At 72.2% G+C, this 54,400-nt stretch carries 54 protein-coding genes and 1 tRNA gene (2 of these 55 cut by a window edge); 38 read left to right on the top strand and 17 right to left on the bottom strand.

The features are described from left to right. Together fabI and MTQ12_RS05255 are read left to right on the top strand one after the other, a co-directional pair. Positions 1–739, top strand: partial view of an enoyl-ACP reductase FabI gene (gene fabI, locus MTQ12_RS05260; protein WP_137319738.1) — the 3' portion only. It extends 20 nt beyond the left edge of the window; the window shows 739 of its 759 coding nt (coding positions 21–759); its start codon lies off the left edge, out of view; it ends in the stop codon at positions 737–739. A 5-nt stretch (positions 740–744) separates the two neighbouring features. Continuing rightward, positions 745–1,215 carry a histidine phosphatase family protein gene (locus tag MTQ12_RS05255; protein WP_247424745.1) on the top strand — a complete coding sequence of 157 codons (471 nt, stop codon included), beginning with the start codon at positions 745–747 and terminating at the stop codon, positions 1,213–1,215. Between the two features lie 21 nt (positions 1,216–1,236). On the opposite strand, the gene serB is transcribed toward MTQ12_RS05255, so the two are convergent. Together serB and MTQ12_RS05245 are read right to left on the bottom strand one after the other, a co-directional pair. Next, complete coding sequence (gene serB, locus MTQ12_RS05250) at positions 1,237–2,034, bottom strand: phosphoserine phosphatase SerB (RefSeq protein WP_175406963.1); 798 nt, start codon at positions 2,032–2,034, stop codon at positions 1,237–1,239. 51 nt (positions 2,035–2,085) lie between these two features. Then, a complete protein-coding gene (locus MTQ12_RS05245; protein ID WP_247424743.1) occupies positions 2,086–2,841 on the bottom strand; it encodes a hypothetical protein in 756 nt (251 codons plus the stop codon). 41 nt (positions 2,842–2,882) lie between these two features. Between MTQ12_RS05245 and MTQ12_RS05240 the strand changes: the two genes are divergently transcribed. Genes MTQ12_RS05240 through MTQ12_RS05225 form a run of 4 tightly spaced genes read left to right on the top strand, consistent with a single transcriptional unit; the run spans position 2,883 to position 6,324 of the window. Next, positions 2,883–3,668: an ABC transporter ATP-binding protein gene (locus MTQ12_RS05240; protein ID WP_247424741.1), complete on the top strand. Its 786-nt coding sequence runs from the start codon at positions 2,883–2,885 to the stop codon at positions 3,666–3,668. An 11-nt stretch (positions 3,669–3,679) separates the two neighbouring features. Beyond that, positions 3,680–4,546, top strand: a complete 867-nt coding sequence (locus MTQ12_RS05235) for a sulfite exporter TauE/SafE family protein (protein WP_247424737.1) — start codon at positions 3,680–3,682, stop codon at positions 4,544–4,546. A gap of 7 nt (positions 4,547–4,553) precedes the next feature. After that, complete coding sequence (locus tag MTQ12_RS05230) at positions 4,554–5,516, top strand: RNA methyltransferase (protein ID WP_247424734.1); 963 nt, start codon at positions 4,554–4,556, stop codon at positions 5,514–5,516. Continuing rightward, on the top strand, positions 5,497–6,324 hold the full coding sequence (locus MTQ12_RS05225) for a phosphatase (RefSeq protein WP_247424731.1): 828 nt from the start codon (positions 5,497–5,499) through the stop codon (positions 6,322–6,324). The genes MTQ12_RS05230 and MTQ12_RS05225 overlap by 20 nt, the downstream gene beginning before the upstream one ends. A 16-nt stretch (positions 6,325–6,340) precedes the next feature. On the opposite strand, the gene MTQ12_RS05220 is transcribed toward MTQ12_RS05225, so the two are convergent. Continuing rightward, positions 6,341–6,742: a VOC family protein gene (locus MTQ12_RS05220; protein ID WP_101650165.1), complete on the bottom strand. Its 402-nt coding sequence runs from the start codon at positions 6,740–6,742 to the stop codon at positions 6,341–6,343. Positions 6,743–6,870: 128 nt separating this feature from the next. On the opposite strand from MTQ12_RS05220, the gene MTQ12_RS05215 reads away from it, so the two are divergent. Beyond that, the gene (locus MTQ12_RS05215) at positions 6,871–7,452 is read left to right on the top strand and encodes a TetR family transcriptional regulator (RefSeq protein WP_101650167.1); all 582 of its coding nucleotides are present in this window, start codon (positions 6,871–6,873) and stop codon (positions 7,450–7,452) included. A gap of 59 nt (positions 7,453–7,511) precedes the next feature. On the opposite strand, the gene MTQ12_RS05210 is transcribed toward MTQ12_RS05215, so the two are convergent. Beyond that, positions 7,512–8,063: a YbaK/EbsC family protein gene (locus tag MTQ12_RS05210; protein ID WP_247424727.1), complete on the bottom strand. Its 552-nt coding sequence runs from the start codon at positions 8,061–8,063 to the stop codon at positions 7,512–7,514. Between the two features lie 223 nt (positions 8,064–8,286). On the opposite strand from MTQ12_RS05210, the gene MTQ12_RS05205 reads away from it, so the two are divergent. Beyond that, positions 8,287–8,544: a type B 50S ribosomal protein L31 gene (locus MTQ12_RS05205; RefSeq protein WP_137319730.1), complete on the top strand. Its 258-nt coding sequence runs from the start codon at positions 8,287–8,289 to the stop codon at positions 8,542–8,544. Positions 8,545–8,641: 97 nt separating this feature from the next. Here MTQ12_RS05205 and MTQ12_RS05200 read toward each other — a convergent pair whose 3' ends face one another. Further along, positions 8,642–9,466, bottom strand: a complete 825-nt coding sequence (locus MTQ12_RS05200; protein ID WP_247424723.1) for a PfkB family carbohydrate kinase — start codon at positions 9,464–9,466, stop codon at positions 8,642–8,644. 244 nt (positions 9,467–9,710) lie between these two features. Then, entirely contained in the window at positions 9,711–10,178 is a 468-nt protein-coding gene (locus MTQ12_RS05195) for a tRNA (cytidine(34)-2'-O)-methyltransferase (RefSeq protein ID WP_247424720.1), read from the bottom strand. 1,257 nt (positions 10,179–11,435) lie between these two features. Here MTQ12_RS05195 and MTQ12_RS05190 point away from each other — a divergent pair. The 6 genes from MTQ12_RS05190 (at position 11,436) to MTQ12_RS05165 (ending at position 21,966) form a co-directional block, all read left to right on the top strand. Further along, positions 11,436–13,112 (top strand): HNH endonuclease signature motif containing protein, encoded by a 1,677-nt coding sequence (locus tag MTQ12_RS05190; protein WP_247424716.1) that lies wholly within the window; start codon positions 11,436–11,438, stop codon positions 13,110–13,112. 238 nt (positions 13,113–13,350) lie between these two features. Then, positions 13,351–14,082: a porin gene (locus MTQ12_RS05185; RefSeq protein ID WP_247424712.1), complete on the top strand. Its 732-nt coding sequence runs from the start codon at positions 13,351–13,353 to the stop codon at positions 14,080–14,082. Further along, a complete protein-coding gene (locus tag MTQ12_RS05180) occupies positions 14,072–15,862 on the top strand; it encodes a DNA polymerase Y family protein (protein WP_247424709.1) in 1,791 nt (596 codons plus the stop codon). Before MTQ12_RS05185 ends, MTQ12_RS05180 begins: the two co-directional genes overlap by 11 nt. Then, entirely contained in the window at positions 15,859–19,383 is a 3,525-nt protein-coding gene (locus MTQ12_RS05175) for an error-prone DNA polymerase (RefSeq protein ID WP_247424706.1), read from the top strand. The genes MTQ12_RS05180 and MTQ12_RS05175 overlap by 4 nt, the downstream gene beginning before the upstream one ends. 91 nt (positions 19,384–19,474) lie before the next feature. After that, entirely contained in the window at positions 19,475–20,851 is a 1,377-nt protein-coding gene (locus tag MTQ12_RS05170) for a bifunctional o-acetylhomoserine/o-acetylserine sulfhydrylase (protein WP_348983849.1), read from the top strand. A gap of 5 nt (positions 20,852–20,856) precedes the next feature. Then, positions 20,857–21,966, top strand: a complete 1,110-nt coding sequence (locus tag MTQ12_RS05165) for a homoserine O-acetyltransferase (RefSeq protein ID WP_247424700.1) — start codon at positions 20,857–20,859, stop codon at positions 21,964–21,966. On the opposite strand, the gene MTQ12_RS05160 is transcribed toward MTQ12_RS05165, so the two are convergent. Both MTQ12_RS05160 and MTQ12_RS05155 read right to left on the bottom strand, forming a co-directional pair. Next, complete coding sequence (locus tag MTQ12_RS05160; protein ID WP_247424697.1) at positions 21,967–24,018, bottom strand: acyl-CoA dehydrogenase family protein; 2,052 nt, start codon at positions 24,016–24,018, stop codon at positions 21,967–21,969. It lies immediately after the preceding gene. Further along, a complete protein-coding gene (locus tag MTQ12_RS05155) occupies positions 24,015–24,605 on the bottom strand; it encodes a TetR/AcrR family transcriptional regulator (protein ID WP_137319722.1) in 591 nt (196 codons plus the stop codon). Before MTQ12_RS05155 ends, MTQ12_RS05160 begins: the two co-directional genes overlap by 4 nt. Positions 24,606–24,669: 64 nt before the next feature. On the opposite strand from MTQ12_RS05155, the gene MTQ12_RS05150 reads away from it, so the two are divergent. The 6 genes from MTQ12_RS05150 to MTQ12_RS05125 all read left to right on the top strand — a co-directional run bounded on the left by MTQ12_RS05150 (position 24,670) and on the right by MTQ12_RS05125 (position 29,982). Further along, entirely contained in the window at positions 24,670–25,959 is a 1,290-nt protein-coding gene (locus tag MTQ12_RS05150) for an acetyl-CoA C-acetyltransferase (protein ID WP_247424694.1), read from the top strand. After that, the gene (locus MTQ12_RS05145; RefSeq protein WP_137319720.1) at positions 25,956–27,344 is read left to right on the top strand and encodes a 3-oxoacyl-ACP reductase; all 1,389 of its coding nucleotides are present in this window, start codon (positions 25,956–25,958) and stop codon (positions 27,342–27,344) included. The genes MTQ12_RS05150 and MTQ12_RS05145 overlap by 4 nt, the downstream gene beginning before the upstream one ends. A gap of 1 nt (position 27,345) precedes the next feature. Continuing rightward, on the top strand, positions 27,346–28,233 hold the full coding sequence (locus MTQ12_RS05140; protein WP_247424691.1) for a MaoC/PaaZ C-terminal domain-containing protein: 888 nt from the start codon (positions 27,346–27,348) through the stop codon (positions 28,231–28,233). Between the two features lie 118 nt (positions 28,234–28,351). Beyond that, positions 28,352–28,439: transfer RNA gene (locus MTQ12_RS05135), tRNA-Leu, on the top strand. 91 nt (positions 28,440–28,530) lie between these two features. Continuing rightward, entirely contained in the window at positions 28,531–29,262 is a 732-nt protein-coding gene (locus tag MTQ12_RS05130; protein WP_247424688.1) for a hypothetical protein, read from the top strand. Positions 29,263–29,316: 54 nt separating this feature from the next. Continuing rightward, entirely contained in the window at positions 29,317–29,982 is a 666-nt protein-coding gene (locus MTQ12_RS05125; protein WP_247424686.1) for a hypothetical protein, read from the top strand. A 43-nt stretch (positions 29,983–30,025) separates the two neighbouring features. On the opposite strand, the gene MTQ12_RS05120 is transcribed toward MTQ12_RS05125, so the two are convergent. Both MTQ12_RS05120 and MTQ12_RS05115 read right to left on the bottom strand, forming a co-directional pair. Then, positions 30,026–31,213 (bottom strand): glycosyltransferase family 1 protein, encoded by a 1,188-nt coding sequence (locus tag MTQ12_RS05120; protein ID WP_247424683.1) that lies wholly within the window; start codon positions 31,211–31,213, stop codon positions 30,026–30,028. Positions 31,214–31,220: 7 nt separating this feature from the next. Further along, entirely contained in the window at positions 31,221–32,495 is a 1,275-nt protein-coding gene (locus MTQ12_RS05115; protein ID WP_247424680.1) for an NAD-dependent epimerase/dehydratase family protein, read from the bottom strand. Between the two features lie 153 nt (positions 32,496–32,648). On the opposite strand from MTQ12_RS05115, the gene MTQ12_RS05110 reads away from it, so the two are divergent. The 4 genes from MTQ12_RS05110 to MTQ12_RS05095 all read left to right on the top strand — a co-directional run bounded on the left by MTQ12_RS05110 (position 32,649) and on the right by MTQ12_RS05095 (position 36,221). After that, positions 32,649–33,287: an ATP-binding cassette domain-containing protein gene (locus MTQ12_RS05110; protein WP_247424677.1), complete on the top strand. Its 639-nt coding sequence runs from the start codon at positions 32,649–32,651 to the stop codon at positions 33,285–33,287. Beyond that, the gene (gene fetB, locus MTQ12_RS05105; RefSeq protein WP_247424673.1) at positions 33,284–34,078 is read left to right on the top strand and encodes an iron export ABC transporter permease subunit FetB; all 795 of its coding nucleotides are present in this window, start codon (positions 33,284–33,286) and stop codon (positions 34,076–34,078) included. Before MTQ12_RS05110 ends, fetB begins: the two co-directional genes overlap by 4 nt. 21 nt (positions 34,079–34,099) lie before the next feature. Next, positions 34,100–34,789: a PIG-L deacetylase family protein gene (locus MTQ12_RS05100; protein WP_247424668.1), complete on the top strand. Its 690-nt coding sequence runs from the start codon at positions 34,100–34,102 to the stop codon at positions 34,787–34,789. A gap of 67 nt (positions 34,790–34,856) precedes the next feature. Next, positions 34,857–36,221: a M20/M25/M40 family metallo-hydrolase gene (locus MTQ12_RS05095; RefSeq protein ID WP_247424666.1), complete on the top strand. Its 1,365-nt coding sequence runs from the start codon at positions 34,857–34,859 to the stop codon at positions 36,219–36,221. Positions 36,222–36,233: 12 nt separating this feature from the next. On the opposite strand, the gene MTQ12_RS05090 is transcribed toward MTQ12_RS05095, so the two are convergent. Then, positions 36,234–37,175, bottom strand: coding sequence for a DMT family transporter (locus MTQ12_RS05090; protein ID WP_247424663.1), 942 nt, complete (start codon positions 37,173–37,175; stop codon positions 36,234–36,236). A 2-nt stretch (positions 37,176–37,177) separates the two neighbouring features. Continuing rightward, the gene (locus MTQ12_RS05085) at positions 37,178–37,381 is read right to left on the bottom strand and encodes a DUF5703 family protein (RefSeq protein WP_247424660.1); all 204 of its coding nucleotides are present in this window, start codon (positions 37,379–37,381) and stop codon (positions 37,178–37,180) included. Positions 37,382–37,475: 94 nt separating this feature from the next. Here MTQ12_RS05085 and MTQ12_RS05080 point away from each other — a divergent pair, with 94 nt between their 5' ends. Further along, positions 37,476–38,174 carry a histidine phosphatase family protein gene (locus MTQ12_RS05080; RefSeq protein WP_247424657.1) on the top strand — a complete coding sequence of 233 codons (699 nt, stop codon included), beginning with the start codon at positions 37,476–37,478 and terminating at the stop codon, positions 38,172–38,174. Positions 38,175–38,208: 34 nt separating this feature from the next. Here the strand turns inward: MTQ12_RS05080 and MTQ12_RS05075 are convergent, their stop codons facing one another. Continuing rightward, complete coding sequence (locus MTQ12_RS05075; protein WP_247424654.1) at positions 38,209–39,036, bottom strand: undecaprenyl-diphosphate phosphatase; 828 nt, start codon at positions 39,034–39,036, stop codon at positions 38,209–38,211. Between the two features lie 108 nt (positions 39,037–39,144). Here MTQ12_RS05075 and MTQ12_RS05070 point away from each other — a divergent pair, with 108 nt between their 5' ends. After that, a complete protein-coding gene (locus MTQ12_RS05070) occupies positions 39,145–40,047 on the top strand; it encodes an aldo/keto reductase (protein ID WP_247424650.1) in 903 nt (300 codons plus the stop codon). Between the two features lie 39 nt (positions 40,048–40,086). On the opposite strand, the gene MTQ12_RS05065 is transcribed toward MTQ12_RS05070, so the two are convergent. After that, positions 40,087–40,410, bottom strand: coding sequence for a hypothetical protein (locus MTQ12_RS05065; protein ID WP_247424646.1), 324 nt, complete (start codon positions 40,408–40,410; stop codon positions 40,087–40,089). Between the two features lie 111 nt (positions 40,411–40,521). Here MTQ12_RS05065 and MTQ12_RS05060 point away from each other — a divergent pair, with 111 nt between their 5' ends. From MTQ12_RS05060 to mshC, 3 genes are all read left to right on the top strand, one after another. Further along, positions 40,522–41,088 (top strand): DUF3090 domain-containing protein, encoded by a 567-nt coding sequence (locus tag MTQ12_RS05060; protein WP_247424643.1) that lies wholly within the window; start codon positions 40,522–40,524, stop codon positions 41,086–41,088. Continuing rightward, positions 41,088–41,903: an SCO1664 family protein gene (locus MTQ12_RS05055; protein ID WP_247424640.1), complete on the top strand. Its 816-nt coding sequence runs from the start codon at positions 41,088–41,090 to the stop codon at positions 41,901–41,903. Before MTQ12_RS05060 ends, MTQ12_RS05055 begins: the two co-directional genes overlap by 1 nt. Positions 41,904–41,969: 66 nt before the next feature. After that, positions 41,970–43,202 (top strand): cysteine--1-D-myo-inosityl 2-amino-2-deoxy-alpha-D-glucopyranoside ligase, encoded by a 1,233-nt coding sequence (gene mshC / locus MTQ12_RS05050; RefSeq protein ID WP_247424636.1) that lies wholly within the window; start codon positions 41,970–41,972, stop codon positions 43,200–43,202. Positions 43,203–43,233: 31 nt separating this feature from the next. Here mshC and MTQ12_RS05045 read toward each other — a convergent pair whose 3' ends face one another. Continuing rightward, the gene (locus tag MTQ12_RS05045) at positions 43,234–44,064 is read right to left on the bottom strand and encodes a PAC2 family protein (RefSeq protein WP_247424633.1); all 831 of its coding nucleotides are present in this window, start codon (positions 44,062–44,064) and stop codon (positions 43,234–43,236) included. Between the two features lie 25 nt (positions 44,065–44,089). Here MTQ12_RS05045 and MTQ12_RS05040 point away from each other — a divergent pair, with 25 nt between their 5' ends. After that, positions 44,090–44,758 (top strand): HAD family phosphatase, encoded by a 669-nt coding sequence (locus MTQ12_RS05040; RefSeq protein ID WP_247424628.1) that lies wholly within the window; start codon positions 44,090–44,092, stop codon positions 44,756–44,758. 16 nt (positions 44,759–44,774) lie between these two features. On the opposite strand, the gene MTQ12_RS05035 is transcribed toward MTQ12_RS05040, so the two are convergent. Beyond that, complete coding sequence (locus tag MTQ12_RS05035) at positions 44,775–45,596, bottom strand: PD-(D/E)XK nuclease family protein (RefSeq protein ID WP_247424625.1); 822 nt, start codon at positions 45,594–45,596, stop codon at positions 44,775–44,777. Between the two features lie 69 nt (positions 45,597–45,665). On the opposite strand from MTQ12_RS05035, the gene MTQ12_RS05030 reads away from it, so the two are divergent. The 3 genes from MTQ12_RS05030 to arc all read left to right on the top strand — a co-directional run bounded on the left by MTQ12_RS05030 (position 45,666) and on the right by arc (position 49,701). Continuing rightward, on the top strand, positions 45,666–46,853 hold the full coding sequence (locus tag MTQ12_RS05030; protein ID WP_247424623.1) for a site-2 protease family protein: 1,188 nt from the start codon (positions 45,666–45,668) through the stop codon (positions 46,851–46,853). 68 nt (positions 46,854–46,921) lie between these two features. Continuing rightward, positions 46,922–48,031 (top strand): tRNA (adenine-N1)-methyltransferase, encoded by a 1,110-nt coding sequence (locus MTQ12_RS05025; protein ID WP_137319697.1) that lies wholly within the window; start codon positions 46,922–46,924, stop codon positions 48,029–48,031. Next, positions 48,028–49,701, top strand: a complete 1,674-nt coding sequence (gene arc / locus MTQ12_RS05020; RefSeq protein WP_247424620.1) for a proteasome ATPase — start codon at positions 48,028–48,030, stop codon at positions 49,699–49,701. The genes MTQ12_RS05025 and arc overlap by 4 nt, the downstream gene beginning before the upstream one ends. 30 nt (positions 49,702–49,731) lie before the next feature. Here the strand turns inward: arc and MTQ12_RS05015 are convergent, their stop codons facing one another. Further along, a complete protein-coding gene (locus MTQ12_RS05015) occupies positions 49,732–50,109 on the bottom strand; it encodes a DUF3054 domain-containing protein (protein ID WP_137319695.1) in 378 nt (125 codons plus the stop codon). 104 nt (positions 50,110–50,213) lie between these two features. On the opposite strand from MTQ12_RS05015, the gene dop reads away from it, so the two are divergent. The 5 genes in view from dop to pafA are tightly spaced (at most 1 nt apart) and all read left to right on the top strand, a layout consistent with a single transcriptional unit that may run on beyond the window. Next, positions 50,214–51,764, top strand: coding sequence for a depupylase/deamidase Dop (gene dop / locus MTQ12_RS05010; protein WP_247424617.1), 1,551 nt, complete (start codon positions 50,214–50,216; stop codon positions 51,762–51,764). A gap of 1 nt (position 51,765) precedes the next feature. After that, entirely contained in the window at positions 51,766–51,960 is a 195-nt protein-coding gene (locus MTQ12_RS05005; protein ID WP_137319693.1) for a ubiquitin-like protein Pup, read from the top strand. Beyond that, positions 51,957–52,763: a proteasome subunit beta gene (prcB, locus tag MTQ12_RS05000; protein WP_137319692.1), complete on the top strand. Its 807-nt coding sequence runs from the start codon at positions 51,957–51,959 to the stop codon at positions 52,761–52,763. Before MTQ12_RS05005 ends, prcB begins: the two co-directional genes overlap by 4 nt. Next, positions 52,760–53,521 carry a proteasome subunit alpha gene (prcA, locus tag MTQ12_RS04995; RefSeq protein ID WP_137319691.1) on the top strand — a complete coding sequence of 254 codons (762 nt, stop codon included), beginning with the start codon at positions 52,760–52,762 and terminating at the stop codon, positions 53,519–53,521. The genes prcB and prcA overlap by 4 nt, the downstream gene beginning before the upstream one ends. Continuing rightward, a protein-coding gene (gene pafA, locus MTQ12_RS04990; protein WP_247424615.1) for a Pup--protein ligase crosses the window boundary here: on the top strand, positions 53,518–54,400 show its 5' portion. Its footprint extends 590 nt past the window's final position; only the first 883 of its 1,473 coding nucleotides appear in the window; it begins with the start codon at positions 53,518–53,520; its stop codon lies off the right edge, out of view. The genes prcA and pafA overlap by 4 nt, the downstream gene beginning before the upstream one ends.

Below are 54,400 nucleotides of genomic sequence, written 5' to 3'. Positions count from 1 at the left end.
GCGCATCCTCGTCACCGGCGTGCTCACGGAGGCCTCGATCGCCTTCGCGGCCGCCCGCCTGGCCCAGGAGCAGGGGGCTGAGGTCATCCTCTCCTCGTTCGGCCGGCAGATGAAGATCACCTCGGTCATCGCCGAGCGGCTGCCGCAGCCCGCGCAGGTCATCGAGCTCGACGCGACGAACGAGGACGACCTCGCCGCGCTGCCCGAGCGGCTCGGCGGGAACATCGACGGGATCGTCCACGCGATCGCCTTCGCCCCCAAGGACGCGCTCGGCGGCGTCTTCCTCGACACCCCCTTCGAATCGGTGTCGAACGCCGTCCACGTCTCCGCGTACTCGCTCAAGGCGATCACCGTCGCCGCCCGCCCGGTGCTCAACCGCGGCGCCGGCGTCGTCGGCCTGACCTTCGACGCGACCGTCGCCTGGCCGGCCTACGACTGGATGGGCGTGGCGAAGGCCGCGCTCGAGTCGACCTCGCGCTACCTCGCGAAGTACCTCGGCGGCGACGGCATCCGCGTCAACCTCGTCTCCGCCGGCCCGCTCAAGACGACCGCCGCGAAGTCGATCCCCGGCTTCGACGCGTTCGAGGACGTGTGGGGCACCCGCGCCCCGCTCGGCTGGGAGCAGACCGACACCGAGCCGGCCGGCAAGGCGATCGTCGCGCTGCTCTCCGACTGGTTCCCGGCGACGACGGGCGAGATGGTCCACGTCGACGGCGGACTCCACGCCACCGGGGCCTGACACCCGTGCCCCACCTGGTGCTCGCCCGCCACGCCACCGCCGCGCGCCCCCCGGTGGCCGACTTCGATCGGCCGCTCACCGAGGCGGGCTCCGCCGAGGCGGCCGCGGCGGGCGAGCACCTCACCCGGTACCCGCTCACGCACCTCGTCGCCTCCGCCGCGCTGCGCACCGTGCAGACCGGCGAGGCCGTCGCCCGCGCCCTCGCGGACGCACCGGTGCTCCACACCGATCGGGCGCTCTACGAGGCCGACATCGACGCCTGGCTCGAGATCATCGACTCGATCCCGGAATCGGCGACCGGGGCGTACGTCGTCGGGCACGAGCCGACGGTGAGCGCCGTCATCGGCCACCTGTGCCCCGCGCTCGGGGTGCCGCGGCGCTTCCGCCCGAGCTCGATCGCGGTGTTCGACCTCCCGCGCTGGGGGCTGGCCCCCGGCGACTATCCGCCGCCGGAGATCCGGAACTTCAAGGACTGACCGGCGCACCGGCCCCGGCCGTCAGCCGATCGGCTCCCCGGTCAGCGCGGCCCACACGGCATCCATCCGCCGCACGGTGAGCGCGGCGTCGGCGACCTCGGCGAGCGCCGGCTTGGCGCAGAACGCGATCCCGAAGCCGGCGGCCTCGACCATCTCCGCATCGTTCGCCCCGTCGCCGATCGCCACGGTGCGCGCCGGATCGATGTCGAGCCGCTCGCACAGCACGCGCAGCTGGTCGGCCTTCGCCCGCCGGTCGATGATCGGACCGTCGACCTCACCGCTGAGCAGGCCGTCGCGCACCGCGAGTCGATTCGCGAGCACCTCGGCGATCCCGAGCTCCGCGGCGACCGGCACGACGACTTCGGCGAACCCACCGGACACGAGCGCGACCACCCCGCCGGCACCCTGCACCGCGGCAACGAGCTCCGGCACGCCCGCGGTCAGCGTGACCTGCTCGCGCACCTCGGCGAGCACGGACTCCGGGAGCCCGGCGAGCGCGGCGACCCGCGCGCGCAGGCTCGCGGCGAAGTCGAGCTCCCCGCGCATCGCCTCGTCGGTGATCCGGGCGACCTCCTCGCGGACCCCGGCGTGCTCGGCGATGAGCTCGATGACCTCCTCGTTGAGGAAGGTCGAGTCGACGTCCATGAGGACGAGCTGCGGCGGGGCCTCACTCAGCGCCTCGGGCACGACGAACACGTCCGCATCCGGGTGGGCGGCGGACTCGGCGGCGACGATGGTCTCCAGACCACCGGCATCGACGAGGCGCGAGCTCACGGTCCAGTCGGCGCCGGCGGGGTGGATGAGGCTGATCCTGTGCATGACAGCGATTCTACGGAGTCGCCGGCCGAACGGTTCCCCTGCAGTCGCGTGTCACCCGATCCCGTTGTCGCGGCTCACCGCGGTGACCACGGCGGCCGCCGCGCGGTGGAGGCGGGCGAGCATGTCGCCGAACTCCGCGGGCCCCACGGTCGCAGGTGCCAGGACGGGCGACATCGCGTGATGGATGTCGAGAGCGGCGTGGAGCAGCGGGGCCTGCTCGGGCCGGGTGAGCAGACCGGTGAGCTCGGCGCGCGGGGCGGCCGCGCTCATGTCCGCCTGCCAGTCCCGCCACTGGAGGTTGCGCATCTCCGCCGGGACGCCGTCGCCGAGCGCCTCGACGAGGGCGAGACCCTCCATCACGGTCTCGCGCAGGGTGCGGGCCGCCTCGGGCACGCTGCGGACGTCGAGCGGGGCGTAGGGCACCCGGGCGCACGCGAGCACCCGGAGGTTGGCCTCCCCGTCGAGGACGAGCACCGCATCGGACACGCCGGACGATTCGGTGACGGCGACCGCGGTGGCGCGGGCGAGGGTGCGGCGCGCGGACTTCTCCACCCGCGGCACCGCGGACGGGAAGGTCGGGTGGAGCAGCGCCAGGCGCAGCCGGTCGACCCGGCGGGCGCGCAGGGCCGGGAGGAGGAGCAGCAGGCCGGTCGGCGGGTCGGAGTCGTAGACGGCGTCCTCGAGTACGAGCGGAACCGGCATCCCGGCGTCGAGCAGCACCTGCGCGCAGTCATCGGGGGAGAGCCGGCCGGCGAGCGCGGCATCGACCGTGAGCGAGGTGAGGAGGGTCGCCAGTGCGGTGTCCATCCGCCACAATCTAGCGCACCGTGTGCGCTAGAGTCTGCACTATGAGCGATGTGCTGGAATTTGCAGACGTCCACGTCCGGCGGGGGACGAACTTCCTGCTCAGCGGACTGTCCCTCGAGGTCTCCGAGGGGCAGCACTGGGTGGTGCTCGGCCCCAACGGCGCCGGCAAGACGACCTTCCTCGAGCTCGCCGCCGGGCGCATGCACCCGACCTCGGGCCGGGTCGACATCCTCGGGGAGCGCCTCGGCCGGGTCGACGTGTTCGAGCTGCGCCCGCGCATCGGCTACACCTCCTCGGCGCTGGCCGCCCGGATCCCCGGCTCGGAGAAGGTCACCGACATCATCCTCACCGCCGCCTACGGCGTGCTCGGCCGGTGGCGCGAGGAGTACGACGAGCTCGATCTCGACCGGGCGCGCGATCTCCTCTCCGCCTTCGCCGTCGAACGCTTCGCCGACCGGCCCTTCGGCAGCCTGTCCGAGGGCGAGCGCAAGCGCGTGCAGATCGCCCGCTCCCTCATGACCGATCCCGAGCTCCTGCTCCTCGACGAACCGGCCTCCGGCCTCGACCTCGGCGGGCGCGAGGAGCTCCTCCAGGCGCTCGGCGAGATCCTCGACGGGAAGTACGCGCCGACGACGGTCATGGTCACCCACCACGTCGAGGAGATCCCCACCGGCGTCACCCACGCGCTCCTCCTCAAGGACGGCGCCGCTGTGGCCGCCGGCGAGATCGACTCGACGCTGACCTCGGAGAACCTCAGCACCACCTTCGGCACCGAGGTCACACTCGGGCGCGAGGGCGGGCGCTACCACGCGCGGGCGCGCGGCTGAATGGCTGCTGCATGACCGTCCTCGAAGCGGCCCTCGTGCTGCTCGCCGGACTCGGTGCGGGCACGATCAACGCGATCGTCGGCTCGGGCACCCTCATCACCTTCCCGGCACTCGTCGCCTTCGGCGTGCCGCCGGTGACGGCGACGATGAGCAACGCCGTGGGCCTCATCCCCGGCAACATCGCCTCCTCCTTCGGCTACCGCGAGGAGCTCCGCGGACAGGGGAAGCGCCTGCTCCAGCTCCTGCCCGCCTCCGTCGCCGGTGCCCTGCTCGGCTCGTACCTGCTGCTCCACCTGCCCGAAGACTCCTTCATCACCATCGTCCCGGTGCTCCTCGTGTTCGCGCTCGTGCTCGTCGTCGGGCAGCCGGCGCTCCAGCGGCACCTCAAGGCGCGCAAGGCGAAGCGGGCGGACGCCCACGGGGCGACGGGGGAGACCGCCGGAGGCGCAGGCGCCGAGGTACCGGCCGGAGCCGCTGCTGTGCCCGGTGCGACGCCCGGCCCGCCGGCGCTGTCGACCGGCCGGATGCTCGCCGTCGTGCTCGCGGTGTTCCTCACCGCGATCTACGGCGGCTACTTCGCCGCCGCACAGGGGATCATCCTCATCGCGCTCCTCGGCCTCCTGCTCCCGGAGCCGCTGCAGCGCCTCAACGGCGCGAAGAACGTCCTCGTCCTCGTGGTCAACTCCGTGGCCGCCGCGGTGTACATCATCGTCGGCTTCGATCGGATCAACTGGCTCGCGGTGCTCCTCATCGCCATCGGCTCGCTCATCGGCGGCTACTTCGGGGCGCGCATCGGACGCCGGTTCAGCCCGGTGCTGCTCCGTGCGATCATCGTCGCACTCGGTCTCGTCGCGCTGTGGCGCATCCTGCAGATGTGAGCGGCGCATGAACACCCCGCGCAAGCCGGCGCTCACCGATGCGCAGATCCTCGCACTCGCTCAATCCGCGGGCATCGGACCCGAGCGGATCCGGTTCTTCACCTCCGCCGACGACCCGGCCGTCGCCGACTACACCCGGCTCACCGATGTGCGTCTGCGCACGCTGCGCGAGCCCGAGCGGGGCCTCTTCATCGCCGAGAGCTCGAAGATCATCGAGCGCGCCATCGCCGCCGGCCACGTGCCGCGCTCCTTCCTCATGACCCGCAAGTGGTTCGCCGCGCTCACCGGGATCATCGCCGGGACCCACGCGCCGGTGTTCATCGGCGAGGACGCCGTCGTCGAGCAGCTCACCGGCTACCACCTCCACCGGGGCGCGCTCGCCGCGGTGCACCGCCCGGTGCTCCCCGCGCTCGCCGAGGTGCTCGCGGATGCCCGGCGGGTCGTCGTGGTCGAGGACATCGTCGACCACACGAACCTCGGCGCGATCTTCCGCTCCGCAGCGGGCCTGGGCGTCGATGCCGTGCTCATCACCCCGCGCAGCGCCGACCCGCTCTACCGCCGGGCGATCCGGGTGTCGATGGGCACGGTGTTCCAGGTCCCGTGGACGCGTCTCGACTCCTGGCCGGCCGACATCGACCGGCTCCACGAGCTCGGCTTCCACACCGCCGCGCTCGCGCTCGAGGACGACTCGGTGCCGCTGCGGGAGTTCGCCGCGCGGGCTCCGGAGCGCACTGCGCTCATCATGGGCACCGAGGGCGACGGACTGCAGCGCAGGACGATCGCGGCGGCGCGCTCGACCGTCCTCATCCCCATGGGCCACGGCGTCGACTCGCTCAACGTCGCCGCCGCGACGGCTGTGGCCTGCTACGCGCTGCAGCCGAGCGTGGACACGCCGCAGAGCGAGACTCAGCGATCGAGCGAGACCATCCGAGCGAATCCCGGAGACGACGATGCAGAACCGACGAACTGACCGCACCGATCCGGCTGAGCAGACCGCGCCGGAGCTCACCCGCGCCCTCGAGGCCGCTCGGATCACCGGGGAGGTCGGCACGCCGCGCGAGGGCAACCTGTCCCACATCCAGCGGTTCCTCGACCAGGAGACGCACTTCCACTTCGGCGTGCCGCTCACCCGCGACTGGGACTACGACGCGGTCTTCGACCTCATGGTCGACCGGGTCGGGATCTCCGCAGATCGGGCGCACACCGCCGGTCAGGACACGATCTCGACCGCACTGTGCCTCGCGGCCTCCGCGCGCTTCGCGGCGGTGCTCGGCGAGGTCGCGCGCGGCGGCGGGCGGATCCTCTTCGGCTCCGGACACCCGGCCGGCATGGTGCCCGTCCACCAGGCCTTCGCCCGGGCCGCGGAGGCCGCCGGGGCCGAGGTCGTTCGCGCCACCGGACCGATCACCGTCGACACCGATGGGGGAGACGTCCGGCACCTCGGCGGGGTATGGGTCTGGCACCAGCACGGCGGCGTACCGCACACCCACTCGCCCGAACCGGTGGCGCATCTGCTGGCCGAGCTCAGCCGCCGCGGCGAGGCACCGCCGGACCTCGTCGTCGCCGACCACGGCTGGGCCGGGTACGCCGGCGGGCGGGGCCTGCGTGCGATCGGCTTCGCCGACTGCAACGATCCGGCCCTGTTCGTCGCCGAGGCGCAGGGCCAGGTCGAGGTCGCCGTCCCGCTCGACGACGACATCGAGCCGCAGCTCTATCTGCCGCTCATCGAGTTCATCCTGCAGCGCGCCGGCCTCCCCGCCGAGGGGATCGCGCTCTAGGTGAAGGCGGCGTGCTCTAGGCGAAGGCGGCGGCGAACTCCGGGCTCGGCTCGATGGGCTGGATGATGTCGACGAGCACCTCGTCCGGGCCGGCGACGATGAAGTGCCGCTGACCGAAGTCCTCGTCGCGCAGTGGGAGGACCGGGGTGAGCCCGTGCTCCCGTGTCAGGCGCTCGTGCACGGCGTCGACGTCGTCGACCTCGATGTTGACGATGATGCCGCGCGGGACCGCCCGGAAGGGTTCGGGAACGGTGGGGTGGTCGAAGCGGAGCACGGCGAGCTCGTGGTCGCCGAGCCGCATGCTCACGTACCAGTCCGCGGCGAACGTCGGGGTGAAGCCGAGCACCTCCCGGTAGAAGGCTGCCGTCCGGGCGACATCGGGGGTCATGAGGACTGGGTAGCAGCCGGTGACGGTCATGAGGGTCTCCTCGCGGGGATGCGGGGTCGGGTGGACCGGAGGATCCGGTGACGGATGCGCCGGTGTTACGTACACTGTGTACGTAACGTGTTCAGCATACATACACCGTGTACGTAAAGGAACTGTCGATGCCCCGTGCCTCTGTCACCGATGCGCTCCGCACCGCGAAACAGATCCGTGCCTCCGCCGAATCCCTCTTCGCGCGCGAGGGATTCGCGCAGGTCGCGCTCGAAGACGTGGCGAGTGATGCGGGGGTGACGCGCGGCGCGGTCTACCACCACTACCGGAACAGGGCAGGGCTGTTCCACGCGGTCGCCGCACACCTGCAGTCGCGGGTGGCCGAAGCGGTCGTGGAAGCGGCCGAGCAGGCCGGGGCCGACCCGTTCCGGCAGCTGAGCGCCGGCTCGCATGCCTTCCTCGACGCCATCACCTCGGTCTCCGCGGCGCGCATCCTCCTCGTCGATGCGCCGGCGGCGCTCGGCTGGGACGAGTGGCGGCGACTCGATGCCGAGCATGCGGGAGCGCACCTGTCCGATGCGCTCACTGCGGCCGGGGTGCCGGAGGGACGACGCGAGGCGATCGCGGCCGGGCTGTCCGGGGCGATGAACGAGCTCGCGCTCTGGGTGTCGCGCAGCTCCGGCGCGAGTACGGCCCGGGAGCAGGCGCACGCAGCGCTCGACCAGCTCCTGCGCGGCGTCGAGGCGGGCTGAGCGCGGCGTCCCCTGCGCCGGTCCCCGTTCCGGCGTACGTCCGGGCGGAATCTCCGGACTCAGACCTCGAGCGCGAGGTCCTCGATCACCTCGGCGCCGGGGAGGCGCGCGACCTCGGACCCGGGGAGGATGATCTTCGAGCCCCGGATGCCCGAGCCGATGATCACCTGGTCGGCCGCGATGACTCGGGAGTCGACGAGCAGCCGGTAGCCCTCCGGCAGGCCGATCGGCCCGATGCCCCCATACTCCATGCCCGATTCCTCGACCGCCCGGTCCATCGGCAGGAACGAGGCCTTGCGGACGTCGAGGAGCTTGCGGACCCGCTTGTTGACGTCGGCGCGGGTGTGGGCGAGCACGAGGCAGGCGGCGATGCGCTCGTCCCCGGCGCGGGTGCCGGCGACGAGGACGCAGTTCGCGGAGTGCTCCGGGGCCAGGCCGTAGGCCTCGGTGAGGGCCGCGGTGTCCGCGAGCTCCGGGTCGATGGGGAACACCTCGGCGGTGAGATCCGCCGGGAGGGCGGCGAGCGCCTCGGCGGTGGGGGCGGCGACGAGCTCGGGGGTGTCGCTGGCAGGCACGGCGGTCACGGTGTCGGGCAGGATGCTCCAGGTCATGGTCCCCACGATAGGACAGACGTGCGTGCGGGTGCAGGCGCGGTGTCATGATCGGTCGGCGTGTTCGGGTTCGCTCCGGTTCGACGCGTCCGGTATAGTGGATCGTCGGTCCTCCGTGGGACCGGACCGGATCCGAGCAGGATCCGAGCACACGAATTTGAGCACTGGCAGGCGGATGAGGATCCGCATCAGAGCTCTCAGTAATTCAACGCGAAGGACATTCATGAAGAAGGACATCCACCCGGAGTACGACGTCGTCGTGTTCAACGACCTCTCCTCCGGCACCAAGTTCCTCACCCGCTCCACCGTGAAGAGCGACAAGACCATCGAGTGGGAGGACGGGAACACCTACCCGCTCATCGACGTCGAGATCTCCTCGGCCTCGCACCCGTTCTACACCGGCAAGCAGCGCATCCTCGACTCCGCCGGCCGCGTCGAGAAGTTCAAGGACCGCTACAAGGGCTTCGGCAAGCGCAAGTGACGCACGCCTGAGACGAGCGCAGGGCCCCGGGATCGAATCCCGGGGCCCTGCGCTATTCACCGCCGACGGCTGTGCACCGAGCGGGTGCGGCGGCCGCTCAGCTGCGCGTGACGGTGATGTCCGCGTGCGGGAAGCAGCGGACGGCGGGGTGGAGGAGCGAGCGGACGCCGGTCGCGTTCTCGATCGCCGCGGCGATGCCGTGGGCGACGGTCTCCTTGGCCCGCGCGACCGCCTCGGGCACGGCGAGTCCGGTGGCCAGCCCCGCGGCGATCGCCGAGGCGAACGAGCAGCCGGCGCCGTTGACGAGGTGGTCGTTGACCTTCTTCGTGGCGAACACCGTGACCGACTCGCCGTCGAACAGCACGTCGACCGCATCCTCGCCGGCGAGGCGGGCGCCGCCCTTGACGACGACGTTCTTCGCACCCATCGCGTGGATCGCCCGGGCCGCCTCGACCATGTCCTCGACGCTCGTGAGCTCGGCCGTGCCGGTCAGGGTCGCGGCCTCCTCGAGGTTCGGGGTGATCACCGTGGCGAGCGGGACGAGGTTCTCGACGAAGAGGTCCTTGAGGTCGACCATGGTGCCCGCGCCCTTGCACACGAGGACCGGGTCGAACACGTAGGGCAGGTGGTTGTCGCGCAGGCGCTCGGCGAGGACGAGCGCGGAGTCGACGGAGCCGAGCATGCCGGACTTGATGACGTCGAAGTCGTGGACGGCGAGCGCGGAGTCGAGCTGGCGGTTGACGACCTCGGGCTCGATGAACTCGATGACGTGGTTGAACCCGTCCTCGGGGTCGAAGGTGACGATGCACGTCACGGCGGCGGTGCCGAACACGCCGTACTCCTCGAACATCTTGAGGTCGGCGGCCAGGCCCGCGCCGCCGGAGACGTCCGAGCCGGCGACCGTGAGGGCACGAGCGATCATGAGGTGGATCCTTCCGTGGTGGGGCAGTGGGGTGCGGTGCTGGAGGTGCGAGGTGCGACGGCGCGGAGCCGTGCGCGCGGTGCACGATGGATCCACTGTACTCCTCAGTCCGCAGTGCACACGGTGATCGGTGAGCCGTGATCCGAGTGGGCGGTGAGCAGTGATCCGAGTGGGTGCGGACCGTTCCGAGTGGAGCGCACGTGTCGTCGATGCGCACTGGTCTCGCCGGGCGGGGTGTGCGGGCTCAGGTGCCGCCGGGGTAGCCGAGCTGGCGCCACGCCTCGTACACCGCGATCGAGGCGGAGTTCGCGAGGTTGAGCGAGCGTCGGGACGGCTGCATCGGGATGCGCACGGTGAGGTCGACATGGTTGTCGGCGAGCACCTCGGCGGGGAGTCCGACGGACTCGCGGCCGAACAGGAGCACGTCGTCGCCCGTGTACTCGACGGTGTGGAACGCGGTGTCGGACTGGGCGGTGAAGGCGATGACGCGGCGGTCCCCGAGCGTGTCCCACAGGGCGTCGAAGTCCGGGTGGACGGTGACGTGCGCGAGGTCGTGGTAGTCGAGTCCGGCGCGGCGCAGCTTGGCGTCGGAGAGGTCGAAGCCGAGGGGCTCGACGAGGTGCAGGTGCGCGCCGGTGACCGCGGCCAGGCGGATCGCGTTGCCGGTGTTGCCCGGGATCTCGGGGGTGCAGAACACGATGCTGAGATTCATCACCGGCCCAGTGTATGCGCGCGGGCGCTGCGAGCCGGGATGGGAGTGCGCATCGGTCCGGACGGGTCCGGTTCGGGGCGGGAGCGGTGGCACCGAGTGCCGAGGTGCGGCAGGCGGGGCAGATGGGGCGATGGGGGCGTCCCTGCAGGGCCAGGCGTCCCTGCAGGGCCGGGCGTCCCTGCAGGGCCGGGCGTCCCTGCAGGGCCGGGCGTCCCTGCAGGGCCGGGCGTCCCTGCAGGGCCGGGCGTCCCTGCTGGGACGTCGACTCATCGCGATCCCGGCCCTCCCTGGTGCAGCTCGATATCGTGCCCTCCGCTGCGGTATCAGTTCTCTGCGATGCCGGTTCGGTGCCGCGCCGGTTGGTCGTCATGCCGGTCGGGTGTCGTGGTGACTCACTATGACGTCCCCGCTGTGACGTCCATTCGGAGTGAAGCGTCCGGTTCGAGCCGCCGTTGAGCATCCCGGTCGATTCTGGCTGCTTCCAGTGTGGTGCTCGCTTCGCGACGTCACAGCGGGGACGTGAAGGCGAGGACGTCACCGCAGGGACGTGAAAGCACGTAGGGCGTCACGGTGGGGACGTCACAGCGGGGTGACGGCGAGGGCCTGTGCCGGGCGCCGATGGAATGCACGCGGCCGGTTGGACGGGGACGTCACAGCGGGAACAGTGCTGTGATTTCGGATCCGGAGAAGTGCTGCCCTCACGCGAGGGCTCCGGCGGCTCTCATGGGTGGGTGCCCCGCTGGATGAGGACGAGGTGGGCAATCACTTCGGGACCGGGTCGGTCGTCTGGGCGTGGCCGGCGGGGTATCCGGGGCGCCGGGGCGAGGCGCGTGACGATTGAGGACCGCGCGCTGATTCGATGACCTCCCGGTGGAGCCGCGAGGCACCGATGCCGTATCGAGCAGTAGAACTGTAATAGAACGGCGTAATCGAACCCGTGTCAGTGCCTGCCGATAGCGTGTTCTCATCTCGAGAAGACTGGGCTGCGTTGCCCACCCGAAGGAGGAGATCACGATGAGAGCACCGACGGCGGAAGATGCACGGCCGATGGGGAGCAGTGGGGTGCCGGGGAATGCCGCATTACTGACGCCGGCGCCTCATGGGCACGGGCTGAGCGCGCATGCGAACGGGATGGACGAGGCCGAGGATATGAGACGTGGTGGGGAGGTGCCCGATGCTGACCGGACGGCGGAGCAAGCTCGAAGTCAGGCAGCGGATCGAGCTGCAGGTGAGACGGCGGAGTGCGCCGTCGGTCCGATGTCGGAGCGGACGGGGGACGGGACAGCGGCGCCTGCGTCCGAGGCGCCCGAGGAATGGGAATCCGGCGACGACCCGGATGAACGTGCCGAACTCGTCCGTCGGATCCGCAGTGCCGCGGCGCAGATGACCCAGTCGCAGGCGCAGTTCGTCGCTCTCCTCGACCGGATCGATCAGGACGGCGCCTGGGAGGGCTGGGTCGGTATCCGGAGCTTCGGGCACTGGGTGGCGTTCGCATGCGAGATGACCCCGCACACCGCGCGGGAGTACATCCGGGTCGCCCGTGGCCTGCGCGAGTTCCCTGAGGTCACCCGACTCTTCGGGGAGGGTCGGGTGTCGTATTCGAAGGTTCGTGAGATCACCCGGCTGGCGGGTCGGATCGATGAGGCGGAGGCGGCGCGGATGTGCCGGGTCGCGACCTCGGCGCAGCTCTCCCGGATGATCTCGACCTTCCGGCGGATCGCGCCGGACGCGGCCGGGGTGGTCAAGGAGCTCCCCGGTGACGTGTTCCGCATCGAGCCGCTCCCTGCCGGGCGCGCACGGATCACGATCGAGCTGCCCGAGGCCGAGGCCGCCGAGGTCATGGCACTGGTGGACGCGGCCGTCGACCGGACGATCACCACCGCACACCGGCGGGCGCGGGGAGAAGGGGCGGGCGGCGAGGCGGGCGAGGGGATGAGCAGCGAGGCCGGTGGCGGCGAGAGCGCGGAGGAACCCGCGCCGGAGCCGATCTCCCGGGTCGACCGGTTCCTCGACCTCATCCGGATCGGATCGCGGAGCGGCGAGGAGGCCGGGACGTCGTCCCGCCGGGCCGAGGTGCACGTTCACGCATCCATCGCGACCGTCGCCGGCGCGGATCCTGCCGCAGAATCCGCTGCGGGGCGGGTCGAGGCAGAGGACGCGAACATCGGCGCGACAGTCGGAGCGCACTGCGGCACGGGCGATGAGCCGACCGGGGGCGTGGACGGCAGTGAGCTGCGCGCAGTGCCGGAGGCCGACGTCGCCTGCATCGAGGGGTTCGGTGCGGTGACCGCCGCCACCGTCGGCCGGCTGAGCTGCGGATCGCCGCTCGTGGGTGCGCTCATCGATGCTTCCGGCGACGTGCTCGCCCTCGGGCGGACGAAGCGCCTGGCCTCGCATCGCCAGCGGCGGGCCCTGGCGGTGCGCGACATCGGCTGCCGATTCCCCGGCTGCTCGCGCACCCGGCTGCTCGAGGCGCACCACATCCGGCCGTGGTCCGAGGGCGGCCCGACGGACCTCGACAACATGCTCCTGCTCTGCCGCTCGCACCACATCGCGATCCATGAGCACGGTGTGTCCATCGCCCGGCGCGCGGGCGAGGTTCCTGACGGCGGTGCTCATGATGACGACGCTCATGATGACGACGCTCATGGGGGCGCAGCGCGGACCGATCGGCATCCCGGCGTCGGCTTCGTCTTCACTGCCGCGGGCGCCGAGCTCATGCCGACGTGGAGCGAGACGGATGACGTCGGGGTGTTCGATACCGCCTGGCTGTCCTGGGACGACTTCGACCGGGTCGCCAATCACCCGGAGCGCATCTGCACCCTCGGCGGCGGGGAGGGCTTCGACCTCCACGAGTGCGTCCGCTGGATCTTCGACGCCGCCCGGCTCTACGATGACGGTCTGCCGCGCGACGAGGCCGAGGCTGCCGCCTGACCCAGCGGCTGCGGATCGGGGATCGGGGTCGGGCGGCTGCCGGCTGGGGTCCGGTGCCGGGGCGTGGGTGCCGGTGTGCTGGTGCCGTGGCGGCTGGGCTGTGCTCGTGCGGCGATCATGCCGCGTTCGAACGGTGGCCTGGCCGCGTGCGAGCGAAGAGCTGAGTATGTTCGAACGGCGACCGGATGCCCTTCGAATCCCACTTGAATGATTAGAACTGACGTTCGATACTGGATGCATGTCCGCCGACCCCGTGCACGCGATCAGTGCCCTCACCGAACAGCTCACGCGCCTGCCGGGGATCCGGACGGCCTCCGAGCTGTTCGCCGGGCACCCGCCGTACGCGGTCGACGCCGCGCTGCGGCCGCTCTTCCAGCGCGGCGGGCTGCCGCGCGGCGAGATCCTCGCCATCACCGGCGAGCACTCCTTCTCCCTCGCGCTGGCCGCCTGCGCCGCCGCTACGCGGGAGCAGCTGTGGTGCGCCGTCCTGGGCATGGGGGAGCCTGCCGTCGCCGGGATCGCGGACTTCGGCATCGATCTCTCCCACTTCGTCAACCTCCGCACCCCGCTCCAGGACTGGCTGCGGGTGACATCGATCCTCGTCGAGTCCTTCGACATCCTCATCGTCCGGCCCGGTTTCGCCCCGACCCCGGGAGACCGGCAGCGTCTGCTCGCCAAGGTCCGGGAACGGCGGATGACCCTCATCACCCTCGACGAGTTCCCCGGCACCGGCGAGCGGCTCGGCATCCGCGACGTCCGCTGGGAGGGCACCGCTCGAGGCGCCGGCCGCCTCGAGCAGTGCACGGTCACCGTCCACGGTTCGCGCACCGGCACCCACACCCTCCTGCTCCCGGCCCCCTCCGGCCGGGCCGAGCACCCCGCTCCGATGCCGGGGGCCGAACACTCCGTTCCAGCGGTGGGGGTCGCGCACCCCGGCGGCCCTGTCCCGAGGATCCACAGTGTCGACTGAAGCAGCGTCTGCCGAGTCCACGGCTCCTGCCGAGCTCCCCACCGCGCCGGCCGAGGCCCCGACACCTGCCGAACCACCCGCCTCTGCAGCCTCCACCTCCCAGCGCGTGTCCGTCCATCGCACGGTGGTCCTCGCAGTGCCGGACTGGCCGGCGGTGGCGGCCGGGATCGCGCACGGGCTGAGCACGGCCGCGCCCGCCGCCGTGCTCCGGGCCGGGCGCATCATCTCCTGCAATGCGCCCGCGCGCGCCTCGGGCGTGGAGACCGGGCTCAACAAGCGCGCCGCCCAGCTGCGCTGTCCCGAGCTCACCGTCATCCCCTGGGACCCCGAGGTCGACCACCGGGTGTTCGCCGCCGGGATCGGCGTGCTCGAGGACCTCGTCGCCCGGTTCACCCTGCTGTCCCCGGGCGTGGTGAGCATCCCGGCCCTCTCCCTGCGCCGCACCCACGCGAGCGAGGAGTCCGCGGTCGAGGAGCTCCTCACCGGCCTCACCGACTCCACCGGCTGGGAGTTCTTCCCCGGCATCGCCGATACCGCCTTCGCCGCGCTGCTCGCCTCCCGCACCGCCACCCGCGTGCCGCCGGGCCGGACCGCCGCCTTCCTCGCCCCGCTCCCCATCTCCTCCCTCACCGCGGTCGACGCCCACGCCTACGCCGAGCTCGTCCCACTGCTCGGCCGGCTCGGGCTCACCGCGCTCGGTCGGTTCGCCCAGCTCGCGGAGGCCGACGTCCATGCGCGGTTCGGCACCCTCGGCCGGCGCGCCCACCGGCTCGCCCGCGGTCTGCCCGACCGGATCCCCGCCGACCACGTGCGCGCCCGCGAGTTCCGGGTGCACAGCCCCCTCGACCCGCCGAGCGGCCGCAGCGACGTGCTGTCCTTCCACGCCCGCACCCTCGGTGCCGAGCTGCTCGGCACCGTCCGCGCCGCCGGCCTCGTGTGCACCCAGGTGGACATCGAGCTCACCGCGACGACGGGGGAGACCTGCCGGCGCACCTGGCGCCTCGAGGACATGGACGAGTCGATGATCGCCGACCGCCTCCGCTGGCAGGCCGAGGGGTGGCTCGCCGCCGGGGGAGCCGGCACGGGTGCCGACGGCCGGGGCGGACCCCGTACCCGAGGCGCCCGCCCCGATCGCAGGGCTCGCACTGCCCGCCCCGACCGCACCGCCCGGGCCGTTCCCGAGAACGGGGAGGACCCCGGCCCCGACCCGACACTCGTCAGCGGGGAGGACGGGATCTGCGCGATCGGGCTCGCCGCCGCGGAGCTCCTCAGCCCCCTGGGCACGCAGCAGAGCCTGTTCGACCAGCACCCGGGACGGATCGCGCACACCCTCGAGCGCCTCCAGGGCCTGTTCGGCCCCGACGCCGTGCTCGTCCCCGGCCTGCAGGGCGGCCGCGATCCGGCGGAGACGAACCTCTGGACACCCTGGCAGCAGCGCCCCCGGCCCGAGCGCGACCCCGAGGCCCCCTGGCCGGGCGCGGTGCCGGCTCCCCGCCCCACGCTCGTCGAGCACACCCCGGTGGATCTGCTCGACGAGCGCGGCGCCACGATCGTCGCCCGCCCCGCCGGACTCGACAACGTCCCGACGCTGCTCCGGATCCCCGGCACGGGGACGGTGCGCGTGGTCGACCACTCCTCGGCCTGGCCGGTGGAGGCCGGCTGGTGGGACCGGAGCACGGCCCAGTACCGGGTGCGCCTCCAGGTCGTCGCCGAGGACGGGGCCGCCTACCTGCTGAGCAAGGAGAGCGGCCGCTGGTACCTCACCGGGAGATACGCATGAACGGCTTCTTCAACCCGCGCACCCCGTGGTCCGAGCTCGAGCGGCGGCTCTCCGACCGGCCGGACCCGCGGGCGGACCGGAAGAGCCGGGAGCCGGACCCCGATGCCGGGTCCACAGGTCCCGGGGCCACAGGTCCCGTGTCCGTGGGGCCCGGCGGCTCGGATGGACCGGCCCGGTACGCGGGCCGGGGCGCCCGCACGCGCCCGGGACAGCCCGGCGCCCCCACCGCTCGCGCCGGCGCCCGCACGCCCCCGGGACGTGCCATCCCCGCAGGCGCCGACGGCTCCGACGCCCCGGCCTTCTCCCGCCCCGACCGGTACGCGGAGGACGACCAGCACAGGAGCTCCGACCAGCAGGGGAGCTCCGACCACTCCCTCCTGCCCGCCCGCACACCCGCCCTCCTGCCCGCCCGCACCCCGTGGGCGGAGCTCCACGTGCACTCGGACTTCAGCTTCCTCGACGGCGCCTCGGAGCCGGAGGAGCTCGCCGCCACCGGCGCCCAGGCCGGGCTCACGGGGATCGCGCTCACCGACCACAACGGGCTCTACGGCGCGGTCCGCTTCGCCCAGGCCGCCGCCGAGGCCTCCCTCCCCACGGTGTTCGGCGCCGAGCTCTCCCTCGGGCTCACCGCGAAGATCCCCGGCCAGATCGACCCGCAGGCCGAGCACCTCCTCGTCCTCGCCCACGGGGTCGACGGCTACCGCACCCTGTCCGCGGCGCTCACCGCCGGCGCACTGGCCGGGGAGAAGACCCGGCCGGTGTTCGACCGCGCCGGCCTCGCCGCCGCGGCGGGCGACTGGACGATCCTCACCGGCTGCCGCAAAGGCCCCCTCCTGCCGCACCTCGACGATCCCGACGGCGGCCTCGGCGCGCTCCGCCGCCTCGTCTCGGAGTTCGGCCGCGACCGGGTGGTCGTCGAGCTCACCCGCCACGGCCTGCCCACCGACGACGCACGGATCGCCCACCTGTGCGAGCTCGCCCACCGGGCGCGGCTGCCGGTCGTCGCCACCAACGCCGTCCACTACGCGACCCGGGCCCGCTTCGCCGACGCCCAGGTGCGCGCCGCGGTGCGCTCCCGCCGCTCCCTCGAGGCGGTCGCCGGCTGGCTGCCGCCCACCGCCTCGGCGCGCATCCACACCGGCGAGGAGATGCGCGAGCGCTTCCCGGCCGCCGCCCTCGACACCGCCGTCCGGCTCGCGGCGAGCCACGCCTTCGAGCTCACCGCGGCGCGCGCCGGGCTGCCCGATGCCCCGATCCCCGCCGGGACCGACGAGGCGACCCACCTGCGCCGGCTCGTCGAGGCCGGCGGGCTCGGGCGCTACGGCACCCGCACCGCACACCCGCGCGCCTGGGAGCAGCTCGACCGGGAGCTCGCGACGATCGAGACGATGGGGTTCTGCGGCTACTTCCTCATCGTCCACGACATCGCCCGGTTCTGCCGCGAGCAGGACATCTTCTGCCAGGGCCGCGGCTCGGCGGCGAACTCGGCGGTCTGCTACGTCCTCGGCATCACCGCCGTCGACGCCGTGCGGTTCCGGCTCCTCTTCGACCGCTTCCTCGCCCCCGATCGCGCCGGCTACCCGGACATCGACATCGACATCGAGTCCGGTCGCCGCGAGGAGGTGATCCAGTACGTCTACCGGCACTACGGCCGCCACCGCGCCGCCCAGGTCGCCAACGTCATCACCTACCGCGCGAAGTCCGCCGTCCGCGACGCCGCCGCCGCCCTCGGATACGACCCCGGCCAGCAGGACGCCTTCTCCACCGGCATCAACCGCTGGTCGACCCTGCCCGATCCGGCGGACACCGCGGTGCCCGCCCCGGTGCTCGAGGTCGCCGCCGGACTCCTCGGCACTCCGCGCCACCTCGGCATCCACTCCGGCGGCATGATCCTCGCCGACCGGCCGATCGGCGAGGTCGTGCCGATCGAGCCGGCGACGATGGAGGACCGCACCGTCGTCCAATGGGACAAGGACGACTGCGCGGCGATGGACCTCGTGAAGTTCGACCTGCTCGGCCTCGGGATGCTCACCGCGCTCCACGAGATGGTCGACCTCGTGGCTCGGCACACCGGCGAGCGCATCGACCGGGCGGTGGTCCCGCAGGAGGACCCGCGCGTGTACGACATGCTCTGCGCCGCGGACGCGGTGGGCGTGTTCCAGGTCGAGTCCCGCGCCCAGCTCGCGACCCTGCCCCGGCTGCGCCCGCGCACCTTCTACGACCTCGCAGTGCAGGTCGCGCTCATCCGCCCCGGCCCCATCCAGGGCGGCTCCGTCCACCCCTACATCCGCCGCCGGCAGGGCCTCGAACCCGTCGAGCACCTCCACCCGCTGCTCGAGAACGCACTCGACAAGACCCTCGGGGTGCCGCTGTTCCAGGAGCAGCTCATGCAGATGGCGATCGACGTCGCCGGCTTCACCGGCCCCGACGCCGACGAGCTCCGCCGCGCGATGGGCTCCCGCCGCTCACGCGCCCGGATGGAGCAGCTCGCCGAGCGCTTCCACACCGGGTGCGCCGCCCGCGGGGTCGCCCCGGACATCGCGCAGGCGATCTTCGACAAGATCGCCGCCTTCGCCAACTACGGCTTCCCCGAGAGCCACGCCATCAGCTTCGCCAACCTCGTCTACGACTCCGCCTGGTTCAAGTGCCACCACCACGCGGCGTTCACCGCCGGCCTCCTGCGCTCCCAGCCGATGGGCTTCTACTCCCCGCAGTCGCTCATCGCCGACGCCCGCCGCCACGGGGTGACGATCCGCCCCGTCGACGTCAACGCCTCGGCCGCCCTCGCCGACCTCGAACCGGACCCGGACTCCACCGGTGGGCTCGCGATCCGGGTCGGCCTGGAATCCGTGCGCGAGGTGGGGGGCGCGGCCGCGACGATCGTCGCCGAGCGCGAGGCGGCCGGGCCCTACGCCTCGATCGCCGACCTCGCCCACCGCACCGGGGTCGAGGTGCGGGTCCTCGAGGGGCTCGCCTCCGCCGGCGCCTTCACGGGGTTCGGCGTCGACCGGCGCCAGGCGCTGTGGCTCGCCGGCTCGCTCGCCGGCGCCGGGCCCGGCGTGCTGCCGGGCACCGCACCCGTCACCGCCGCCCCCACCCTGCCACTCATGAGCGCGTTCGACGTCACGCTCGCCGAGCTGTTCGCCACCGGCCTCACCGTCGAGGGATACCCGACCGCCCAGCTGCGCAGCGCCCTCACCGCCCGCGGGTACGCCTCGACGGAGGACGCCCGGGCGACCGCGGACGGCTCCCGGATCACCGTGGCCGGGATCGTCACCCACCGACAGCGGCCGGCCACCGCCTCGGGCATCACCTTCATGAACATCGAGGACGAGTTCGGGATGCTCAATGTCGTGTGCACCCCGGGACTGATGAAGCGCTTCGCCCCGATCTCCACGAGCCGCAGCACCCTCGTCGTGACCGGGCAGCTGCAGCGTGCCGGTGAGGTGGTGAGCCTCTACGCGCACCGGCTCCACCCGCTCGAGGTGCAGCTGCCCTCCCGCTCCCGGGACTTCCGCTGAGGCGCACCGGAGTGCGACGCCGGGAGTCGGCGCCGGACCTGCCCACCGCTCGCACATGACGCAATGTGACGGAAGATGACAGCCAGATGACATCGGGTGCCGCCGGGACCGCGCTCCCGGGCGAGAGTGGGAGGCACACTTCGATGAGGAGGAACCCATGAGCGAGCTGTCGTTCGAGACCCGGCAGATCCACGCCGGCCAGACCCCGGATCCCACGACGGGCGCCCGGGCCCTGCCGATCTACCAGACCACGTCCTACGTCTTCGACTCCGCGCAGACCGCAGCCGACCGCTTCGCGCTCGCCGACCTCGGCCCGATCTACACCCGGATCGGCAACCCGACCGTCGCCGTGGTCGAGGACCGGATCGCGGACCTCGAGGGCGGTGTCCAGGGCCTGCTGCTCGCCTCCGGCCAGTCCGCGGAGTTCCTCGCGCTCATCAACGTCGCCGGGGCCGGCGACCACATCGTCGCGAGCCCCAGCCTCTACGGCGGCACCTACAACCTCCTCGACGTCACCCTGCGCAAGCTCGGCATCGAGACGACCTTCGTCGCCGACCCCGACGATCTCGAGGGGTGGCGGGCCGCGGTCCGCCCCAACACCAAGGCGTTCTTCGGCGAGGTCGTCTCCAACCCCCGCTCCGACGTCCTCGACATCACCGGCGTTGCCGAGGTCGCCCACGCCGCCGGCGTGCCCCTCATCGTCGACAACACGCTCGCCACCCCCTACCTCGTGCGCCCGATCGAGCACGGCGCGGACATCGTCGTCCACTCCGCCACGAAGTACCTCGGCGGGCACGGCACCGCGATGGGCGGCATCATCGTCGATGCCGGCACCTTCGACTTCTCCCGCGACCCCGAGCGCTTCCCCGGCTTCAACACCCCGGACGCCTCGTACAACGGCGTCGTCTACGCCCGCGACCTCGGGCCGGACTCGCCGTTCGGTGCGAACGTGTCGTTCGGGATCAAGGCGCGCGTGCAGCTGCTCCGCGACCTGGGCCCGGCGCTCTCCCCGTTCAACGCCTTCCTCCTCGCTCAGGGCCTCGAGACCCTGAGCCTGCGCATCGAGCGCCACGTCGCCAACGCCGACCGCGTCGCCGCCTGGCTGGAGGACCACGCTCAGGTCGAGCGCGTCATGTTCGCCGGGCTCCCGTCGAGCCCATGGTACGAGCGCGCACAGAAGTACCTGCCGAAGGGCGTCGGCTCGGTGCTGTCCTTCGACATCGCAGGCGGCTACGACGCCGCGGTGCGCTTCGTCGACGCGCTCGAGCTCCACTCGCACGTCGCGAACATCGGCGACGTCCGCTCGCTCGTCATCCACCCCGCCTCCACCACGCACTCCCAGCTCGACGAGGCCGCGCAGGCCGCCGCCGGGGTCAGCCCGGGTCTCGTCCGGCTCAGCGTGGGCATCGAGGGGATCGAGGACATCATCGCCGACCTCGAGAAGGGCTTCGCCGCCGCGCGCGGCTGAGCCGCATGCCGGTCACCGGACGCACGGGACTCGCCGGATTCACCGACCTCGTCCTCGAATCCGGGTACGTGTTCGAGGAGCTGCACATCGCCTACGAGACCTTCGGCACGCTCAACGCGGCATGCACGAACGCGGTCCTCATCGAGCACGCGCTCACCGGCGACGCGCACGTGACCTCCGGGGTCGCCGAGCCTGCGACGGCCGAGCACCCGAGCTCGTTCGCCCCCGGCTGGTGGGAGGAGGTGATCGGCCCGGGCCGGCCGATCGACACCGACGAGTTCTTCGTCGTGTGCGCGAACGCGCTCGGCGGGTGCAACGGCAGCACCGGGCCGACGACCATCCACGCCGACGGGCTGCCCTACGGCTCGCGCTTCCCCGCGCTCACCGTCCGGGACCTCGTCACCGCCGAGCTCGCGCTCACCGACCGGCTGGGCATCGAGTCCTGGCACGCGGTGATCGGCGGTTCGATGGGCGGGGCGCGCGCGCTCGAGTTCGCGCTGCTCGCTCCGGAGCGTGTGCGCAAGGCCACGGTGCTCGCCGCGCCGGCGTACTCCGACGCCGACCAGATCGCGTGGGCGCACACCCAGATCCAGGCGATCGCCCTCGACCCGGACTACTGCGGCGGGGACTACGCCGCGCTCGGCCGGTTCCCCGCCGCGGGGCTCGGGCTGGCACGCCAGATCGCCCACCTGACCTACCGCAACGACGTCGAGCTCAACCACCGGTTCGCGAACGCGCACCAGTTCCCGCGCCCGGCCGGGGCGCCGGACACGTACTACTCGATCCAGAGCTACCTCGACCACCAGGCGCGCAAGCTCGTCCACCGCTTCGATGCGGAGTCCTACCGGGTCCTCACGGCGGCCCTGCGGGATCACGACGTGCGCCGGGGCCGGCACTCCGACCTCGCCGAGGCGCTCGCCGGCGCCCGCAGCGAGTTCCAGGTCATCGGCATCTCCACCGACCGGCTCTACCCGCCGGCGCAGGTCGCCGAGCTCGCGGCCGCGCTGCCGGGCACCGTGACCCACCACACGATCGAATCGTGGGCGGGTCACGATGGCTTCCTCACCGAGGGGCAGAAGGTCGGTCGATTGGTGCGCGGCTTCCTCGAGGACTGATCAGCCCTTCCGGGTCCGCTCCCGGTGGAGCACCTTCTCGTCGACCGGATGGTCGGCCTGCGCGCGGGCGCGCCGGTAGTGCTCGCGCGCCTCGGTCTGGCGCCGGGCCTCCACGCCCTCGGCGATCGTCGCGCGCCGGTGCTCGGGGCCGTAGCCGAACGCGGCCACGAGGTCCGCGGCGTTGCCGGCGAGCTTGGCGCACAGGCGGTTGATCGCCGGGCCCACCTGCCGGGCGCGGTTCATCGAGAGCCGCCCGTACATGATGTGCCAGCCGATGCTGCGCTCGATGAGCGTGAGCCCGTAGAGGTCGCGGATGCGGCGGAGCGCCTTGGCCTCGTCCGCCCGCCGGGGGTCGTCGTCGAAGGTGTGCATCGCGGTGTTGAGCGCCTGCCACTTGAGGAGCTCGACATAGGCCTTCGCCGCTTCGATGAGCTCGTGCTGGTTCTCGTTGAGGAGCGCCGCGGCCTCCTCCTTGGGGAGCTTGGAGGCTGGACGCAGATTGCTCGCGAGCTCGGCGACCATGGTGTCGACGCGAGCGGACAGGAGCAGCTCTTGGAGCCGGCCCGAGCGGATCCGGCGCTCGGTCAGCCCCGGGGTGAGCACCTCGCCGATCGTGCGCCCGACGTTCGCGAGCCCCGAGCGGTAGAGGGAGTGCTCGGCGGCCTGCGTGCCGATGAAGCGCGCCACCCCGCCGACATCGATGTTCTTGAACTCCGCGGCGTAGTCGCCGAGCAGCCGCTTGCCGACGAGCTGGAGGAGGACGGTGTTGTCGCCCTCGAAGGTGACGTAGACGTCGAGGTCCGCGCGCAGCCCGGTGAGGCGGTTCTCCGTCATGAATCCCGCCCCGCCGCACGCCTCGCGGCATTCCTGGAGGATGTCGAGGGCGTCCCAGGTCGACGTCGCCTTGAAGCCGGCCGCCTGGGTCTCGAGGAGCTGGCGGGCCTCGTCGGAGTCGTCCTCGCCGGAGAACACGCGCTGGAAGGAGGCCAGCAGCACCTCGTGCGCGATCGCGTTCGCGTAGGTCTCCGCGAGCAGCGGCATGAGGCGGCGCTGGTGCTGCTGGTAGTCCATGAGCACGACCTCCTCGGTGTCGTCGGCCCCGGTGAACTGCCGGCGCTCGAGGCCGTAGCGCACCGCGATGTCGAGACCGAGCTTCGCGGCCACGACCGCTGCTCCGTCGAGCGACACGCGCCCCTGGACGAGGGTGCCGAGCATGGTGAAGAACCGGCGCCCGGGGGAGTCGATGGGGGAGGAGTACGTGCCGTCGGGGGCGACGGCGCCGTAGCGGTCGAGGAGGTGGGTGCGCGGCACCCGCACGTCGGCGAAGGCGAGGCGGCCGTTGTCGACCCCGAGCAGCCCGCCCTTGCGTCCGTCGTCCTCGATGGACACGCCGGGCATGGGTTCGCCGTCCTCGGTCCGGATCGGGACGAAGAAGGCGTGCACGCCGTGGTCGACCCCGGCGGTGATGAGCTGGGCGAACACGACGGCGGCCCGGCCGTGCGCGGCGGCGTTGCCGATGTACTCCTTCGTCGCGGCGCGGAACGGGGTGGTGATGACGAACTCCTCGGCCGCTGGGTCGTAGACCGCGGTGGTGCCGAGCGAGGCGACGTCGGAGCCGTGCCCGATCTCGGTCATCGCGAAGCAGCCGAGCAGCTCCCCGCGCTGGGCGGGCAGGAGCCACTGCGCGTGCTGCTCGGCGTTGCCGAGGTGCTGGATCGCACCGCCGAACAGCCCGTACTGGACGCCGGCCTTGATCTGCAGGCTCGGGGAGGCGGTCACCGATTCTTCGAACGCGGCGACGTAGCCGGCGTGGTCGTTCTCCCCGCCGAGCTCGGTGGGCAGGGAGCGCAGGGTCGAGCCGGATTCCGCGAGCGCGCGGACGCCGCGCAGCGTCGCCTCCCGCATCTCGTCGAGGTCGCCGGTGATCGGCGGCACGGTGTCGGGGTGCTCGACGAGGGCGCGGCCCCGGCGGCGCTCGGAGGCCCACCGGCCATCGAGCAGGTCGCCGAGCACGGACGGGTCGATGGTGAGCGGGGTCTTGGTGCGGTTCATCGGTGTACCTCCATGAAGCTGCGGCTGGAATCCCACAGCCAGGTCGTGAGTCGGGTGGTGAAATCGTGGCGGTCGCGCGGGTCGAGGAGCCACTGCTCGGTGCACGAGCGGACGAAGCCGAGCGCGCCGGCCGCCCACTGCACCTCGGCCTCCCGGGTCAGCCCCATGCGCACGCAGAGCAGGTCGGTGACGTCGGTGAGGAAGCCGCGGGCGGGGGCGCCGCCGGAGACCGCGGAGTCGCAGAAGCGGTAGACCTCCGGGGAGCCGGCGGCGAGCGCGGTGAAGGCGTCGATCATCGCCTCGAGAGCGGCGCGGGAGTCGCCTTCGGGGGCGTGGGCGGCGGCGAGCGAGCGGCGGATGGTGTGCATCGCCCAGTCGCCCATCGCCGCCTGGAGGCCAGAGCGGTCGCCGAAGTAGCGATAGAGGACGGTCTTCGTCGTGCCCGAGCGGGCGGAGATCTGCTCCATCGAGAGGTCCGCCCCGTGCTCGGCGACGACGTGCCGGACCGTGCGCAGCAGCTCCCGGTGCCGGCGTCGGCGGTGGTCGTCCCAGCGGGCGGAGCGACCGTCGGATGTGACGGGTTTCATGCGTCAGACAGTATCAGGTACTGTCGGTAACGGTTAAACGTCCCCATGTTCCCAGGAGGAACCCATGACGCATCGCAAGGCCGCCGTGCTCGGCGGCAACCGCATACCGTTCGCCCGCTCGAACAAGGAGTACGCGCACGCCTCGAACCAGGACATGCTCACGAGCGCCCTCGACGGCCTCGTGGCCCGCCACGGGCTGGCCGGACAGCGCCTCGGCGAGGTCGCCGGCGGCGCGGTCCTCAAGCACTCGAAGGACATCAACCTCACGCGCGAGGCGGTGCTCGGCTCCGCGCTGAGCCCCGAGACCCCTGCGTTCGACCTCGGGCAGGCCTGCGCCACCGGGCTCGAGGCGGTCGTGTCGATCGCCGGCAAGATCAAGCTCGGCCAGATCGACTCCGGGATCGCCGGCGGCGTCGACTCCGCCTCCGACGCCCCGATCGTGGTGAGCGAGGAGCTCCGCAGCATCCTCCTCGAGCTGTCCCGCGCGAAGTCCGTGCCGCAGCGGCTCAAGACGCTCTCCCGGCTGCGCCCGGCCGACCTCGCACCCCAGGCCCCGACCACCGGAGAGGCCCGCACGGGCAAGTCGATGGGTGAGCACCAGGCGCTCTCGACCGCCGAATGGGGCATCACCCGGCAGGCCCAGGACGAGCTCGCCGCCGCCTCCCACGCCAAGCTCGCCGCCGCCTGGGACCGCGGCTTCTTCGACGACCTCGTCACCCCGTTCCTCGGGGTCACCCGCGACACGAACCTGCGTCCGGACTCCACCGTGGAGAAGCTCGCCGGTCTGAAGACGGTGTTCGGCAATTCCCTGCCGGCCGAGCCGACGATGACCGCCGGCAACTCCACCCCGCTCACCGACGGCGCCTCGACCGTGCTCCTCGGCAGCGAGGAATGGGCGGCCGAGCAGGGGCTGACGCCGCTGGCCTACATCGTCGACGCCGAGGCCGCCGCGGTGGACTTCGTCGACGGCTCGGAGGGGCTGCTCATGGCCCCGGCCCACGCGGTCCCGCGCCTGCTCGCCCGCAACGGCCTGACCTTCGCCGACTTCGACGTGTTCGAGATCCACGAGGCCTTCGCCGCCACCGTGCTGTGCCACCTCGCTGCCTGGGAGAGCGAGGAGTACTGCCGGGACGTGCTCGGCCTGCCCGCCGCGCTCGGCCCCATCGACCGCGAGCGGCTCAACCCGCTCGGCTCCTCGCTCGCCGCCGGCCACCCCTTCGCCGCGACCGGCGGACGGATCATCGCGAGCGTGTCGAAGCACCTCGCGGAGACCGGGAAGCGCCGCGCCCTCGTGTCGATCTGCGCCGCCGGCGGCCAGGGCCTCACCGCGATCGTGGAAGGAGCGCGAGCATGAGCGACCGCTACATCTCCGTCGTCAACGGGCCACTCAAGGGCATCGTCAAGAGCCTCGGCCTGCCGGCACCGGTCGAGCTCCGCCGCTTCGACCCCGCGGACCCCCGCCACGGGTACCTGACGGAGCCGATCCTCGTCGTCGGGCCGGCCGCCTCGGCCGACCCGATCGCCGAGCTCCTCCTCGGCGCCGACTTCGAGGTCGTCCGCACCGCCACCCCCGGTCAGCGGTACTCCGCGATCATCGGGGTGTTCACCGGGATCGACGACCCGTCCGAGCTCGGTCCGACCGCCCTGGCGATCGGCGCCGGCATCAAGCAGCTCGCCCGGTGCGGGCGCATCGTCACCATCGCCGAGGCCGCCGGGCTCACTCCCGAGGAGGCCGCCGGCACGACGGCTGCGGCGAACGCCGCACGCAATGCCGTCACCGGGATCACGCGCTCACTGGCCCACGAGATGCGCGCCGGGGCGACGGCGAACGGGATCGTCCTCGACGGCGTCGACGTGCTGGCGCCCTCGGCCGTGTCGGCCCTGTGGTTCCTCCTGTCCGCGAAGTCGGCCTACGTGTCCGGCCAGTTCCTCACCGTCGACTCCGCGCGCGGCACCGCGGTGACCGCGCGGGAGTTCGCCGCGACCCGCACCTCGGGGGCCGAGGGAGCCGCTCCGCTCGCCGGCCGCACCGCAGTGGTCACCGGGGCGGCGCGGGGGATCGGCGCCTCGATCGCCGGGACCCTGGCCCGTGACGGCGCCCGCGTCATCGGCGTGGACGTGCCGGCCGCCGGCGATTCGCTCGCCCGGACGATGAACGGGATCGGAGGGGTGGCCCTCCAGCTCGACATCACCGCGCCGGACGCCGCGGCGACGATCGCCGCACAGGTCCGCGGACCGATCGACATCCTCGTCCACAACGCCGGGATCACCCGCGACAAGCTGCTGGCGAACATGGACGGAGCGCGGTGGGACTCGGTGATCGCGGTGAACATCGCATCCCAGCTCCGGATCAACTCAGGCCTCACCGAGCTCGGCGCCTGGGGCGAGCACCCGCACGTCGTGTCCCTCGCCTCGACCTCGGGCATCGCCGGCAACCGGGGGCAGACGAACTACGCCGCCTCGAAGGCCGGTGTGATCGGTTTGGCCGCCGGCGCGGCCGCGGAGTTCGCCGCGCTCGGCGGCACGATCAACGCCGTCGCCCCGGGGTTCATCGAGACCGAGATGACCGCGAAGATGCCCGTCCTCACCCGCGAGCTCGCACGCCGCGTCTCCAGCCTGCAGCAGGGCGGGACGCCGCAGGACGTCGCCGAGGCGATCGCGTACCTCGCCTCGGACGCCGCCGGCGGCATCAACGGCCGCGTGCTCCGCGTGTGCGGCCAGAACATGGTGGGAGCGTGACATGAGGGAACCCCAGCGCAACACGCACGAGAACCCCGGTGAGCAGCAGTCCTCGATGCTGCCGATCTACGGGCGGGCGCTGCTGGGCATGCTGCCCGGCCGGCGCCGCTCCGCCCAGGTGCCCGGCGGGGAGCTCAGCAGCACCGTGGTCATCGACCCCGCCGAGGTCGCCCGGTTCAGCCGCGTCGTCGGCGCGCCGGTCGGCAACCGCGTCCCACCGGCCTACCTCCACGTCCTCGGCTTCCCGCTGAGCATGCGGCTGATGACCGACCCGCGATTCCCCGTGCCCGCCATGGGCATGGTGCACATCCGCACCGCGTACACGCAGCTCCGCCCGGTGGAGGTGGGGGCGGAGCTCACCCTGACCGTCGGCGTCGAGGAGCCGCGGGCCCATGCCCGCGGCACCGAGATCGGCTTCCGCGTGCGTGGATCCGTCGCCGGCGAGCCGGTGTTCGACGAGACCTGGGTGTGCCTGGCGAAGGGTGCCGCCCTGCCCGGTGCCGCACCGGCCGCCGAGCGGGAGCGGAAGGACTTCGCCGCTCCCGTGCCGACCGCCGAGTGGCGGCTCGCACCGGCGATCGGGCCGCAGTACGCCCGGGTGTCCGGGGACTACAACCCGATCCACATGAACCCGCTGGCGGCCAAGGCGTTCGGGTTCCCGCGCTCGATCGCGCACGGGATGTACACCGCTGCCCGCGGCTTCGCCGCCGCCGACGTCCGGCTCGATGCCTTCCGCTGGGAGTTCGAGTTCGCGAAGCCGATCGTGCTGCCCGCTCGGGCGGCCTTCCGGGTCACCCGGCGGGAGGCCGACGGCAGTGTGGACTATGCGGTGTGGAACCCGAAGTCCGGCAAGCCGCACCTGCTCGCAGCGGTCGCACCCCTGCGCTGAGGCACTGCAGGGGCCTCCCGCGGGTGCCCGACCGGAACGGCCGATATGACATGCAACACATTCGGCCGTTCCGGTTTGGCTTCGCCCGAAAGTGTGTGTAAAGTTCTATCTGTTGCCTGCGCGGGTGGCGGAATTGGTAGACGCGCTAGCTTGAGGTGCTAGTGCCCAACTTATCGGGCGTGGGGGTTCAAGTCCCCCCTCGCGCACAGGAACACAGGCCCCGGAGAGATCCGGGGCCTGTTGCTTTCCCCGTTCGGCTCCGGCCCTACAATCGGGATACCGGAAGGGGGCGGACGCATGGAGGAGACCACCCGTGCGCTGCTCTCCCTGCTCCTCGAGATCGGACCGCTCACCCTGCCCGCCGCGGTGAGCCCCGTCGTGTTCATCAACGCGACGACCATCGTCACGACGATGGACCGGCGTGCCGCCTCCCGCTATGTGCTCGGCAACGCCGCCGTGCTCCTGGCGATCGGGATCGTCAGCGCCGGCATCCTCGGCGCGAGCCTCACCGCCGTCATCGAGCGCGAGGTCCTCTCCGGTGTGTTCCAGGGCCTCGTCGGCGTCGCCCTGCTCGTCTACGGGTCCGTCCTCGTCAAGCGCTACTGGGCCTCCACCGGGGGCCGCCGTCGCGCGGAGCGCACCGGGTCCACCGCGGCGAAGTCGCCGGCGACCGAGGCCGTCGAGGCCGTCGGCAGCGCCCGCTCCCGGGGCACCCTCGTGTGGGGAGCGGCGACGATGGCGACGAACTACACCTCGCTGCCCCTCTACATCGCCGTCACCCAGGACATCGGCGGAGCGCCCTTCGGGGTGTGGTGGAAGGCTCCCGTCCTGCTGTTCGTCATCGCAGTCATCTCCACACCTGCGTGGCTGCCGTCCGTGCTCGCGCGCACCGCTCCGCAGCGCATGGCCCGGATCCAGCGCCGGCTGGCCTCGCGCGCGCCGCGCCGGTGGCCGATCACCCCGCTGCTGCCGATCGTCGCATGCCTCGCCGGCGGCGGCTGGCTGCTGTGGATCGCCGTGCGCGCCTGAGACGATAGGCTCGATCCGTCATGACACCGCCGTCTGCGAAGGGGACCAGGGCCGTTGACATCAGATAACCGCGCCGCACCGGACCGGGAGCGCTACTCCGCCGCAGCCCTGCGGGCCGGGATGCTGTGGCTCTATGCCGAGGCGCACGGCCTCGCCACCGCCGCGGTGCCCGGGTCGTCCGAGCCCGAGGAGGACTCCGACCTCGGCGAGGCCGCCGCGGCGATCCTCAGCGAGCAGGGCGCCTCGGCGTCCCGCATCGCCCGCTGCCGCGCCGGCATCCGGGCAGCCCTGCGGGTGCTCGCCGCCGGGACCGCCGCGGAGTTCTCCGCCGAGGCGTACGACCGGACGCGGCAGACCGTGATCGCCGGTGAGCACTCCGCCGGCCTGCCCGGTCACCGGATCTGGCCCCCGACGAGCCAGACCGTGCGCCGGACGCTGGGGGAGGGGTACTGGAACTCCGCTCTCCGGGCGGTGGGCCTCCCGGTGTCCGGCCGCGGCCGCGCCCGCGGCGCCTCCCGGTACTCCGAGGAGGACTACCGGGCCGCGGTGCGCGACTTCCTCACCGCCGCCGAGCGCGCGGGCACCCCGACGAGCTTCGTCGCGTATCAGGACTGGGCGCGCGCGGAGAGCACCACGGGCGCCCCGCGGCCGTCGGGCGCCGGCCTGCGTGCGCACTTCGGCGGCTGGCAGGCGGCGCGGGACGCCGTCGATCCTGCCTGAGGAGCGCCGGCCTGAGGAGAACCGGGCTCGGTGAGCGTCCGACTCAGCGGGCGCGGGGCATCGGGCGGCCGAGGAGCTTGATCCGCCACGCGGGCTCCACGTGGTTCGTCCAGTGGCGATCGATCGCGAGCTCGTAGAACTCGACCAGTCGCTCCGTCGCCGCCCGCCAGCTGTACTGCTCGGTGCTCGCCCGGCCCTGCGCGCCGAGGCGCTCGCGCAGCTCCTCGTCCTCGAGCAGGCGCGAGATCTGCCGGGCCATGTCCGGGGCATCGTTCGGCTCGAACAGCAGCCCGTCGACGCCGTCCTGCACGGCGAAGGGGATGCCGCCGGCGCGCGCCCCGACGACCGGCACCCCGGAGGCGAGCGACTCGAGTGCCACGAGTCCGAGCGTCTCCGTCGTCGACGGGAACACGAAGACGTCGGCCGAGGCGTACGCCGCGGCGAGCTCCTTGCCGCTCATGTAGCCGGTGAACACCGTTCGCGTGCCGGCGAACTCGCGCTGGAGCTCCGCTGCGTGCGGGCCCGAGCCGACGAGGGCAAGCCGCGTGTCCTCCGGGAGCCGGGCCATGACCGCGCGCAGCACCCCGAGGTCCTTCTCCTTCGACAGCCGCCCGACGTAGATGAGGAGCCGGTCCTCGGGATGTCCGTCGGTGAGCCGCGCACGCATGTCGGGTGAGGCATTGGCCGGCGTGTAGCCGATGGTGTCCACGGCCCGCGGCCACAGGTCGATGTTGCGGATGCCCGCCGCCCCGGCCTGTTCGACCATCTGCTGGGAGGTGCAGAGGTTGACCTCGGCGAGGTTGTGGATCCAGCGGATCCACCGCGTCGTCGTGTCGGTGATCCACTCGAGCCCGAGGCGCTGGGTGTACTCCGGCACGTCGGTGTGGAACGACGCGAGCATCGGCAGGTCGCGGCGCTTCGAGGACATCGTGCCGTAGGCGGCGAGCCACACCGGATTCACCGCGTGGACGACGTGCGGATGGAACCGCTCCATGGTGCGGGCGATGCTCGCCGTCGGCAGACCGACCCGGAGCTCCGGGTACCACGGCTTGAAGGCGACGGATGCCACCGGGACCACCCGGAACCCGGCATAGCGGGCCGGCGGGTTCCCGGGAGCGAACACGACGACCTCGTGCCCGAGCTCGGCGAGATGGTCGAGGGTGCCCATGAGACGGGTGACCACACCGTCGATCTTGGGGAGGAAGACCTCGGTGAAGAGCGCGATCCGCACCGGGGTCTCAGCGCCCGGCGGCGGTCGGCACGGCGGCGGGACCGGCGGCCCCCGCCTCGGTCCCGGCGAGCGAGGGCGGGACGCCCTCGTGGGTGGTCCGGTTCCACAGGGAGCGGGCCGGGATCCGCGACAGGTCCGCCCGTTCCCGGTAGCGCTTCGCCGTCTCCTCGACCTCGAGGAGCAGACCCTCGGACAGGGTCGTCGGCTGCAGGCCGAGGTCGAGGAAGGTGGCGTTGACGACGTGGAGCTCGTTCTCCGGCGACTCCTGCCGCGGGTTCGGCACGAGCTCCATCGTGGCCCCGGTGATCTCGCAGATGAGGGCCGCGAGGTCGCGCACCCGGTGGGTCTCGGTCATCTGGTTGAAGATCTTCACCCGGTCGCCGGCCTCCGGCGGGTTGGCGAGCGCGATCTCCACGCAGCGCACCATGTCCTGGATGTGGATGAAGGCGCGCGTCTGGCCGCCGGTGCCGTGGACGGTGAGCGGGTAGCCGACGGCCGCCTGCATGAGGAAGCGGTTGAGCACGGTGCCGTAGTCGCCGTCGTAGTCGAAGCGGTTGACGAGGCGCTCGTCCTGCTTGGTCTCCGCGGTGTTCGTGCCCCAGATGATGCCCTGGTGCAGGTCGGTGATGCGCAGCCGGTCGTTCTTCGCGTAGAAGGCGAAGAGGTGCTGGTCGAGCACCTTCGTCATGTGGTAGATCGAGCCCGGGTTCGTCGGGTAGAGGATCTGCTGGTCGATGGGGTACGGGTCGACCGGGTTGCCCTCGGCGTCCTCCGTCGCGGTGACCTGGACGTCGAGATAGCCCTCCGGGATCTTCATCCCCGCGGTGCCGTACCCGTAGACGCCCATCGTGCCGAGGTGCACGAGGTGGACGTCGAGGCCGGACTCGACGACCGCGGCGAGCAGATTGTGGGTGGCATTGACGTTGTTGTCCACGGTGTAGCGCTTGTGGCCGGCCGACTTCATCGAATACGGCGCGGCACGCTGCTCGGCGAAGTGGACCATCGAATCCGGCGCGGTGCGCGCGATGAGCGCGAGCAGGCCCTCGGGGTCCTGCGCGAGATCGAGGTCGACGAACTCGATGGTCCTCCCGCTGACCTCGTGCCACGCGGCGATCCGCTCCTCGATCGAGCTGATCGGGGTGAGCGACTCCGCCCCGAGCTCGGCGTCGATGGCCCGCCGGGACAGGTTGTCGACGATGACGACCTCGTGGCCGCGAGCCGACAGGTGCAGTGCCGTGGGCCAGCCGCAGAAGCCGTCCCCGCCGAAGACGATGGTCTTCACTCGGTTCTCCTCGTTCGTGTTCCGGTTGCGTAGTGGTGCGGGATCGTGGGTGTGCGGGTGCGGAGCATGTCCGCATCCTCCGATCACCCTAGCCCCTGCACCGGCGCCGAGGTCGCAGGCACCCCGGTCCCGCGCGGTCCGTAGACTGACCGCATGCCGGTCTTCGAGCTCGAACAGGTGCGCTTCCGCGGCGTCCTCGACATCCCCGCGCTGCGCATCGAGACCGGGGTCACCGCGGTGACCGGACCCTCCGGCGCGGGCAAGTCGACGCTCCTGAGGCTCCTCGACGACCTGCGCGAGCCGGAATCCGGCACGATCCGCCACCGCGGCACCGACATCCGGGAGATCCCCGCGATCGAGCTGCGCCGGCGGGTCCCGATGCTCTCCCAATCGCCGGTCGTCGTGCCGGGCACCGTGCTCGACAACCTCGCCCGCGCCCATCGGCTGCAGGAGCGTCCCGATCCCGCACCGGACGCCGCCGCCGAGGCGCTCGCCGCCCTCGGCCTGACACAGGACCTCGACGCCGATGCCGGGGTGCTCTCCGGCGGCGAGCGCCAGCGCCTCGCCCTCGCCCGGCTGCTGCTCCTCACGCCCGACACCGTGCTCCTCGACGAGCCGACCTCCGCGCTCGACGAGGACACCGCGCTGCGCGTCATGGGGACCCTGGTGCGGCTGCTCGCCGCGGGCGGCACCGACATCGTATTCGTCACCCACAGCAGCGCGCTCGTCGACGCCTGCGCCGAGCACCGGGTCGTCGTCTCCGGGGGCACCGCGCGGCAGGCGGCGCGATGAGCGGCGGCCTCGTCGTGCTCGGCTGGCCGCAGGTCGGCCTCGCCTTCGTCATGGTGCTCGTCGTGCTCCTGCTCATGGTGGCGACCCGGGTGGGCCGGCGCGGGGAGATGCTGTGGGCGTGCCTGCGGATGACCGTGCAGCTCGTCCTCGTCGGACTCGTGCTCGGCTGGGTGTTCGCCCACCCCAGCTGGTGGCTCACCGGGCTGATCTTCGCGCTCATGCAGGTGTTCGCCGTCGCCACCATCCTCGGGAAGTTCCGCGGCCGGCTATCGCGCGCGCTGCGCCGCGTCGTCGTCCTCGCCTCGACGGCCGGGACCACCGGCGCGGTCGCCTGGTTCCTGTTCGTCGTCGTCGGGCTCGGCCCCTGGTACGAGCCGCGCTACGTCATCCCGATCGCCGGGATGCTCATCGGGAACTCGATGACCGGCATCACCCTGGGCCTCAAGGCGCTCGTCGACGGGATGCGCGAGAACCGCGACGCGATCGAGGACGCGCTCGGCCTCGGCGCCGCGCCGCGTGCCGCCATCGCTCCGCTCGTCCGCTCCGCCTTCGAGAGCGCGCTCATGCCGACGATCAACAGCATGCTCGGCACCGGGATCGTGTTCCTGCCCGGCATGATGACCGGCCAGATCCTCGCCGGGGTCGACCCGATGACCGCGATCGGCTATCAGATCGCGATCCTCCTCGGTATCGTGGGAGCCGTCGGCACGACGGTGTTCCTCGCCCTCGTCCTCGGCGCGCGCACGTACTTCGACGCCCGCGACCGGCTCCGCGACGACCGCATCCGCTGACCCCGATCCGAAAGGACACCCATGCTCGACACCCTGCCGGAGGACTTCGACTCCGTCCTCCTCGTCATGGCCCACCCGGACGACCCCGAGTACGGCTCGGCGGCAGCCGTCGCGCGCTGGCTCGCCGAGGGGAAGCGTGTGGGCTACGTGCTCGCGAGCCGCGGCGAGGCCGGCATCGCCGGGCTCCCGCCCGCGGATTCCGCGCGGATCCGGGAGGCCGAGCAGCGCGCCGCCTGCGCCGCGATCGGAGTCGAGCACCTCGTGTTCCTCGACGAGCCCGACGGCTCGATCATGTACACCCGTGAGCTGCGGACCGCGATCGCCGAGGAGATCCGTCGGTTCCGCCCCGAGGTCGTCATGGTGCTCAACTTCCACGAGGCCTTCGGGGGCCGGCACCCGAACTCCGCCGACCACCGGCACGTCGGACTCGCAGCGCTCGACGCGGTGTCCGACGCCGGGAACGAGTGGATCGTCCCCGGCGAGCGCTACCAGGGTGTGAAGTACATCCTCGAGTTCGCCGGCGAGCCCACCCACGTCGTCGACGTCGACGGCCACGTCGATGCGGCCGTCACCTCGCTCATGGCCCACGAGCGCTACCTGCAGGCGCTCTCCGACGCCCCCGTCGAGGAGCAGGCGCGCGCCCAGATCGAGCGCGCCACCGCCGTCGAGGGATTCGACACCCCGCACATCGCCGTCCGCCTCTACGGCTGACACCACGGCCGAGAACCCGGCCGACACCGCCCGCCCGCACCACGCCGACGACCGACCGAGGACCCCGATGACGTCTCAGACCCCCGACCCCAGCTCCCCGCAGTCCACCGCGCAGCAGGACACCGGCGCGCAGATCCCGAGTGCGGAGTCCGAGGTGGTCGGCATCTGCCGCGAGCTCATCCGCTTCGACACCCAGAACTGGGGCGGGAACACCGCCCGACCGGAGCGCCCCGCCGCGGAGCGGATCGCCGAGTGGTTCGCGGAGGTGGGCCTCGACGCGGAGATCTTCGAGTCCTCACCGGGCCGGGCGAGCCTCGTCGCGCGCATCCCCGGCAGCGATCCCGGCCTCCCGGCCCTCGTCGTCCACGGCCACACCGACGTCGTGCCGGCCGACGCCGCGGAGTGGGCCGTCGACCCGTTCTCCGCCGAAGAGCGCGACGGTCTGATCTGGGGCCGCGGCGCGGTCGACATGAAGGACATGGACGCGATGATCATCGCCGTCGTGCGGAACTACCTGCGCACCGGCCTGCGCCCCCGCCGCGACCTCATCATCGCGTTCTTCGCCGACGAGGAGGCCGGCGGCACCTACGGCGCACGCTGGATGGTCGAGAACCACCCGCACCTGTTCACCGACGCGACCGAGGCCGTGTCCGAGGTCGGCGGCTACTCCGTCGACCTGCGCGGTCAGCGGGTGTACCTCGTGCAGACCGCGGAGAAGGGGATCGCCTGGCTCAAGCTCGTCGCCCGCGGCACGGCCGGCCACGGCTCGCAGATCAACGAGGACAACCCGGTGACCAAGCTCGCCGCCGCGGTCGCCCGGATCGGTGCGCACGCCTGGCCCGAACAGCTCCCGCAGGCCACCGAGGACCTGCTGCGCGGCGTGTCCGACATCACCGGTGTGCCCTTCGGCGCGGAAACCTACCCGGAGCTGCTCGCCGAACTCGGGTCGGTCGCGAAGTTCGTCGGCGCCACCCTGCGCAACACCTCGAACCCGAGCCTGCTGTCCGCCGGCTACAAGCACAACGTCATCCCCTCGACGGCCGAGGCGCTCATCGACTGCCGCACCCTGCCCGGTGACCACGACGCCCTCATGCGCACGGTCCGCGAGCTCGCGGGCAGCGACGTCGAGGTGCTCACCGAGATCGAGGCGCCCGCCCTCGAGGCGCCGTTCTCCGGGCGGCTCGTCGACACGATGACGACCTCCCTGCTCGCCGAGGACCCCGGGGCGCGGGTGCTGCCGTACACGCTGTCCGGCGGCACCGACAACAAGTCGCTGGCCGCGCTCGGGATCCACGGCTACGGATTCGCGCCGCTGCGCCTCACCGGGGACCTCGACTTCCCGGCGATGTTCCACGGTGTCGACGAGCGCGTGCCGGTCTCCGCGCTGACCTTCGGCACCCGGGTGCTCCACCGCTTCCTCCTCGAGGCCTGAGCGGCGTGGACCTCAGGTGCGCCGGCGCCGGGGGAGCGAGGCGATGAGCACTCCGGCGAGCACGATCGCCATCGCGAGGTAGATCGTCCACGTCACCGGGGTCGCGGCGGCAGGGAACAGCAGGTCGATGACGAGCGAGCCCACGAGGCTGCCGAACAGCGAGGTCAGGCTGAGCAAAAGGACCCCGAGGTGCTCGACGGAGACCGTCGTGATCCCGATGAAGGCCACTCCGATGACGCCGCCCATGAGCGTCCACCACTCACCGGGCAGGTCCGGCAGGCCGGTGAAGCGGACGCCGGCGGCGAGCAGGCAGAGCGCCACGGCGACGAGGAAGATCGACCCGCCGAGGAAGTTGAAGAACGTCGCGGTCGCGGCCGAGGCCGAACGCAGCTTGATCCGACCGTTGGCCGCCTGCTGGAAGGCGGTCATCGACCCGGCGAGGAACGGCAGGAACGGGGCCCACCAGCTGATGCCGTGCTCGAGCACGCCGCTCGAGGACACGACGACCCCGACGAGCACCACCGCCACGCCGAGCACCCGCTGGAGGCTGAGGGACTTCCGTCCGCCCGGGGGCAGGGAGGTGTTGTCGACGACGAGCGCGCCGGCGAGCTGACCGGAGACGAACGCCATGGTGAACACCGCGACGCCGAACAGCGGCACCGTGATCGACTGCGCGATGACGACGGCGGCGCCGCCGAGGCCGCCGAGCGTCATCCACCACGGGACCTCCCGGGAGCGCAGAAGCCGCACGACGAGGGCCAGCCCGCGACGGGTGCGCGGGGAGACGAGGGCGACGACGAGCATGACGAGCAGGCCGCCGAGGAAAGACACCGTGGCGGCGAACAGGCCGTTGCCGGTGATCCCGGCGAGGGCGGCGTTGGCATTGCCCTGCACGGCCATGCCGAACCCGGCGAGCGTCGTCGCGACGGCGCTGAGGAGGAGGGGGAGCCGCACGATCAAGCGGTGCGCTGCACGCGGATGATGCGGCGGCGCAGCCACACGGTGCGGGATCCGCCCATTCCGATCCGGGTCCGGGCGAGCTCCCAGCGGCCGTACTCGGCCTCCTCGGTGAGCAGGGTGCGGGCCTCGCTGCGGGTGGTGTCGCGGGCGAAGCTGATGGTGCGGAACTCGTACTCCACCGGGGTCCGGGTGCGCTTCATCGTTCCTCCGCGAAGTGAATGCAGCAGTGTGCTGGGCCTGGCGATCGGTGATCGAGCGTCACTGTACCACCGGGCCGTGGGCTAGCCTGGGCGCATGGTCCACATCGTCCTCGTCAGGCACGGCGAGAGCTCGGCGAACGCCGCCGGGATCCTCGCCGGCCGCACGCCCGGCGTGTCGCTCACCCCGGCCGGGGAGCAGCAGATCCGCGGCCTCGCGGAGATCTTTCCCTTCCGCGCCGTGACCGAGGTGCGCTGCTCCACGGTGCAGCGCTGCCGCGAGACCGCTGCGCTGCTCCTGACCGGGATCACCGCGCCCGGGGTGCGCGAGGCGCCCGAGTTCGCCGAGGTCGACTACGGGACGTGGTCGGGCCGCCGGCTCGCCGAGCTCAAGGAGCTCCCCGAATGGCAGCGGGTCGCGCGCTCGCCGTCGTCGATGGAGTTCCCGGGGGGCGAATCGCTGCGCGATGCCGCCGCCCGCGCCGTGACCGGGGTCGACGCCTTCGTCGCCGACCTCCGTGCCCGTCAGGTGCCCGACGCCGGAGCGGGGGATGCAGGGGGAGCGGGCGGGACGCGGGTGCCGGTGGGCGTCGTCGTGGCGCACGGCGACATCATCAAGGCGGTGCTCGCCGCCGCGCTCGACATGCCGCTCGACGCGTTCCAGCGGATCGCCGTCGCACCTGGCTCGCTCAGCGTCGTGACGTACCCGGAGACGGGCCACCCGACGGTCACCGCGATGTCGGTGACGGCCTCCGGCCGCACGGGTGAGGCGGGAGCCGTGGGCGGCGGCCGCTGAGCGCACCCGGCTCGGACCGCCGATCCCGCCGGAATCAGACCGCGGAGAGCACTCCGGTGCCGAGCAGCACGAACACGAGGAGGCCGAGCGCCACCCGGTACCAGACGAAGATCGCGAACGACTTCGTCTGGATGAACTTGAGGAACCCGACGATGACGACGTAGCCGACGACGAAGGACACGGCGGTCGCGAGGACCGTCGGACCCCAGCCGAGCACCATCGGCTCGCCCAGGCTCTTGACGAGCCCGTAGAACCCCGAGGCCATGACGGCCGGGACCGCGAGCAGGAACGAGTAGCGGGCGGCCGACTCGCGGGTGAATCCCATGAGCCGGCCGGCGATGATCGTGCCGCCGGAGCGCGACACGCCCGGGATGAGCGCCATCGCCTGGGCGAGACCGTAGACGATGCCCTGCCCCCAGGTCATGTCCTCCAGGCCGCGCTCGCGGGAACCGACCCGGTCCGCGATGCCGAGGATGATGCCGAACACGATGAGCATCGCGCCGGTGATCCAGAGGTTGCGCAGCACGCTGTCGATCGCGTCCTGGAACGCGAGGCCGAGCACCCCGATCGGGATCGAGCCGAGGATGATGAGCCAGCCGAGGCGCGCCTGCGGGTCGCCCTTCTCCCGCCGTCCGACGAGCGAGGCGCACCAGGAGCGGATGATCCCGACGATGTCGCGCCAGAAATAGACGAGGACCGCGGTCTCGGTGCCGATCTGCACGATCGCGGTGAAGAACGCCCCCGGGTCCTCGCCCGGCAGGAGGAACTCGCCGACGATCCGCAGGTGGGCCGACGAGGAGATCGGGAGGAACTCGGTGAGTCCCTGGACGACGCCGAGCACGGCAGCGATCAACCAGTCCATCAATGTCCTTCTTCGCAGGAGACGTCGCCCCGAGGGGCGACGAGGCGGCCTCACCTGCACGGGAGGCCCAGACCAGGGTAGTCCTCCGGTCGGGTAACCTCAATGAATATGCGCATCAACCGTGTGGGAACGTCAGGTCTCGAGGTCTCCGAGCTCGGTCTGGGGACTTTCGAATGGGGGCACCGCGTGAGCGCGGAGACCGCCCAGGAGCTCGTCGACGCCTACGCGGAGGCGGGCGGGACGGTGCTCGAGCTGCCGTCCTTCGCCTCCCCGGCCGCCGAGGTCGTGGGGAGCCTGAGTCTTCCCTCCGAGATCGCTCTCATCGCTCGTGTCGGGGTCGACGTCGACACCCGCGGCGCGCGCCTGTCGCTCGGCCGCCGCACGATCCTCACCCAGGTCGAATCGCTCCTCCGGCGGACCGGCCGCGATCGCCTCGATGTGCTCGTCCTCGAGGGCTTCGACGCCCAGGTGCCGCTCGCGGAGACCGCCTCGGCGCTCGACACCGTGCTGCGCAGCGGGGCGGTGGTCCACGTCGCGGCGGCCCACCACACCGGTTGGCAGCTCGCGGTGCTGCGCGCCGCCGGGATCCCCCTCGTCGCGGCCCTGTCCGAGCTCTCGCTCCTCGACCGCCGTGCCGAGAGCGAAGTGCTGCCGGCAGCGGAGTACCTGGGGATCGGCGTCATCGCCGGTTCCGCGCTCGGCCGCGGGATCCTGCCCGGCCGATACGCCACCGGGGTGCCGCGCGACTCGCGCGCCGCCGGTGCCGGACGCGAGTGGGTGACGGAGAAGCTCACCGCGGAGTCGGAGCAGGTCATGGCCGGGGTGACGAAGGCCGCCGCCGGGCTCGGGGTGTCGCCGCTCGATGTGGCGCTCGCCTGGAACCGGGCGCTGCCGGTGGCGTGCTCGCTCGTCGGTCCGCGCTCGGTCGCGCAGCTGCGCGAGATCCTCGACAGCGAGCTCGTGCTCGAGCCGGAGATCCGCGACGCGCTCGATCAGATCTCGGACCCCTGAGCCCGGCGGTGCGGCTCGACGTGGAGTGACGCCGTGCGCTCAGCGCGCGGAGTCGTCGTCCTCGTCGTCGAAGTCATCATCGTCGTCATCGTCATCGTCGAAGTCGTCGTCATCGTCCTCGAGATCGTCGTCCTCGTCGTCATCGTCCTTGGCGTCCTCGACGTCGTCGAAGAGCTCGAACGGGGTGACCTCGTCGAACGCGGTGTAGAGCGCGTCCTCGTAGAGCTCGAACGCGTCGGCGAGCGCCATGTAGCTCGCCTCCACCCGCGGGTCGGTGTCGGAGGTGCGGTGCGCGGCTGCCGCGTAGTGCTCGCGAACAGCGGAGAGGAAGTCTTCGAGTGCCACGTGCGGTTCAAGGCTCATGCCCCAAATGTACCCCCACCCGGCGCACCGGCGTAACCCTTCCGGGTCCCGGTCCGTCCGGGCGTCATCCCATGTGAAGCGGTGCGGGAGGCCGTGTCATAGGCTGGGGGCATGGCTGCGCAGGTATTCGATCATCCCGCCCCGGACAGGTTCGTCGTCGGGACCGTCGGGCTGCCCGGCGAGCGGACCTTCTTCCTCCAGGCCCGGACCGATCAGCGGGTGACCACCGTGACGCTCGAGAAGGAGCAGGTGGAGATGCTCGGGGAGCGGATGAACGAACTCCTCGACCTCGTCCGCTCGAAGTCCTCGGATCCCCAGTCGATCCCGCTCGCACCGCGCGAGGAGCTCATCGACAACGCCGGTCTCAGCGTGCCGGTCGAATCGGAGTTCCGGGTCGGCACGATGAGCCTGGGCTGGGACACCGTCGCCGAGCACATGGTCGTCGAGTGCTTCGAGTTCACCCGCACCGACGCCGAATCCGGGACGAGCGCCGATCCCGACGACGAGTCCGAGGACCGCGACCGGCTGCGCGTGGTGCTCAGCGCGGCCCGCGCCCGCGAGTTCTCCCGCCGCGCCGACCAGGTCGTCAACGCCGGTCGGCAGGACTGCCCCTTCTGCTCTCTGCCCCTCGACCCCGAGGGCCACATCTGCCCGCGGGCCAACGGGGTCGCTCGCTGATGTCCTCGGCGCAGGCGGCGCGCGACCTCCTGCTCTCCGGCGCGGTCGAGCAGCTCGGCCGCATCCCCGGTGCCTCGAACGACACCCGCCTCGTCACCGTCGCGGACGGCGACGCGGTGCTGCGTGCGGTGTACAAGCCGACAGCGGGGGAGCGGCCGCTCCACGACTTCCCGCTCGGCTCGCTCGCCGGGCGCGAGGTCGCCTGCTCCGTCCTCGCCGCGCACTGCCCGTTCGTCGAGGTCCCGCCGACCGTGCTTCGGGAGGACCTCCCGTCCGGCCCCGGCTCGCTCCAAGCCTACGTCGAGTCCGCCGGCGATCCCGAGGACCTCGTCACGGTGTTCGCCCCGGACGCCGTGCCCGCCGGCTGGGCCCCGGTCCTCCGCGCCGTCACCGCCGGCGACGAGGAGGTCGTCGTCGCCCACGGGCTGACCCCGGCCCTGCGCGGGCTCGCGCTCTTCGACGTCATCACGAACAACGCCGACCGCAAGGCCTCCCACGCACTCCACGGCCACTACCGGCCCGCTCCCGGTGTGGAGCCGGAGCTGTTCGGGATCGACAACGGGCTGTCCTTCCACGTCCGGCCCAAGCTCCGCACGATCCTCTGGGGCTTCGCCGAGGAGCCGCTGACCGCGGGGGAGCGGGATGCGCTCGGCGCCCTGCTCGCAGCGCAGGACGAGCTCGCCGCCGCTCTCGCCCCGGTCATCGCCGCGGCGGAGATCGATGCGCTGTTCGAGCGGATCGCGGGCCTGCTCGTGCACGGCCGGATGCCGGGGGTGCCGCACACCCGCACCCCGATCCCGTGGCCGCCGCTCTGAGTCCGCGCGGCGCTCTGCGCGCACCCGGCTTTGCCCGGTCTCGACCGGGCTGTCTATGGTTGAGTGGTGAAAACCTGGTCAGCACCCGCAATCCCTGAGATCGGCACCGTCGGCGACGCCCCCGTGGTCTTCTGCACCTCGGCCCGCGGCCCCGTGTCCTCGCCCCGGAAGGAGGCCGAGGCCCGCCTCTACGTCTGCGGGATCACCCCGTACGATGCGACGCACCTCGGACACGCCGCGACCTACGTCGCCTTCGACGTGCTCGTGCGAGTGTGGCGCGACGCCGGGATCGCCGTGAACTACGTGCAGAACACCACCGACGTCGACGATCCGCTCCTCGAGCGCGCCACAGCGACCGGGGTGGACTGGCAGGAGCTCGCCCGCGAGCAGACCGAGCTCTACTTCGCCGACATGGAGGCGCTGCGGGTGATCCCGCCGGACTCCTACATCGGAGCCGTCGAATCCGTCGACCGGATCGTCGCGGCCGTGCAGCGGCTGCTCGACTCCGGGGCGGCCTACCAGCTCGACAGCGGCGACGTCTACTACCGGGTCGCGACCGCGGTCCAGCCGCCCTTCGGCACGATCTCCGGCTACGACCGCCCCACCATGCTCGAACTCTTCGCCGAGCGCGGCGGCGACCCGGACACGCCGGGCAAGGAGGATCCGCTCGATGCACTCCTGTGGCGCGCCCGGCGCGACGGCGAGCCGAGCTGGGACGGCGGCGACCTGGGACCGGGTCGACCCGGCTGGCACATCGAATGCGCCGTCATCGCCGAGGAGTACGCCGGCCTGCCGCTCAGCGTGCAGGGCGGCGGCAGCGACCTGATCTTCCCGCACCACGAGATGGGTGCCGCCCACGCCTCGGCGCTCACCGGCACGGAGCTCGCGCGCACGTACATGCACACCGGCATGGTGGGGCTCGACGGCGAGAAGATGAGCAAGTCGAAGGGCAACCTCGTGTTCGTGTCCGCGCTGCGGGCCGAGGGCGTGGACCCGATGGCGATCCGGCTCGTGCTCCTCGCCCACCACTACCGCAGCGATTGGATGTACGAGGACGCGCACCTCGCCGGGGCCGCCCGTCGCCTCGAGGCATGGCGGGAGGCCGCCGGCCGCGCCTCTGGGATCCCCGCGGCCGAGGTCATCGCCAACCTCCGCCAGGAGCTCACCGACGACCTCGACTGCCCGGCCGCGCTGTCCGTCGTCGACGACTGGGCCGCCGCCGCGGGCAGCGGACCGGCCGACGAGGACACCGCGCGCATCCGCGACGCGATCGACGCCCTGCTCGGCGTCGCCCTCTGAGCCCTGCCCGGCCCGCCGGCGCGGGTTCTGCTCAGTCCTCGCGCCGACGCCGGTCGAGGTAGCGCTCGAACTCCCGCGCGATCGCCTCGCCCGAGGCCTGGGGGAGCTCGGTGGCGTCCGTCATCCCCTCGATCCGGGCGACGTGCTCGGCGAGGTCCTCGTCGCTGTCGACGAGCGCGTCCGTGCCGGTCTCCCACGCCCGGGCCTCGTCGACGAGCTCGTGCTGGTCGACGACGAGCCCGGTGAGGTCCTCGAACGCGCCGAGCATCGCGAGGACCGCCTTGGGCGACGGGCTCGAGGCGGCGTACGCCGGCACCGCGACCCACTGCGAGACGGTCGGCAGGCCCGCTTCCGCGAGCGTCGTCGCGAGCACTCCGAGGATCCCGACGGGCCCGGTGTACTCGCTGCGCTCGATCTCCGGCTCGGCGGCCAGCTCGGGATCCTCCGCGGTCGTCGACACCGGCAGCGGCCGCGTGTGCGTGACGTCGGCGAGGAGCGAACCGAGGAGCACCACCCGGTCGCCCTCGGTCAGCCGTTCCCGGACCCGGCCGGTGTACTCCTGCCAGCGATAGGACGGCTCGGTGCCGATGATCACCTCGATCTCCAGACCGGTGCCCGGCACCGTGCCGGTGTGGGTGGTGCAGCCGGGCCACTCGATGTGCGGGCCGTCGGCATCGCGGGTGAGCACGGGGCGGATGAACGTCATGTCGAAGTAGTCGTCGCCGGAGAACAGGGTGCGCCCCTGGAGTCCCCAGACCGCGACGAGGTGGCGCGCGGTGTCGACGGCGGCCTCCCCGGCGTCGTTCCAGCCCTCGAAGGCGATGACGACGAGCCGGCCCGGGCCGGATGGCAGAAAACTCATGGATCCAGATTACGCTGGTGCGCATATGGACACCTTCGCTGCGGTCCTCTGGGACATGGACGGGACCCTCGTCGACACCGAACCGTACTGGATGCGAGCGGAGACCGACCTCATGCACGCCCACGGCCTCGCCTGGGACGAGGAGAAGGGCCTCCTCATGGTCGGCAACGACCTGCTGACCTCGGCCCGGATCCTCGTCGACCACGGCCTGCCGCTGCCGCCGGAGGAGATCGTCGAGATCCTCCTCGACGCGGTGATCGAGCAGGTGGCCGAGCACGTGCCGTTCCGCCCCGGGGCCCGCGAGCTCCTCGACGCGCTCCATGCCGCCGACATCCCGTGCGCGCTCGTCACGATGTCGTACCGGCGGCTCGCCGAGGCCGTCGTCGCGGCCTGCCCGCCGGGCAGCTTCCGCGCACTCGTCACCGGCGACGAGGTGCCCGCCGGCAAGCCCGATCCCGCCCCCTACGTGCTCGGCGCCGAGGCGCTCGGCCTGGCTCCGGAGGACTGTGTCGCGCTCGAGGACTCGATCCCCGGGCTGACGAGCGCCGAGGCCGCCGGCACGCTCGCGCTCGGCGTTCCCCACCTCGTCCCCATCCCGGAGGCCCCGGGACGGGTGCTCCTGCCCGGGCTCTCCGGGATCGGCCCGGTCGAGCTGCGGGAGATCGCCGGGAGGATGCGCTCCGGGCGCATCTGAGCCCCCGCGACCCGGATCAGCTCAGCAGGTCCGTCCCTGCGATGGCGGTGATCGGCGGGGGCTCCGGCGGGGTGTTGCCCCAGGCCGGGCACAGCGGCTTGAAGTGGCACCACCCGCACAGCGGCGACTTCCGTGCCCGCCACCGGCCCGAGCGGGCGCTGGCGGTGATGTCGTCCCAGATGCCGAGCACCTCCGCCTCGGTGCGCTCGACGTCGGCGAGCGTCGGATGGAAGCTCTTGATCGAGCGGCTGCCGAGGTACATGAGCTGCAGGGTGTGGACGAGGACCCCGTCCATGCGATGCCGCAGGAGCGCGTAGAAGCGCATCTGGAACTCCGCCTCGCGCCCGTACTGCGGCTTGGGCTGCTTGCCGGTCTTGTAGTCGACGAGCCGCACCTGCCCGCCCGGGGCGACGTCGACCCGGTCGATGAAGCCGCGCAGCACGAGTCCGCTGTCGAGGGTGACGGAGACGAACCGCTCTCGCTCCGCCGGTTCGAGCCGGTCGGGCAGTTCGAGCCCGAAGTACGCCCGCAGCAGCTCGGTGCTCTCCCGGAACAGGACGTCGACGGCCTGCTCGTCCGGGTACATCGCGGCGACCTCCGGGTCCTTCGCCGCGAGCGTGGCGTACCGGCCGGGCAGCAGACCGGCCGCGGTGTCGAGCGTGCGCTCGGCGGCCGGTGCATCGAAGAGCTGCTCGAGGACCGCGTGGACGAGGGTGCCCTTGAACGCGGCCGGCGAAGGCGGCTCCGGCAGCCGGTCGACGGTGCGGAACCGGAACTTGAGGGGGCACTGCACGAAATCGTTCGCCCGGGACGGGGAGAGTGTTGCGAGTTCGACCATGCCTGCACTCTACCGAGGGGTGCGGACACGGCACCCGGCACCGGCCTCACGCCCGTTAGGATGGACCCCATGTCGGACACCACCTCAGCGCGTCGCGCGCCCGGAGCGTCGCGCGGCCTGCACCTCGGGCGCGTCCTCGGCGCACCGGTGCTGCTCGCCTGGTCGTGGTTCCTCGCCGCCGTCGTCATCACCGTGCTGTTCCGGCCGTGGCTCGCCTCCGTCCGCCCCGACCTCGGCTGGGGCACGTGGCTGGTCGCCTTCGCCTACGCCGTGCTCCTGTTCGGCTCGGTGTTCCTCCACGAGCTCGCCCACGCGGTGGCCGGTCGCGCATCCGGGCAGCGGGTCGCGGCGATCGAGCTCAACGTGTGGGGCGGCTTCACCCGCTTCGAGCCGCGGATCGAGGAGGACTCCGTCCGCGCGGCGACGACGAGCTTCGTCATCTCCATCGTCGGCCCCGTGGTCAACCTCGTGCTCGCCGGGATCGGCTGGGGAGCGGTGCAGTTCACCGAGGTCTGGTCGGTGCCCTGGCTGCTCCTCATGGCGCTGACCTTCGCCAACCTCGCCCTCGGCGTCATCAACCTGCTGCCCGGCATCCCGCTCGACGGCGGCTGGGCGCTCCAGGCGCTCCTCTGGCGCGCCACCCGCAGCCAGTACCGCGGCACCATCGTCGCGAGCTGGGTCGGCCGCCTCATCGCCGTGGCTTTCGTCGCCTGGTCGCTGCTCACCCCGCTGCTCGCCGGGCGCCGCCCCGACCTCGTCACCGTGCTGTGGATGAGTGCGATCGCGATCATGCTCTGGGTCTCCGCCGGGGACGCCGCCACCCACGCCAAGCGCGCCCGGCGGATGGAGACCTACGACCTCTCCCGTGTGATCCAGCCGGCGATCGCGGCGACCGGGGACGCCGACGTCGAGCAGACGCTGGCCTTCGCCGACCGTGCCCTCACCGGTTCGGGACCCGGTGCCGCGCGCCCGGTCCCGCTCATCGTGGTCCTCGACGAGACCGGGCTGCCGTTCGGTCTGCTCGATCGGCACGCGGCCTCGCAGGTCATCGCCGCGCCCGGTCCGCCCGCCCAGGTCAGGGACTTCGTGAGGCCCTTCGGCGCGTGGATCGGGGTGCCCCGCGACATCACCGCGCCCCACCTCCTCGAATCGCTCACCCACCGGCCCAAAGCCGAGTTCTGCCTCGTCATGGACGGCAGCACGCTCACCGGGGTGATCGATCTCCAGGAGTTCTTCGACGAGCTCCTCGCGGACTGATCCGCCGGGGTGTCCGGTCCTCGACCCGCCCGCGCGCCCGTGCCGGGCGGACGACTAGAGTGGAGCCGATGACTTCCACCGATGACCCCAGCGGCCCCGTCCGCACCGACCCCGCGTCGACCGGCGCGGCCGCCCGCCGCGGCCCGCTGCGCATCGGCGACAAGGTGCAGCTCACCGACCCCAAGGGCCGCCTGCACACGATCGCGCTCGAGCCGGGTCGGCAGTTCCACACCCACAAGGGCTCCATCGACCACGACGAGCTCATCGGCGGCGCCGAGGGCACGATCGTCCACACCACCGGCGGCGTGCCCTACCAGGTGCTCCGCCCGCTGCTCGAGGACTTCGTGATGTCGATGCCGCGCGGTGCCGCCGTCGTCTATCCCAAGGACGCCGCCCTCATCGTCACCCTCGGCGACGTCTTCCCCGGGGCCACCGTCGTCGAGGCCGGGGTCGGCTCCGGCGCTCTCACCCTCTCCCTCCTGCGCGCCGTCGGGGACGCCGGGCGCGTCCACTCCTTCGAGCGCCGTGAGGAGTTCGCGCAGATCGCCGCGGGCAACATCGAGGACTTCTACGACGGCCCGCACCCCGCGTGGCGGCTCACCATCGGCGACCTCGCCGAGGAGCTGCCCGCGCAGTTCGCACCCGGCACCGTCGACCGCGTCGTCCTCGACATGCTCGCCCCCTGGGAGTGCCTGCCCGCGGTCACCGCCGCGCTGGCCCCCGGGGGCGTGCTCGCCTGCTACGTCGCCACCGTCCCGCAGCTCTCCCGCACCGCGGAGGCGCTCCGCGAGTCCGGGGACTGGACCGAGCCCCGCGCGATGGAATCGATGCTCCGCGACTGGCACCTCGAGGGCCTCGCGGTGCGCCCCGAGCACCGGATGATCGCCCACACCGGTTTCCTCCTGTTCGCCCGCCGCCTGTCCGCCGGCACGAGTCCGCTCGAGCGCCGCCGTCGCCCGCAGGGCAGCGAGCCGAGCGCGGAGGACCGGGCGGCCTGGGAGGACGGCGAGATCACCGCCCAGGCGATCGGCACCCGCGAGGCGACCGGCAAGAAGCTGCGCCGCGTCATGCGCGAGGCCGGCTCCCGCAGCCGCATCGCCGAGCGCACCCGGCCACCCGGGGCCGCCCCGGGCGCCGGCACCCCCAGCATCGACCGCACACCGGAGGAGGACACATGACGGAGGACCACCGGACCGCCGAGCTCAGCGCGGTGCGCAAGGACGCCGCCCAGCTGCGCCAGCAGCTGTTCAACGCCTCGAAGCGCAACGACGCCCTGTCCCGCACCCTCAAGACGGCGCGGGAGGAGCTCGTGCGGATCCGCACCGAGGCCGAGCGCCTGTCCGAGCCGCCGAACTCCTTCGGCACGGTGCTCGCCGTCGTCGACGGCCCCGCGGACACCCGCGCGCTCGACGTGCTCGTCTCCGGCCGTCGGATGCGCGTCGCGATCACCCCCGACCTCGACGTCTCCACCCTCGTCCCCGGCGCCGACGTCCGGCTGTCCGAGGGCCTCGTCGCCCTCGAAGCGGTGGGCTTCGCCGACGCCGGCACCGTCGTGCCGGTGCGCGAGGTGCTGCCCGACGGACGGATCCTCATCGGGGCGCCGGGCGACGAGGAGCAGATCCACCGCCTGTCCGGACCGCTGCACTCCGAGGGCGTGCGCCCGGGCGACGCGGTGCTCGTCGACACCCGCACCCACTTCGCACTCGAGAAGGTCGAGAAGCCCGAGGTGGCGTCGCTCCTGCTCGAGACCGTGCCGGACATCTCCTACAACGACATCGGCGGCCTCGAGGACCAGATCGACATGATCCAGGACGCCGTCGAACTGCCCTTCGAACACCCCGACCTCTACACCGAGCACGGGCTCAAGCCGCCCAAGGGCATCCTCCTCTACGGCCCGCCCGGCTGCGGCAAGACGCTCATCGCGAAGGCTGTGGCGAACTCGCTGGCCCAGCGCCGCGCGGGGGAGGGGACCCGGTCCTACTTCCTCAACATCAAGGGCCCGGAGCTGCTCGACAAGTACGTCGGCGAGACCGAGCGCCAGCTCCGCCTGATCTTCTCCCGCGCCCGGGAGAAGGCGACCGCCGGTTCGCCCGTCGTCGTGTTCTTCGACGAGATGGAGTCGCTGTTCCGCACCCGCGGCACCGGCAAGTCCTCCGACGTGGAGACGACGATCGTGCCCCAGCTGCTGAGCGAGATCGACGGCGTCGAGCGGCTCGACAACGTCATCGTCATCGGTGCCTCGAACCGTGAGGACCTCATCGATCCGGCGATCCTGCGGCCCGGCCGGCTCGACGTCAAGATCCGGATCGAGCGGCCCGACGAGCAGGCCGCCGCCGACATCTTCTCGAAGTACCTCACCGCCGATCTGCCGCTCCACGCCAGCGTCCTCGAGTCCGCCGGGGGTTCGCGCGCCCAGGCGGTCGAGCAGCTCATCACCGCGTGCGTCGAGCGGATGTACGCCCGCACCGCGCGCAACGCCTTCGTCGAGGTCACCTACGCGACGGGCCAGAAGGAGCTGCTCCACTTCGCGGACTTCGCCTCCGGGGCGATGATCTCCAACGTCGTCGACCGCGCCAAGAAGCATGCGATCAAGTCCCTGCTCGCCGACGGGGAGCGCGGCCTGACCTGGGAGCACTTCGAGCGTGCGATCGGCGAGGAGTTCTCCGAGCACGAGGACCTGCCGAACACGACGAACCCGGACGAGTGGGCGCGGATCAGCGGGAAGAAGGGTGAGCGCATCACCCACCTGCGGATGGTCCAGCACGAGGTCTCCGGTGCGCCGCTGGGCACGACGCCGCCCGGCGGCGGGGACGTCGTCACCGTCGAGGGCGACTCCGGCCTCGTGTGAGGCCGGGCCTCCGCGTCCGGAGCCCGGGCCTCAGCGCCCGGAGCGTCCGGCGACGGCGGTGGCGATGAGCCGCCAGCCGACGAGCGTGACGAGATTGAGCGAGGCGGCGACGACGACGAACGGCCCGGCCGTGCCCTCACCGGTGAGCGCGCGCACGACGAGTCCGAGGAGCACCGTCGTCGCCCACACGCCCACCCCGGTGCGCAGCGGCGCCAGCGGCGCCGCCCACACGGCGTTGAGCAGCCAGGCGGCGAGCAGCCCGAGCACGAACGGCCAGGCGGTGCCGATGATCCCGTCGACGTCGAGGTTCTGCGCGTGCGTGTAGTAGCCGACGATGGTGAACAGCACCACGAGCACGAGGTCGACGACGAGGGCGATGAGCAGGTGTGATTTCTTCTTCGCGGCCACACGAGCAGTGTAATGGGCGCGGGGGTGCGCGCACGTCCTAGAGTGGGGAGCGGACAGGCACCGGCCGCACCCGCACGCCGGATCCGAGGAGGGGAGAGGACGACATGCTCAGGGTCGAGAGGATCATGGGGGCGGAGACCGAGTTCGGGATCTCCCAGCCCGGCAACCCGCACGCCAACCCGATGCGGGACTCCGCGCGCGTCGTCGACGCCTACGCGGGACCGCGCGGGCTCAAGTCGAGCCAGAGCTTCTGGGACTTCGAGACCGAATCGCCGCTCGCCGATGCCCGCGGCTTCCTCATGAACGTCGCCGACGCCCACTCCTCGCAGCTCACCCACCTGCCGCAGGCCGAGCCCGAGGCGCAGTACCTCGCCAATGTCGTCCTCCCCAACGGGGCGCGCCTCTACGTCGACCACGCCCACCCGGAGTACTCCTCCCCGGAGACCCTGACACCGCGCGACGTCGTGCGCTGGGACCGCGCCGGGGACCTCGTCGCGCTCGCGGCCGTCGAATCGCTGGCCGCCGGGCCCGAGCCGGTCAACCTCTACAAGAACAACACCGACTCCAAGGGCTCCTCCTACGGCGCCCACGAGAACTACCTCGTCGATCGCGCCGTGCCCTTCGACGACATCGTCACCGGCATCACCCCGTTCTTCGTCACCCGCCAGATCCTCTGCGGCGCGGGCCGCGTGGGGATCGGCGTGCACGGCGACACGCCCGGCTACCAGATCTCCTCCCGGGCGGACTTCTTCGAGGCCGAGGTCGGACTCGAGACCACGCTGCGCCGCCCCATCATCAACACCCGCGACGAGCCCCATGCCGACCCCACCCTCTACCGGCGCCTCCACGTCATCCTCGGCGACGCCACCCTCGCGGAGCCCGCGACCCTCGTGCGCTTCGGGACCACCTCGCTCGTCCTCGGCCTCATCGAGTCCGGCGCGGTGCCGCACCTCGAGCTCGCCGACCCGCTCGACTCGCTGTGGACGGTGTCCCACGACCTCACCCTGTCCACCCGCCTGCCCCTGGCCGACGGCTCAGCCCTCACCGCGCTCGAGATCCAGCGGATCTACCTCGATGCCGCGCGGACCGCCGCCGGGCCGGACCCGGATCCGGACACCGCCGAGGTCCTCGCGGAGTGGGAGCGGTTCCTCGACGCGCTCGCCCGCGACCCCTTCGAACTCTCCGACAGCATCGACTGGGTCGCGAAGCTCGCGATGCTCGAGCAGTACCGGACGCGGGAGAACCTGCCCTGGGACCACCCGAAGCTCGCCCTCATCGACGTCCAGTACCACGACGTCCGGCCGTCGAAGGGCCTGTTCCACCGGCTCGAATCGGCCGGCCGGATCACCCGCCTCACCACCGCCGAGGAGGTCGCCGCCGCGGTCGACACGCCGCCGGAGGACACCCGCGCCTGGCTCCGCGGCCGCGTGGTGGCACGCTTCACCGCCGAGCTCGTGTCCGCGAGCTGGGACTCGCTCATCCTGTCGACCGGCGGCGAGGCGCTCGTCCGCCTGCCGCTGCGCTACCCGCTCAAGGGCACGCGCGCGCTCGTCGGGGCCGCGATCGAGGAGGCGGAGTCGCCGGCGGCGCTGCTCGCCGCCCTCGGAGTCACTAGACTCGGGGGAACAGCCCACCGAGACAGCAGCGAGGTATGAGATGAGCAGCGGCCAGGAGCAGATCCGCACCACCCGCAAGGACGACGTCGAGCCGGTCGACGCACCCGTCGCCGCGCAGGCGCAGACCCAGGTGAATACCGAGGCGGTCGACTCGATCCTCGACGACATCGACAGCGTGCTGGAGTCGAACGCCGAGGAGTTCGTCCGCAACTTCGTCCAGAAGGGCGGCCAGTGACTCCCGGCTTCGACCCCGCCTACCTGAGCTCGACGACCAACTCGTTCATCGCCTTCGCCCGGGCGACCGCCCCCGAGGTGCTGCCGTTCGGCGAGAGCGGTGCGCAGCTCCCCGCCCCGCAGGTGCCCGAGGGCACGACGATCGTGTCGTTCAAGACCGCCACCGGGGTGCTCATGGCCGGCGACCGGCGCGCGACGATCGGCAACGTCATCGCCAGCCACACCATCGAGAAGGTCCACGCCGCGGATTCGACCTCCGTCATCGGCATCGCCGGCACCGCCGGGCTCGCCCTCGAGCTCATCCGACTGTTCCAGCTCGAGCTCGAGCACTACGAGAAGATCGAGGGCACCCCGCTCTCGCTCGTCGGCAAGGCCAACCGGCTCGCCTCGATGCTGCGCGCCAACCTCGGCCTCGCGATGCAGGGCCTCGCGGTGGTGCCGCTGTTCGCCGGCGTGGAGCCCGGCGCCGACCACGGGCGGATCTTCAGCTTCGACGTCACCGGCGGGAAGTACGAAGAGGTCAACTTCCACTCGATCGGATCCGGCTCCGGGTTCGCCCGGGGGGCGCTGAAGAAGCTGTGGAGCCCCGATCTCGACTCGCCGGCGGCGATCCGGGTCGCCGTCGAGGCGCTCATCGACGCCGCCGACGACGACTCCGCCACCGGGGGACCGGACTTCATGCGCCAGGTCGCCCCCGTCGTCCACCTCGTCGACGCCGCGGGCACCCGGCAGGTGCCGCAGTCGGAGGTCCTCGACATCGCCACCGCCGTGGTGGCCACCCGCGCGGAAGGAGAGCGCGCATGAGCCAGCCGTTCTACGTCTCACCCGAGCAGCTGATGAAGGACCGGGCGGAATTCGCCCGGAAGGGGATCGCGCGCGGCCGCTCGGTCGTCGTGCTCCGTTACGACGAGGGCATCGTCCTCATCGCCGAGAACCCGTCCTCGACGCTCCACAAGATCGCCGAGATCTACGATCGGATCGGCTTCGCGGCCGTCGGCAAGTACAACGAGTTCGAGACCCTGCGGCAGGCCGGGGTGCGCTACGCCGACCTCCGCGGCTATTCCTACGACCGGGCCGATGTCACCGCGCGCGGCCTCACCAACGCCTACGCGCAGACCCTCGCCGGCGTCTTCACCACCGAGTCGAAGCCCTTCGAGGTCGAGATCGTCGTCGCCGAGCTCGGCGTCACCGCCGCCGGGGACCGCCTCTACCGGCTGTCCTACGACGGCTCCGTGGCCGACGAGAACGAGCACGTGGCGATCGGAGGCCAGGCCGACGCGATCTCCACCCAGCTCTCCGGCGTCCACACCGCCGACCGGCCGCTGCCCGCGGTGTTCGCGCTCGGCGTGCGCGCCCTGTCGCCCGCCGACGGGGCGCCGATCCCCGTCACGAGCATCGAGGCCGCCGTCCTCGACCGGACGACCGGCAGCCACCGCACCTTCCGCCGCCTCGACGACACCGCGATGGCCGAGCTGCTCGCCCTCGCCGCGGGCACCGACGCGCAGCCGGGCACCGACGCGCAGCCGGGGAGCACGCAGCCACCGGCGGAGGACGCACAGTGAAGCGGATCTTCGGCCTCGAGACCGAGTACGGCATCGCGTTCACCCAGGGCGAGGGGAGGCGCCTCGGGCCCGAGGAGATCGCCCGCTACCTGTTCCGACCGGTCGTCGAGTGGGGCCGGTCCTCCAATGTGTTCCTCCCCAACGGCGCCCGCCTCTACCTCGACGTCGGCTCCCACCCGGAGTACGCGACCGCCGAGTGCGACGTGCTGCCCGATCTCCTCGCGCAGGACGCCGCCGGGGACGCGATCATGGTCGATCTCCTCGCCCGCGCCCAGGCCGCGATGGCCGCCGACGGGGTGGACGGCACCGCCCACCTGGTGAAGAACAACACCGACTCCGCAGGGAACTCCTACGGCAGCCACGAGAACCTCCTCGTGCGCCGCTCGATGGACTTCACCCACCTCACCTCGGTGCTCCTGCCCTTCCTCGTCACCCGGCAGCTCATGGTCGGCGCCGGGGCGGTGATCCCGCGTGCGGTCGCCACCGACCTCCGGCCAGCCGACTCCAACCGCGCCGCCCCGCACAGCCCGCACACCGCTCCCACCGATCCGGGCAGGGACCTCGTCTACGGGCTGTCGGCCCGCTCCGACGTCATGTGGGAGGGCGTGTCCTCGGCCACCACCCGCTCCCGGCCGATCATCAACGCCCGCGACGAGCCCCATGCCGACGCGGAGAAGTACCGCCGTCTCCACGTCATCGTCGGCGACTCCTCGATGACGCAGACGACGACGGAGCTCAAGGTCGGCTCCGCCGCGCTCGTCCTCGACCTCATCGAGTCCGGCGCCCCGATCCGCGACCTCAGCCTCCGCAACCCGATCCGCGACATCCGGCACGTCGCCCGCGACCTCACCGGCCGACACGTCCTCGAGCTCGTGTCGG

The organism is Brevibacterium sp. R8603A2, assembly GCF_023072605.1.
GTDB lineage: Bacteria > Actinomycetota > Actinomycetes > Actinomycetales > Brevibacteriaceae > Brevibacterium > Brevibacterium pityocampae.
This window is presented reverse-complemented; position numbering and strand designations above follow the sequence as displayed.

What these genes read in the sequence shown, in the direction of transcription:
- serB (WP_175406963.1), bottom strand. Translation starts at nt 2,034, where the DNA reads ATGCACAGGATCAGCCTCATCCACCCCGCCGGCGCCGACTGGACCGTG.
- MTQ12_RS05245 (WP_247424743.1), bottom strand. Translation starts at nt 2,841, where the DNA reads ATGGACACCGCACTGGCGACCCTCCTCACCTCGCTCACGGTCGATGCC.
- MTQ12_RS05240 (WP_247424741.1), top strand. Translation starts at nt 2,883, where the DNA reads ATGAGCGATGTGCTGGAATTTGCAGACGTCCACGTCCGGCGGGGGACG.
- MTQ12_RS05235 (WP_247424737.1), top strand. Translation starts at nt 3,680, where the DNA reads ATGACCGTCCTCGAAGCGGCCCTCGTGCTGCTCGCCGGACTCGGTGCG.
- MTQ12_RS05230 (WP_247424734.1), top strand. Translation starts at nt 4,554, where the DNA reads ATGAACACCCCGCGCAAGCCGGCGCTCACCGATGCGCAGATCCTCGCA.
- MTQ12_RS05225 (WP_247424731.1), top strand. Translation starts at nt 5,497, where the DNA reads ATGCAGAACCGACGAACTGACCGCACCGATCCGGCTGAGCAGACCGCG.
- MTQ12_RS05220 (WP_101650165.1), bottom strand. Translation starts at nt 6,742, where the DNA reads ATGACCGTCACCGGCTGCTACCCAGTCCTCATGACCCCCGATGTCGCC.
- MTQ12_RS05215 (WP_101650167.1), top strand. Translation starts at nt 6,871, where the DNA reads ATGCCCCGTGCCTCTGTCACCGATGCGCTCCGCACCGCGAAACAGATC.
- MTQ12_RS05210 (WP_247424727.1), bottom strand. Translation starts at nt 8,063, where the DNA reads ATGACCTGGAGCATCCTGCCCGACACCGTGACCGCCGTGCCTGCCAGC.
- MTQ12_RS05205 (WP_137319730.1), top strand. Translation starts at nt 8,287, where the DNA reads ATGAAGAAGGACATCCACCCGGAGTACGACGTCGTCGTGTTCAACGAC.
- MTQ12_RS05200 (WP_247424723.1), bottom strand. Translation starts at nt 9,466, where the DNA reads ATGATCGCTCGTGCCCTCACGGTCGCCGGCTCGGACGTCTCCGGCGGC.
- MTQ12_RS05195 (WP_247424720.1), bottom strand. Translation starts at nt 10,178, where the DNA reads ATGAATCTCAGCATCGTGTTCTGCACCCCCGAGATCCCGGGCAACACC.
- MTQ12_RS05190 (WP_247424716.1), top strand. Translation starts at nt 11,436, where the DNA reads ATGTCGGAGCGGACGGGGGACGGGACAGCGGCGCCTGCGTCCGAGGCG.
- MTQ12_RS05185 (WP_247424712.1), top strand. Translation starts at nt 13,351, where the DNA reads ATGTCCGCCGACCCCGTGCACGCGATCAGTGCCCTCACCGAACAGCTC.
- MTQ12_RS05175 (WP_247424706.1), top strand. Translation starts at nt 15,859, where the DNA reads ATGAACGGCTTCTTCAACCCGCGCACCCCGTGGTCCGAGCTCGAGCGG.
- MTQ12_RS05165 (WP_247424700.1), top strand. Translation starts at nt 20,857, where the DNA reads ATGCCGGTCACCGGACGCACGGGACTCGCCGGATTCACCGACCTCGTC.
- MTQ12_RS05160 (WP_247424697.1), bottom strand. Translation starts at nt 24,018, where the DNA reads ATGAACCGCACCAAGACCCCGCTCACCATCGACCCGTCCGTGCTCGGC.
- MTQ12_RS05155 (WP_137319722.1), bottom strand. Translation starts at nt 24,605, where the DNA reads ATGAAACCCGTCACATCCGACGGTCGCTCCGCCCGCTGGGACGACCAC.
- MTQ12_RS05150 (WP_247424694.1), top strand. Translation starts at nt 24,670, where the DNA reads ATGACGCATCGCAAGGCCGCCGTGCTCGGCGGCAACCGCATACCGTTC.
- MTQ12_RS05145 (WP_137319720.1), top strand. Translation starts at nt 25,956, where the DNA reads ATGAGCGACCGCTACATCTCCGTCGTCAACGGGCCACTCAAGGGCATC.
- MTQ12_RS05140 (WP_247424691.1), top strand. Translation starts at nt 27,346, where the DNA reads ATGAGGGAACCCCAGCGCAACACGCACGAGAACCCCGGTGAGCAGCAG.
- MTQ12_RS05130 (WP_247424688.1), top strand. Translation starts at nt 28,531, where the DNA reads ATGGAGGAGACCACCCGTGCGCTGCTCTCCCTGCTCCTCGAGATCGGA.
- MTQ12_RS05110 (WP_247424677.1), top strand. Translation starts at nt 32,649, where the DNA reads ATGCCGGTCTTCGAGCTCGAACAGGTGCGCTTCCGCGGCGTCCTCGAC.
- fetB (WP_247424673.1), top strand. Translation starts at nt 33,284, where the DNA reads ATGAGCGGCGGCCTCGTCGTGCTCGGCTGGCCGCAGGTCGGCCTCGCC.
- MTQ12_RS05100 (WP_247424668.1), top strand. Translation starts at nt 34,100, where the DNA reads ATGCTCGACACCCTGCCGGAGGACTTCGACTCCGTCCTCCTCGTCATG.
- MTQ12_RS05095 (WP_247424666.1), top strand. Translation starts at nt 34,857, where the DNA reads ATGACGTCTCAGACCCCCGACCCCAGCTCCCCGCAGTCCACCGCGCAG.
- MTQ12_RS05085 (WP_247424660.1), bottom strand. Translation starts at nt 37,381, where the DNA reads ATGAAGCGCACCCGGACCCCGGTGGAGTACGAGTTCCGCACCATCAGC.
- MTQ12_RS05080 (WP_247424657.1), top strand. Translation starts at nt 37,476, where the DNA reads ATGGTCCACATCGTCCTCGTCAGGCACGGCGAGAGCTCGGCGAACGCC.
- MTQ12_RS05075 (WP_247424654.1), bottom strand. Translation starts at nt 39,036, where the DNA reads ATGGACTGGTTGATCGCTGCCGTGCTCGGCGTCGTCCAGGGACTCACC.
- MTQ12_RS05070 (WP_247424650.1), top strand. Translation starts at nt 39,145, where the DNA reads ATGCGCATCAACCGTGTGGGAACGTCAGGTCTCGAGGTCTCCGAGCTC.
- MTQ12_RS05065 (WP_247424646.1), bottom strand. Translation starts at nt 40,410, where the DNA reads ATGAGCCTTGAACCGCACGTGGCACTCGAAGACTTCCTCTCCGCTGTT.
- MTQ12_RS05060 (WP_247424643.1), top strand. Translation starts at nt 40,522, where the DNA reads ATGGCTGCGCAGGTATTCGATCATCCCGCCCCGGACAGGTTCGTCGTC.
- MTQ12_RS05055 (WP_247424640.1), top strand. Translation starts at nt 41,088, where the DNA reads ATGTCCTCGGCGCAGGCGGCGCGCGACCTCCTGCTCTCCGGCGCGGTC.
- MTQ12_RS05045 (WP_247424633.1), bottom strand. Translation starts at nt 44,064, where the DNA reads ATGAGTTTTCTGCCATCCGGCCCGGGCCGGCTCGTCGTCATCGCCTTC.
- MTQ12_RS05040 (WP_247424628.1), top strand. Translation starts at nt 44,090, where the DNA reads ATGGACACCTTCGCTGCGGTCCTCTGGGACATGGACGGGACCCTCGTC.
- MTQ12_RS05035 (WP_247424625.1), bottom strand. Translation starts at nt 45,596, where the DNA reads ATGGTCGAACTCGCAACACTCTCCCCGTCCCGGGCGAACGATTTCGTG.
- MTQ12_RS05030 (WP_247424623.1), top strand. Translation starts at nt 45,666, where the DNA reads ATGTCGGACACCACCTCAGCGCGTCGCGCGCCCGGAGCGTCGCGCGGC.
- MTQ12_RS05025 (WP_137319697.1), top strand. Translation starts at nt 46,922, where the DNA reads ATGACTTCCACCGATGACCCCAGCGGCCCCGTCCGCACCGACCCCGCG.
- arc (WP_247424620.1), top strand. Translation starts at nt 48,028, where the DNA reads ATGACGGAGGACCACCGGACCGCCGAGCTCAGCGCGGTGCGCAAGGAC.
- dop (WP_247424617.1), top strand. Translation starts at nt 50,214, where the DNA reads ATGCTCAGGGTCGAGAGGATCATGGGGGCGGAGACCGAGTTCGGGATC.
- MTQ12_RS05005 (WP_137319693.1), top strand. Translation starts at nt 51,766, where the DNA reads ATGAGCAGCGGCCAGGAGCAGATCCGCACCACCCGCAAGGACGACGTC.
- prcA (WP_137319691.1), top strand. Translation starts at nt 52,760, where the DNA reads ATGAGCCAGCCGTTCTACGTCTCACCCGAGCAGCTGATGAAGGACCGG.